The following is a 55,714-nucleotide window of genomic DNA, read 5'->3' on the forward strand; positions in this document are numbered from 1 at the left end:
GCAGCTGCGGGCCGGCGAGTTCGGGCCGACGGCGAAGCTCGACATCGAGGCCGAGCTGGGGTTCGTGGTGGGCGTGCCGTCCGAGCTGGGCTCTCCGGCCGGCGCCTTCGAGGAGCACGTGTTCGGGGTGACGCTGGTCAACGACTGGAGCGCGCGCGACATCCAGGCGTTCGAGTACGTGCCGCTCGGGCCGTTCCTGGGCAAGTCGTTCGCCACCTCCGTCTCGCCGTGGGTGACGCCGCTGGAGGCGCTGCCCCGGGCGCCGGGGCGCACGCAGGACCCGCCGCCGCTCGACTACCTGCGCAGGAAGGACGACTGGGGGCTCGACGTCACGCTGGAGGTCGAGCTCAACGGCGAGGTCGTCTCCCGGCCTCCGTACCGGAACATGTACTGGACGCCGGACCAGATGCTCGCCCACCTGACCGTGAACGGCGCGTCGCTGCGCACCGGCGACCTGTTCGCCAGCGGCACGGTCTCCGGGGAGCAGCGCGAGGAGCGCGGCTCGCTGATCGAGCTCACCTGGAACGGGACCGACCCCATCAAGCTGAACGGCGGCGAGACCCGGGCGTTCCTGCAGGACGGGGACACGGTGACGATCCGCGCGACCGCGGGCGACATCAGCCTCGGAGAGGTGACCGGAAAAGTCGGATAAGTGACTCCGGGTGCTCGTACCGTGACTCCTCGCTAACCTTGAGGCTCCCCTTCCCCAGGAAAGCAGGAGTGACATGCTGCGGCGTGCCGCGACGATCTCCCTTGCCGCCTGCCTCGTCGCCGCGGGCGGCTGCGGCGCCGTGACGCCTCAGGCGCCGCCGCCGCGCCCGCCCGCGGTCACCGTCTCCCCGCCGCTCGGCGCCGACCGGGCCCGTCCCGACCTGGGCCTCGTGGTGCGCGCCCAGGGCGGCCCGCTGCACCGGGTCGTCGTCCACGCCGACGGCGTCCCGGTACGGGGCGGCCTCGACGCGGCGCGCACCACCTGGCGCTCGCAGTGGGCGCTGCGGCCCGGCGCCGAGTACACGGTGGCCGTGACGGCGGCGGGCCGCACCGTCGCCGCCGGCCGCTTCCGCACCCGCGCCGCCGAGCGGACCTTCCAGCTGGCGGCCACGGCCCCGCTGCCTGGCGAGACCGTGGGTGTGGGCATGCCGGTCGTCCTCGACTTCGACGCCCCGGTGCGCGACCGGGCCGCGGTGGAGCGGGCGCTGGAGGTCAGGGCCGAGAAGCCGGTCGAAGGGGCCTGGCGGTGGATCGGCGACACCCGGGTGGTCTACCGCACCCGGCGGTTCTGGCCCGCCAGGCAGCAGGTCACCGTCACCGCCCACCTGGCCGGCACCCGCTCGGCCCCCGGCGTCTACGGCACCACCGACCGCACGTTCGCCTTCACCGTCGGCCGCCACCAGGCCAGCCGGATCGACACCCGCGCCCACCGCATGACCGTGCACCGCGACGGCCGGCCCGCGCAGGACATGGCGATCAGCGCCGGCATGGCCACCACCCGCGAATACACCACGACCAGCGGCGTCCATTTGACCATGGAGAAGGGCCATCCCGTCCGGATGGTCTCGCCCGGCCGCGCCGAGGGCGACCCCGGCTACTACGACGTCATGATCGACCACGCCGTCCGCATCTCCGACAGCGGCGAGTACGTGCACGCCAAGGACAACGTGTGGGCCCAGGGCCGCCGCAACGTCAGCCACGGCTGCGTCAACGCCCGCCCCGACCAGGCCGCCTGGTTCTACACCCACTCCCTGCGCGGCGACCCGGTGGTGATCACGGGCACCGACCGCGCGCTCGAATGGGACAACGGATGGGGATTCTGGCAGCTTTCCTGGGAGAAATGGCGCGAAGGAAGTGCGTTGCGTTCGCGTGCCAACGCGCCTCTGCCGTGAGCGTGATTCCCGGATTACGGTGGAAAGAGGGAACGATGGCGTGTACAGGCCCGTTATTACTTACAGGAGGGCCGGAGCATGGATGGATGGATTCTCTGGGTGATCGCCGCAGTTCTCCTCGGGGTGCTGGAGATCTTCACGCTCACCGCCGCGCTCGGCCTGCTCGGTGTCGCTTCTCTGCTCACCGCCGGGGCGGCGGCGATCGGCCTGCCGGTGCCGTTGCAGTTGCTCGTCTTCGCGCTGACGTCGACCGCCGGGCTGGTCGTGATCAGGCCCATCGTGCAGCGTCACAACATCCGTCAGCCACCGCTGACGAGGTTCGGCGTCGAGGCGCTCGTCGGCAAGCCCGCCTATGTGCTGTCCGAGGTCACGGGTCACAGCGGCCGGATCCGCCTGGCCGGCGAGGAGTGGTCGGCCCGCGCCTACGACGAGACACTCGTGATCCCGATCGGTGCCACCGTCGACGTCATCGAAATCGACGGCGCCACCGCACTCGTTTATCCCCGGGAGTGAGATATGGATCCACTGTTGCTGGTAGGGCTGTTCGTCATCCTTTTCGCGGTGTTCACCGTGCTGAAAGCGGTGCGCATCGTGCCCCAGGCTAGAGCGCGCAACGTCGAGCGGCTCGGCCGTTACCACCGTACGCTCAAGCCCGGCCTCAACTTCGTCATCCCGTACATCGACCGCGTCTATCCGATGATCGACCTGCGTGAGCAGGTCGTGTCGTTCCGCCCGCAGCCGGTCATCACCGAGGACAACCTGGTCGTCGAGATCGACACCGTGCTCTACTTCCAGGTCACCGACCCGCGCGCGGCCGCCTACGAGATCGCCAACTACATCCAGGCGGTCGAGCAGCTCACGGTGACCACGCTGCGCAACGTCGTCGGCTCGATGGACCTGGAGAAGACGCTCACCTCCCGCGACACCATCAACAGCCAGCTGCGCGGCGTCCTCGACGAGGCCACCGGCAAGTGGGGCATCAGGGTCAACCGGGTGGAGATCAAGGCGATCGACCCGCCGAAGACCATCAAGGACGCGATGGAGAAGCAGATGCGGGCCGAGCGCGACAAGCGCGCGGCGATCCTCACCGCCGAGGGGCAGCGCCAGTCGCAGATCCTCACCGCCGAGGGCGAGAAGCAGAGCCGCATCCTGCGCGCCGAGGGCGCACGCTCCGCCGCGATCCTGGAGGCCGAGGGCCAGTCCCGGGCCATCGACCAGGTCTTCCAGGCGGTGCACCGCAACGACCCCGACCCCAAGCTGCTCGCCTACCAGTACCTCCAGGTGCTGCCGCAGCTCGCGCAGGGCGAGGGCAACACGTTCTGGGTGATCCCCAGCGAGGTCACCTCGGCGCTGCAGGGCGTGTCCAAGGCCTTCACCGAGGCGCTCCCGCCGTCCGCCGCCACCCGCGAGGAAGTGCCTCAGGCGTCGGAGATGGACGAGGAGATCGCCAAGGCCACGGAGGCGGCGGCCGAGGCGGTCGCCGACGCCCAGAGCACCGAACGGCCGAACGGCCCCCGGCAGCTCACCGAGGGCGCCCGGCAACCCGACCCGCTCGCCGACCTCGACCGGCAGCGCGACCAAGCCGAGCGCTGACCCGCTCACAGCCCGCCCTGCCACGGCAGGGCGGGCTGAATTATTCAGCCGGTCTACGAAAACAGGACCTGGTCGGCGTGGTCCAGCGCCCACCTGAGAGCGCCCAGCGTGACGCACTCGCCGCCCAGGCCGGAGGCGACCACCTCGGGCGGGTAGAGGCAGCGGTCGTCGAAATAGTCCTGGATCGGCCCGACCAGCAGGTCACCGGCCCGCGACAGGCTGCCGCCGATCACCACGAGCTCCGGGTCCAGCGGGTTGACCAGCGTGAGCAGGCCCTCGGCCAGGTGCGCGGCGAAGGCACGGACGGCCGCCTTGGCGCGCTCGTCGCCCTCCTCCGCCCTGGCCACGGCGAACTCGGCGGCCTGCTGGTGGGTGCGCAGCTCGCCCGGCTCGACCGCCATCGCGTAGTCGGCCAGGTGACGGAACGCCTGCCAGTGGTCGCCCGACTGGCGTCCGATCTCGCCCGAGGCGGCGTGCGCGCCCCGATGCGTCCGCCCGCCGATCAGCAGGCCCAGCCCGAGCCGGTTCTCGGTGAACAGATAGACCACGTCCTGACGGCCCCTGGCCGCCCCGCGCCAGTGCTCGGCCAGCACCGCCAGCCGCATGTCGTTCTCCACCAGCACCGGCGCGGGCAGCCGGCGGCCCAGCTCGCCGTGCAGGTCGACGTCGCTCCAGCCGGGCAGCACCACGCTCTTGACCACCCGCCCGGCGCCGTCCACCACGCCGGTCGTGCCGACGCCCACCGCGACCAGCTCGGCCACGGGCAGCCCCGCGTCGGCGCAGACGTCCTCGACCAGCTCGGCGATGGCGTCGACCCGCTCGCGGGCGGACATCGCCGCGTGGTTCGGCACCTGACGCGACGCCACGACGGAGCCGCCCAGATCGGACACCATGGCCCGCAGCAGCAACGCCCCGACGCCCACGCCGGCCACGTGACGGGACGCGGCCCGGAACCTGAACCGCCTGGCCGGCCGCCCCCGCTGGCGGTCACCGGGCTCGTCGCCGCACTCCTCCGCCCAGCCCTCGGCGATCAGGTCGTCGACGATGACCTCGGCCGTCGGCCTGGACACCCGGGCGCCCCTCGCCAGCTCGGACAGCGTCGCCACCTGCGCAGCGCGCAGGTGGCGCAGGATGGCGGCGGAGTTGAGCCTGCGCAGGACGGACGCGTCGCCGCTCTGCTGTCGCACCGCATTCCTCCCCGTCGGACGACCGAAAGCCGTCATCCTACTTAACCAACCCCCTTACGTAAGGGTGCCCCCGCTCTGACCTGCGGCGTGAAGCGGAGCTGTGGGGGCACTTAAGAACTCCTCGATGGACACGTCCGGCGGTGAGCGGGCACAGTGCGTTACGTTTCGAAGAGGGGGATGCTCGCGATGAAAGCACTGGTCAAGGAGAGGGCCGAGCCGGGCCTGTCGCTGGTCGACGTGCCGGAGCCGGAGGTGGGGCCGGGCGAGGTGAAGATCAGGGTGCTGCGCACCGGCATCTGCGGCACCGACCTCCACATCCAGCGGTTCGACGAGTGGGCGCGGCACACCCTGGAGCTTCCCCTCATCGTGGGACACGAGTTCTCCGGTCACGTCGTCGAGATCGCGCCCGGCGTCGAGGACATCGCCGTCGGCGACCTGGTCAGCGGGGAGGGCCACATCGTCTGCGGCAAGTGCCGCAACTGCATGGCCGGCCGCCGCCACCTGTGCCGCAACACCATCGGCCTGGGCGTGAACCGCGACGGCGCGTTCGCCGAGTACGTGACGCTGCCCGCGACGAACGTGTGGGTGCACCGGGTGCCGGTCCACCCCGACGTGGCGGCCGTCTTCGACCCGTTCGGCAACGCCGTGCACACCGCGCTGTCGTTCCCGCTGGTCGGCGAGGACGTGCTGATCACCGGCGCGGGCCCGATCGGCCTGATGGCCGCCGCCGTCGCCACCCACGTCGGGGCCCGCAACGTGGCCATCACCGACGTCAGCGACGAGCGGCTCGACCTGGCCGGCAAGCTCGGCGTCTCGCTCGCGCTGAACGTCTCCCGCGCCTCCCTGGCCGACGGCATGCGCCAGCTCGGCATGAAAGAGGGCTTCGACGTGGGCCTGGAGATGTCCGGCAGCCCCGCGGCGCTGCGCGAGATGATCGCCAGCATGACCCACGGCGGCAGGATCGCCATGCTCGGGCTGCCCGCCGAGGAGTTCGCCGTCGACTGGTCCACCGTGGTCACCTCGATGCTGACCATCAAGGGCGTGTACGGCCGCGAGATGTTCGAGACCTGGTACAACATGTCGGTCCTGATCGAGAAGGGCCTCGACCTCACCCCCGTGATCACCGACCGCTTCCCGTACCACGACTTCGAGACCGCCTTCGAGACGGCGGCGAGCGGCCGCACCGGCAAGGTCATTCTTGATTGGAGTGCTTGATGTTCACGAACGTACGTGACCAGCTGCGTGCGACGCTCGACGAGATCACCGAGGCGGGGCTGCTCAAGCCCGAGCGCGTCATCGGCACCCCGCAGAGCTCTCGGGTGAGCGTGGCGGGCCAGGAGGTGCTCAACTTCTGCGCCAACAACTACCTCGGCCTCGCCGACCACCCCGAGGTGATCGAGGCCGCCAAGCGGGCGCTGGACCGGTGGGGGTTCGGCATGGCCTCGGTGCGGTTCATCTGCGGCACCCAGGAGGTGCACAAGGAGCTGGAGGCCCGGCTGTCGGACTTCCTCGGCATGGAGGACACCGTCCTCTACAGCTCCTGCTTCGACGCCAACGGCGGCGTGTTCGAGACCCTGCTCGACGGCCAGGACGCGGTCATCTCCGACGCGCTCAACCACGCGAGCATCATCGACGGCATCCGCCTGTCCAAGGCCCGCCGCTACCGCTACGCCAACCGTGACATGGCCGAGCTGGAAGCCCGGCTGAAGGAGGCGGCCGACGCGCGCAGGCGGCTGATCGTCACCGACGGCGTGTTCTCCATGGACGGCTACCTCGCGCCGCTGGCCGACATCTGCGACCTCGCCGACCGGTACGACGCCATGGTCATGGTCGACGACTCCCACGCCGTCGGCTTCGTCGGGCCCACCGGGCGCGGCACCCCCGAGCTGCACGGCGTGACCGAGCGGATCGACATCATCACCGGCACCCTCGGCAAGGCGCTGGGCGGGGCGTCCGGCGGCTACGTGTCCGGCCGCAAGGAGATCTGCGACCTGCTGCGCCAGCGTTCCCGCCCGTACCTGTTCTCCAACTCGCTCGCCCCGGCCATCGCCGCCACCTCGCTGCGCATCCTCGACCTGCTGGAGACCACCAGCGAGGCGCGCGAGCAGCTGCGGGCCAACACCGAGCGGTTCAGGAGCCGGATGACCGAGGCCGGGTTCGACATCCTGCCGGGCGACCACCCGATCGTCCCGGTGATGATCGGCGACGCCGCCGAGGCGGGGGCGATGGCCGAGCGCCTGCTGGAGCTGGGCGTCTACGTGATCGGCTTCTCCTACCCGGTGGTGCCGCACGGCCAGGCCCGGATCCGCGTCCAGCTCTCGGCCGCCCACACCGCCGCCGACGTCGACCGCGCGGTGGACGCGTTCATCCAGGCCCGCGGCTGACCTGCTCCTTCCGGCCGGGCTCCTTCCCTGCCTAACCTCTTCCGGCCGGGCTGCTTCCCGGTCGGGAAGCTTCTCGCCCGGAGGCGTATTCTCGCGGCGTGATAGACACCCGGCGGCTGCGCACGCTCCAGGCGGTGGCCGACCACGGCACGGTCACCGCCGCGGCCGCCGCCCTGCACCTCACCCCGTCCGCCGTGTCACAGCAGCTCGCCGCGCTGGAGCACGAGGTCGGGCACCGGCTGTTCATCCGCGACGGCCGCGGCGTCCACCTCACCGCCGTCGGCAAGATCATGCTGGGGCACGCCGACGAGGTCCTGGCCCAGCTCGAACGGGCCCGCGCCGAGGTCGCCGACTACACCACGGGCGCGGCGGGCGAGGTGACCGTGGCCTGCTTCGCCACCGCCATCAGCGCCGTCCTCGCCCCGGCCGTCACAGCCCTGCGCGCCTCCGCCCCCGGTCTCCAGGTCCGGGTACGCGACGCGGAAGGCGACCAGTCGCTGACCATGCTCCTCGACAGCGAGGCGGACGTGGCGATCGCGGTCGAGTATCGAGGCGCCCCCGACGACCGCCGCCTCTCCCGCGTCCCGCTGTACGCCGAACCCTTCGACCTGGTCCTCCCCGAAACCCACCCCCTGGCCGACCAGGACACGCGGCCGATGGAACGGCCCGACCTCGAGGGGCATCCGTTGGCCGCGCTCGCCGAGGAGACCTGGATCGGGCCGTACCCGGGGAATCCGGTGCACGACGTGATCGCCTTCGCCTGTGAACAGGCCGGGTTCACGCCTCGGTTCGCCCACTGCTCGGACGACTTCCGTGCCGTGGTCGCCCTGGTCGCCGCCGGTGCGGGGGTCGCGCTGGTGCCCCGGCTGGCCCTGCGCGACATGGCCAGGCCGGGCATCGCCGTCCGGCACGTACCGGGCCCGGAACGCCGGGTCTTCGCCGCCGTCCGCCGTGGTGCCGATTCGCACCCCCTGCTCCGGCCCCTGCTGGCCACCCTCCAGGACCTCAGCGCGTCGTTCGGCGAGTGACCCGGAGGGGCCCCGGCCTCGGACGCGTGGCGCTGAGCCGGCCCGCGTTGGGGCATGATGGCGGCGTGGGGGGACCGTTGATCAGGACGCTCGGGGTGGCGCTGGCCGCCCTGGCCGTGCTGCCCCCGGCGGCGGCCGCGGCCGACGACGCGGAGCGGCTGTTCACCTTCCGCGACCCGCGCATCACCGAGTCCAGCGGCCTCGCCGTCTCGCCCACCCACGACGACGTCTACTACACCCACAACGACAGCTCGGCCCAGCCGGAGTTCTACGCGGTCGGCGGCGACGGCCGGACGAAGGCCACGTTCCGGCTGCGCGGCGCCGAGGCGCGCGACTGGGAGGCCATGGCGGCGGTCAAGGACCCGGCGACCGGGCGCGGGGTGCTGTGGTTCGCCGACATCGGCGACAACCTCGACGGGGCCTGGCCCGACGTCTCCGTCTACAAGGTGATGGAGCCGCGCACGCTGGCCGACGCCACGCTGCCCGCCGTCCGCTACCGGTTCCGCTACGCCGACGGCGCCAGGAACGCCGAGGGCATCATGGTCGATCCCCGCACCGGGCGGCTCCACGTGGTCACCAAGGAGTTCTCGGGCGGGGTGTACGCGGCGCCCAAGAAGCTGCGTACCGGGAGGACCAACACGCTGCGCCGCGTCGGCAGCGCGCCGATCATGGCCACCGACGCCGCCTACGCGCCCGACGGGTCGTCGTACGTGATCCGCACCTACTTCTCGGCCACCCTGTACGAGCCGTCGGGCAAGACGATCGCCAGGGTGCCGATGCCGGAGCTGAAGCAGGCCGAGTCCATCGCCTACACCCGCGACGGCACGGCCCTGCTCACCGGGTCGGAAGGCGCGCGCAGCCCCGTCTACCGGGTGCCGCTGCCGGCCGCCGAGACGCCGGCTCCGACACCGTCCGAGCGGCCGGACCCGCAGGGCACGAGCGCGGCGGCCGAGTCCGAGCCGGGCGGGCTGAACGTGCTGAACGTGCTGATCTGGCTGGGCGCGGCGGCGCTGGCGATCGGGGGCATCGTGTTCCTGGCGCGTGTCACGCGCTGAGGCTGCGAGGAAGTTCCCAGGAAGGCCCATCGGGTTGGCCGAGCCACACCCGCTGACTCTCGGGGGTGACCGTGAGCCCGAAGCCGGACTGATGGGGGCTGTCTGCTTCCCGCCATGTCGCGATAGCCTTTTCGACCGCGTCCCATATGCGGATCGGCCCGTTCTGATGGACCACCCATCCATCGCCAGGGGCCGGCCTGACGTCGGCGTGCGAGCCTGTCTCGGTGTCGTCGAGTGTCAGGATGTCCCCCGCCCACGCATGCTGCGCCTGAGGGGCGGCGAGCTGGGCCACGAACAGGGCCGTGTCGTTCTTCAGCAGTGACGGATCCGTCTTGGTCTCACTCCTGTCTCCGACGCCTAGCTGGATAGCGTCGAGAGACGGGGCCGCGTGCGGTCTGGCGGGCATGAAATACACGTTGTCGCTGAGGAATTTGCCACCGGCTGTGCTGTCGGCGACGTGGAGATGCGCGAAGGCGACCCCTCCCGTCCACCCCAGCATGGGTGCCGTGATCGTCCCGCCCTGACGGACCTGCCGTATCCATGCACGGGGGATCATACGTACCGCGCAGGTGGCGATGAGCCGATCGTAGGGCGCGCCGACCTCGTAGCCGAGCCGGCAGCACATCAGGGCGGTTCGGTCGCGTCCTCGGCCAGCACATTGTCGATCTGCGTCACCCACGTTTCATCGGTGTAGGCCAGGCGAAGCCAGTCTTCGGTGCTCATCTCGGAGCGTCGCACCGGCACCCAGCCGCGCTCGGGCTCGTACTTGTACACGGCCTGCCCGAGGAACGATTCGCGGGGAACCGTCTTCAGCGCGGTGCGCCAGCCCGGGGAGCCGATCTTGGCCGCCAGTTCGTGCCGCAGCTTTGTCGACAGGTTCATGGGTGTGAGGGGCCACGGTGATTCCGGACAGCCGTCTAATGGTCGTCGAGGCGCTGAAGGTGCTGATATCCGAAGGCCTCGCCATCGCACGCTCCGGCTCCGGTATGTTCGTGCGGCTGCCTTGGGAGCCACAACGCCTCATCCGTGCGTGGTACCGCGCGACGCCGTACGGCTCGTCATCCACACAGGACCTGGACCGGCAGAGCCGCGAAGCCGAGTGGACCTACAAGTCGCAGACGCTCCAGGCTCCGCCGGAGATCCGCGACCGCCTGGGCCTCGGCGAGGGTGCAGGCGACGTTGAAGACATGGTCAGAACCGACTACGGCTTCTCGACCGACGGGGAGCCGGTGATGCTCTCCACCAGCTGGGAGCCCCTCGCCGTCACGGGCGGTACGCCGATCGTGCTGCCGGAGGACGGCATGCTGGCCGGTCGCGGAGTGGCCGAGCGGATGCTGAGCATCGGTTTGCCGGTTGACGACTGGGTGGAGGAAGTCGGGGCGCGGCTCGGATCGATCGACGAGTGCGAGCGACTGCGACACGCGCCCGGCTCGATCATGGTGACGATCCAGCGTACGTACTACTCGGACACACCGGTGGAGACGGCCGACATCGTGGTACCGGCCGACCGGTTCACGCTGGTCTACGGTGGCAAGATGAGGCATGCCGCCAACTCGTAGCCAGACGAAACTGCCTCTGAGCGCGGGGAAGGGCATGAACGTCGAGGGGATCTTTGCGATGATGGCCCGGTAGCGGGTCCGCATGCGCGGCATGGAGGAGGTGAAGCGGATGTCCTACAGCCCGAAGCTCGCCGCGGCGCTGTCGGGTGCCACGCTTCGCCAGCTCGCCCACTGGCGTAAGGCCGGTTCGGGTCGTGGAGCCGTGCTGGTTCCGGAGATTTCCGCCGTCCGTCCCGTCCTGTACTCGTTCCGGGACGTGATGGCTCTGCGAACCTGCGTCAAGCTGCGTAACGATGCTTCGCTGCAGAAGATCAGAAGGGCGTTGGACACGCTCCGCGACGACCTGGGCGAACGTGATCACCTCTCGGCCTACCGTCTGGTGGCCGATGGCAGCAGCATCTACCTGGCGGTGCCCGATCAGGCGGTCGACCTCGTCGCCAAGAAGGCCAACGTCGTCATCCACGAGATGGTGGACGTTCTGCGGCCGTTCTATCGTGACGGGCGCCATATTCCTGACCTTCTGCGACCGCGCGATCATGTCACGGTCGATCCGGCGGTCCGGGGCGGGACCCCGGTGATAGAGGGCACGCGGGTGCCCTATGACGAGGTCGCCGCGCTGCTCCGAGACGGCGTTCCCGCTGATCGGATCCCCGATTACTACCCGAGCGTCACGGCGAGAGCCGCGCTGGAAGCCGCGGATTTCGCCGACTATGTCGATAGTTACGACCCCCCCAGAGGACCGCGTGAGGCTGCTGCTGGATGAGAACGTCCCCAAGCCGCTTCACCAGGCCCTCAGCGCCTTCATCGTGAACCACGAGATTGTTCACCTCCTCGACCTGCCTGGCTGGTCCGGAACGCGCGACGAGAGCCTTTATCCACTGGCGGCTGCCGAGAAATTCCACGCGATCGTGACCAACGACGGGCGGCAGATGCAGCGCTCGCGTGAGGTTGCGGCGATCGCGGCCTCGGGCTTGCACCGGATCGAGTATCCGCACAAGCACGGGGGCCTGTCCGGGATGGGTCTCGCCATCGCGACGGTCGCCGCGGGCCTCCCCGGTGCCTTGGCTGTGCTGGAGGAAGCGGATGGCCAGAGGCTGATCTCGCTGCGGAGCATCGATCCCACATCGGCGGCTCGGTTGCGTGTGATCGATCCGCTGGTGGATCCGCCCAAGTTCTGGATCTCTTCTGCCAACTGAACCGAATGAGGGCTCGTTACCGGCTGGCCCACGCTGTTGTCATCAAGGGTGTCGCATGGTGGCGGTGAACAGGTCGCCGCGCAGGGCCCGCTCGACGGCCTCGATCGAACGGGCAAGACGCACCAGGCGGGGGCCCTCCTCGCGGTAGGCGTCGAGGACCGCCTCGATGGCGTGCGGCGGCAGGTGGCCCTTGAGGTCGACCGCCGCGCCCCGGTAGCCGGCGCGGGCCGCCTCGACCGCGGAGGTGACGTGGTGGCGGGCCATCCGGGCGAGCGCCACCGGATGCCGCCGCAGCACCTCGTAGGCCCGGTAGTCGGGCGGGACCGCGTCGAGCAGCCAGGCGACGGCCGATCGCTCCCAGTCGGGCACGCTGGGCGGTCGCACCTCCGCGGGCCATTCGGGCGGGACGTACATACGCTCATCGTACTCACGTTCGATTCCGTGTCATGAGGCCGTAGGGCTACCTCGACCTGTGGGCCAAGCCTCCGTGAAGGATCGTTATGGCCACATCCGCCCCCATGGTGTGCGTCGCCGTCCGGAGTAGGCACACTGGCCTGGTGGAGAAGATCGGAGTCGTGGGCGCCGGGATCGTCGGCCTGGCGGTCGCGCGGGAGCTGGCCGCCGTCAGGGGCGCCGAGGTGACCGTGCTGGAGAAGGAGGACCAGGTCGGCGCCCACCAGACCGGCCACAACAGCGGCGTCGTGCACGCGGGCATCTACTATCCGCCGGGCTCGCTGAAGGCCCGGCTCTGCCGTGAGGGCGTGGCGCTGCTGAAGGAGTACTGCGCCCGGCACGCGCTCCCGTACGAGGAGGTCGGCAAGCTGGTGGTGGCCGCCACCCTGTCGGAGCGGCCGCGGCTGGCCGCGCTGGCGGAGCGGGCCAGGGCCAACGGCGTGCCGGGCATCGCCGAGCTGGACGCGCTCGGGCTGCGCGAGGTGGAGCCGCACGCGGTCGGCGTGGCGGCGGTCCACTCGCCGCGCACCGCGATCGCCGACTTCCCCGCGGTCGCCCGCCGGCTCGCGCTCGACGTGGCGGAGCTGGGCGGCTCGGTACGGCTGGGGCATCCGGTCAGGGGCGTCAGGGAGACGTCCAGGGGCGTGGAGGTGGTGGCGGGGACGCGCGGGTTCGCCTTCGACCGGCTGGTGGTCTGCGCAGGGCTGGGCACGGACGCGGTGGCCGGGATGGCGGGGCGGCCCGGGGAGGTGCGCATCGTGCCGTTCCGGGGCGAGTACTACGCGCTGGCCGGGGCGGCGCGGCGGCTGGTGCGCGGGCTCATCTATCCGGTGCCCGATCCGCGCTACCCGTTCCTCGGGGTGCATCTCACGCGGCACGTGGGCGGGGAGGTGCTGGTGGGGCCGAACGCGGTGCTGGCCGGGGCGTACGAAGGGTATACGTGGCGAAATTTTCGTAATTTTCCGCAGATCTTGGCCTGGCCGGGCACGCTCCGCATGGCCCGCCGCCACTGGCGCACCGGCGTCCGCGAGGTGTACGGCTCGCTCGCCAAGAGCGCCTTCGTCGCGGCGGCCCGCCGGTACGTCCCCGAGCTCACCGCCGATGACCTGCGGCGCTCCACGGGCGGCGTGCGGGCGCAGGCCGTGGCGCGCGACGGCTCGCTGGTGGACGACTTCGCGGTGGACGTGCACGGGAACGTCGTCCTGGTGCGGAACGCGCCCTCCCCCGCCGCGACGTCCAGCCTGGCCATCGCCAAGCACATCGCCGGAATTGTCCCAGCACCCTCCCGATGAGTGCATCCTTGAAGGTGATGGAAGCCCGCCTGCTGATCGTCGAAGACGACCCGAACATCCTTGAGCTCCTCGCCGCGAGCCTGAGGTTCGCGGGGTTCGACGTGTCCACCGCCAAGAGCGGCGCCGACGCGGTCGCCGCCGTCCACCGGCAACGCCCCGACCTCGTGGTGCTCGACGTCATGCTGCCCGACCTCGACGGGTTCGAGATCGTCCGCCGGATGCGGAGCGGCGGCATGCACACCCCCGTGGTGTTCCTGACGGCCAAGGACGAGACCGAAGACAAGATCCGCGGGCTGACGATCGGCGGCGACGACTATGTGACCAAGCCGTTCAGCCTGGAAGAGGTCGTGGCCAGGATCCACGCCGTGCTCCGCCGTACGTGTGGAGACGCGCAGCCGCCCCCGCCCAGACTGCGGTTCGCCGACATCGAGCTGGACGAGGAGAGCCACGAGGTGTGGCGCGGCGGCCACGCGGTCGCGCTGTCGCCGACCGAGTTCAAGCTGCTGCGCTACTTCATGACGAACACCGGCCGGGTGCTGTCCAAGCCGCAGATCCTCGACCACGTGTGGGACTACGACTTCCGGGGCGAGGTGGGCATCGTCGAGTCCTACGTGTCGGTGCTCCGCCGCAAGATCGACAACCGCAGCCCGCGGCTCATCCACACCCTGCGCGGCGTCGGCTACGTCATGCGACTGCCGCCGAGCGGATAATGGCCGGATCGGGCGGGCTGCCGCTCAGGATCAAGCTCATGGCGTCGATGCTCGCGCTGCTCGGCATCGGCATGTCGTTCATCGGCGTGGTCAGCGTCTCGGTCCTGCACGGCTATCTGATGGACCGCGTCGACAGCCAGGTCAGCCTGATCTCCGTACGGGTGCACAAACGGCTGATCAACGAAGCCGAGCGGCGGCAGCGCGGCCGGGAGTCGACGACCGAGAAGCCGCTGCTCATCGAGTCCGACACGATCGTGCTGATGAGGGACCCGTCAGGCGGGCTCACGGCCACCCAGGGCGACCGCGACATCGACCTGAAGCCCAAGCCGGACCTGGAGGACTCGCCGGGCCCCGGCGTCTACACCGCCCCCGCCGTGAGCGGGAAGGGCGAGTGGCGGGTCCGGGAGACCGCCACGCCGTACGGCACGTTCGTGGTCGCCACCGACCTGACCGAGGTCAACGAGATCACCCGGCGGCTCATCCTCATCGAGCTGCTCGGCGGTGGCGGCATCGTGCTCATCCTGGCCGTGGTGGGCGTCACCATCGTGCGGCGCAGCATGCGGCCGCTGGTCGAGATCGAGCGTACGGCCGGCACCATCGCCGCGGGCGAGCTGAGCCGCCGGGTACCCGACGGCGACCCGCGTACCGAGGTCGGACGGCTGGCCGCGGCGCTCAACGGGATGCTCGCGCAGATCGAGAGCGCGTTCGCGGCCCGGTCGGCGTCCGAGGAGGCCGCCAGGCGCTCCGAGGACCGGATGCGGCAGTTCGTCACCGACGCCTCCCACGAGCTGCGCACCCCGCTCACCTCGATCCGCGGCTTCGCCGAGTACGCCCGCCAGAACCCGGGCGCCGACCCCGCCGAGCTGATGCAGCGCGTGGAGAACGCGGCCGGCCGGATGAGCCTGCTCGTCGACGACCTGCTGCTGCTCGCCCAGGTCGACCAGCACCGCCCGCTCAAGATGCGCCCGGTCGACATGCTGGCGCTGGCCGCCGACGCGGTGCAGGAGGCGCGCATCCTGTCTCCCGGCCGTCAGATCGACCTGGATGTCGTCGGCGGCGCCGCGCTCATCGTGTCCGGCGACGAGGTGCGGCTGCGCCAGGTCGTCGGCAACCTGACCTCCAACGCGCTCATCCACACCGAGGAGGGCACCCCGATCACCGTGCGGGTCGGCGCCGGCGACCGTACGGTCTTCCTGGAGGTGGCCGACAAGGGGCCGGGGCTCAGCCCCGAGCAGGTGGACCGGGTCTTCGAACGCTTCTACCGGGCGGACTCGGCCAGGTCCAGGCGGCGCTCGGGCGAGGACCGGGGCAGCGGGCTCGGCCTGGCCATCGTGCAGGCGCTGGTGCAGGCGCACGGCGGCACGGTCGTGGCGGAGAGCGAGCCGGGCGAGGGCGCGACCTTCCGGGTCGAACTCCCACTGGCCTTGGAGTGAGCCTTCAGGAATTCCTCAGGTCGCTCGGCCACCCTGGAAAGGTGAGCAAACCCGAGGCGCTGATCATGGTGGTGGACGACGAGCCCAGCATCAGGGACCTGCTCTCGGCGAGCCTGCGGTTCTCCGGGTTCGAGGTGGTCACCGCCGCCGACGGCAACGAGGCGGTCGAGGTCGCCAAGCGGGCCGGCCCCGACCTGGTGGTGCTCGACGTCATGCTGCCCGACCTCGACGGGTTCGAGGTGGCCAGGCGGATCGACGCGCCGGTGCTGTTCCTGACCGCCCGCGACGCCACCGAAGACAAGATCGCCGGGCTGCGGGTGGGCGACGACTACGTGACCAAGCCGTTCAGCCTGGAGGAGGTCCAGGCGCGCATCCGGGCGGTGCTGCGCCGCACCCGCGGCGAGAACATGGCCGTGAGCCGGCTCAAGGTCGCCGACCTGGAGCTGGACGAGGAGGCGCGGGAGGTGTGGCGGGCCGGCCGTCCGGTGCGGCTGTCGCCGACCGAGTTCAAGCTGCTGCACTACTTCATGGCCAACGCCGGGCGGGTCCTGTCGAAGGCGCAGATCCTCGACCACGTGTGGAACTACGACTTCGGCGGCGACGCCGGGGTGGTCGAATCGTACGTGTCCTATCTGCGGCGCAAGGTCGACGACGTGGAGCCCCGGCTCATCCACACGCTGCGCAGCGTCGGATACGTGTTAAGGGAGCCGCCCTCGGGCTAGCTTGACCCTATGGACCTGTTGAGCGCGCTCCAGCGACTGCGCGGCACGCTGGACCGGGAGCTGTTCCCGCTGGCGATCGGCGAGGCGGCCGACGATCGGCGCGCGCTCAAGGAGCTGACCGGCCAGCTCGACGACTACCTGCTGCCCCGGCTGCGCGCGATCGACGCGCCGCTGCTCACCGTGGTCGGCGGCTCCACCGGGGCGGGCAAGTCCACGCTGGTCAACTCGCTGGTCGGGGCGGACGTGGCCGAGCCTGGCGTGCTGCGGCCGACCACGCTGGTGCCGACGCTGGTCGTCAACCCGGCCGACCGCGACTGGTTCATGGGCCAGAACGTGCTGCCCGGCCTGTCCCGCGCCACCGGCTCGGGGCCCGGTGCGCTGCGGCTGGTCGGCTCCGAGGCGCTCGGCGCCGGGCTGGCGCTGCTGGACGCGCCCGACATCGACTCCGTGGTGACCGCCAACCGCGAGCTGGCCGCCCAGCTCCTGGCCGCCGCCGACCTGTGGCTGTTCGTCACCACCGCCGCCCGCTACGCCGACGAGGTGCCGTGGAGCTTCCTGCGCACCGCCCGTGAGCGCAGCACCGCGCTCGCCGTGGTGCTCGACCGGGTGCCGCCGGAGGCCGCCGGGCCGGTCGCCCGCGACCTGGAGCGCCTGCTGGTCGAGAACGGGCTGGCGGGCGCCCGCCTGTTCACCGTGCCCGAGGCGGCGCTGCCCTCCGAGAAGGCCCGCCTGCCCGCCGAGGCCGTCGCGCCCATCACGGCCTGGCTCTCCGGGCTCGCCGCCGACGCAGCCGAACGCTCCCGGGTCGTACGGCAGACGCTGTCGGGCGCGCTCGACAGCCTCGCCACCCGCGTCCCCGCGCTGGCCAAGGCGGTCGAACGGCAGGAGGCCGGGTTCGGCACGCTGCGCGAGGTGGTCACCGGCGCCTACGCGGGCGGGATGGCCGACTTCGACGAGGGCATGCGCGACGGGTCGCTGCTGCGCGGCGAGGTGCTGGCCCGCTGGCAGGACTTCATCGGCACCGGCGACTTCATGCGCTCCCTGGAGAGCCGGGTGGGCCGGCTGCGTGACCGGATCGTCGGCTTCTTCACCGGCCAGGTGCCCGAGGCCCGGCTGAGGGACGCGCTGGAGAGCGGCGTCGAGGCGCTCATCAGGGGCTCGGCCGACGCCGCCGCCGAACGGGCGCTGGAAGGCTGGTCCGCCGCGCCCGGCGGCGCGGGGCTGCTCGACCGGCTCGGCGCGATCGAGTCCGCCCGGCTCGGCCGCGCCTCGCCCGACCTGGGCAAGCGCGCCGAGTTCGCGGTGCGCGGCTGGCAGGAGTACGTGCTCGACCTCGTACGGGAAGAAGGCGCGGAGCGGCGGACCACGGCGCGCATGGCGTCGTTCGGGGTGAACGGGGCGGGGCTGCTGCTGATGCTGGCCGTGTTCGCCTCGACGGGCGGGCTGACCGGGATCGAGGTGGGGATCGCGGGCGGCACCACCGTGCTGTCGCAGAAGCTGCTGGAGGCCATCTTCGGCGACCAGGCGGTGCGCACGCTCACCGCCCGCGCCCGGGAGGACCTGCGGGAGCGGGTGCGGCTGCTGATGGACGAGGAGGCGGCCCGCTTCCTGTCCGTCCTGGAACCGCTGGAGCCGCCACGCGGCACCGCCGACGCCCTGCTCGCGGCCTCCCGTACGATCCGCGACCACCAGACCGAACTCCCGCCCGACCGGCGAGACAGCCCACCCGATGCGGCGTCCCGCACCATCCCGAACCGCCGGCCCGACCCCCCGCCTGACCGGCGAGACAGCCCACCTCCCGATGCGGCGTCCCGCACCATCCCGAACCGCCGGCCCGACCCCCCGCCCGACCGGCAGGACAGTCCTCCTGATGCGGCGTCCCAGACGACCCCGAACCACCAGCCCGCGCCCCCGCCCGACCGGCGGGACAGCCCTCCTGAGGCGGCTGAGGGAGGGGACGGGCGGTGAAGCTGCTGCGTCGTAAGGAGCGGCCCTCGCTGGAGTCCCGGCTGGACGCGCTGCTGGAGGCGGCCTCACTGGGCGAGGGGAGACTGTCCGAGGAGGCCGTCGAGAACGCGCGGACGGTGGCCGAGCGGGCCGGGGCGCGCCGCCGGTTGTCCGTCGAGCACACGGTGGCCGCGCTCGCCGGGGCGACCGGCAGTGGCAAGTCGTCGCTCTTCAACGCCATGGCCGGCGACGACCTGGCCGCCGTCGGCGTCACCCGGCCCACCACCGCGACCGCCCAGGCGGCGCTGTGGGACGGCGAGGGGGCCGGGCCGCTGCTCGACTGGATCGACGTCCCGCACCGCCACTCCGCCTCCACCGGCGACGACCTGAACGGCCTGGTCCTGCTCGACCTGCCCGACCACGACTCTATCCGGCTGTCGCACCGGCTGGAGGTGGACCGGCTGGTGGAGCTGGTCGACCTGCTGGTGTGGGTGCTGGACCCGCAGAAGTACGCCGACGCCGCCGTCCACGAACGCTACCTGCGCCCGCTGGCCGGGCACCGGGACGTCATGGTGGTCGTGCTCAACCAGATCGACCGCCTCCCGCCCGACGCCGTGGAGCGCTGCCTCAAGGACCTGCGCCGGCTGCTCGACGACGACGGGCTGGCCGGCGTCCCGATCCTCGGCGTGTCGGCCCGTGCGGGCACCGGCCTGGCGGAGCTGCGCGCCCTGCTGGCCGCCCGGGTGGCGGACCGAGCCTCCTGGTCCGCCCGTCTGGCGGCCGACGTCACCTCCGCCGCCACCCGGCTGGCCGCCGCCTCGTCGGTCCTCCCCCGTACCGTCGCGAACTCCGCGGGTCCTTCCCCGGACGGGCCGCTCGCGCTCGACCCGGAGCCCGCCGGGAACGCCCCCATGCCGCTGCCGGAGGTCTCCGGCGAGACGGCGGGGCTGGAAGGGCCGCTGGCGGCCGCGCTGTCCCGGGCCGCCGGGGTGCCGGTCGTGGTGGAGGCCGTGGCGAAGGGCCACCGGCACCGAGCCGTGGTCGCCACCGGCTGGCCCGTCACCCGGTGGGTGCGGCGGTTCCGGCCGGACCCGCTGCGGCGGCTGCGGATCGGGACGGCCGCGCCCGCCACGTCCCCGGACCGGGAGCTGGTGGGCCACACGTCCGTCCCCGAGGCGTCGGCCGTGCAGCGGGCCCAGGTGGAGACCGCGATCAGGGACGTCGGCGAGTCCGCCGCCGCCGGGCTGCCTGGCGCGTGGGCGGCGGCGGTGCGGCAGGCGGCGCGCTCGCGCTCGGCCGAGCTGGCCGACGCCGTGGACAAGGCCGTCGGCCGCACCTCGCTGGGGGCGACCCGCAGGCCACGCTGGTGGCGGGCGGTGAACGGGCTGCAGTGGCTCGTGTTCGGAGCCCTGCTGGCGGGAGCGCTCTGGCTGGGCGGGCTGTTCGCGCTGGACTATCTCCAGTTGCCCGAGCCGCCGATGCCGACCGTCGGCGAGGTTCCCTGGCCGACCGTGCTGCTGCTCGGCGGGGCGCTGGCCGGGGTGCTCATCGCGTTGCTGTCGAGGGTGACGGCCTGGCTGGGCGGCCGCCGCCGCGCCCGCCGGGCCTCCCGCGCGCTGCGCGAGGCCATCGGCCGGGTGAGCCAGGAGTACGTGCTCCAGCCTGTCGAGGACGAGCTCGGCCGCTACACCCGCTTCGCCGGCGCCGTCACCCGGGCGGCGGAATCCCGGCGGTGACGAGGGGCCGGGTCAGGCGACCGGGACCCAGGTGAACCCGCCGCCGGGGCCGCGCTCCGTCCGGCCGAAGACCACGTCGGAGAAGTGACCGCCGTACCCGATCGTGCTGGGCCGGCTCAGCTCCTCGACCAGGCGGCGGCGGTGCGCGGCGGACTCGGCGGGGTCGTGGTCGAGTACGCAGGACCACTCGGGGCGGGCGACCTGGACCGGCGTGTGCAGGGCGTCGCCGAGCACGATGAGCCGGAGGCCGCCGCCGGTGACGACGTAGGTGGTGTGGCCGGCGGTGTGCCCGGGGGCGAACGCGGCCCGGACACCGGGGAAGATCTCCTCTCCGTCCTCGACCGTGCGGACCCGGGGCTCGATGACGGCCAGCCGGGGCTCGGCGGCGAGGTCGCGGTGCCGCCATTCGGGCGCCGCGACCAGGTGCGGGACGTGCGCGAAGGGCGGGGTGTCGCCGCCGGGCTCGGTGCTCCAGGTCCAGCCCGCGTGGTCGGGGTGCAGGTGGGTGAGGGCCACGGCCTCGATCCGCTCCGGCGTACGGCCCAGCCGCCGCAGGCTGTCCAGCAGGTCGCCGCCGTACAACGGCCCCAGCCGCGGGTTCGCCGGGTCGTGGTGGGACGCGGGCCCGAACCCGGCGTCGACGAGCAGCGCGCGCTCGCCCCGTTCGACCAGCAGGCCGCCGATCCCGGCGACCAGGAAGCCGTCGCCGTCGAGGTGGTCACGGTGGTCCGCCCAGTCGCCGGGGGCGGCGGCGGGCAGCCAGCCGCCCGGCTTGAGCCGGACCACCCCGTCGGGGACGTACGTGAGCGTCAGATCACCCAGCCGGACCGAGCGGACGTGGGGCGGGCGGCTCAGCCGGGCGCGGTCGAAAGCGGCGGTGGGGGGCATGGTTCCTGCCTTCGGGGCTCACGGTGGGACACCCGGCACGTTACCGATCACGCCCCGCCGGGGTGGTGATGCGCAGCCGCCACTCCCCCTCGCCGAGGCCTTCCTCCCAGGCCACCGTGGGACGCCCGGCCAGGTCGAGGGCCATCGCGAGCGGCCCGTCCGAACCCGTCACGCGTGCGATCGGGGCGCGGTCGCAGGCGTCGTCCTCGCAGGTCGCCAGCACCAGAGCGCGCCGCCGCGGGTCGTAGGCCGCCAGGACCACCCGCCCGGACCGGTCCACGAGCAGCTGGGGCCTGCGGGGGACCGTGGGGCGGTCGAAGCGCAGGCTCCGGTCGACGGCCAAGACGGACGCGCCCGGAGAGGTCAGGCCGGATCCCAGCCGCACCGCGTCGGTCCGCGCGCAGTCCCGGTCCCGGCACCGCAGCAGCCTCAGGTCGGCCCCGCCGCCCTGGTAGGCGATGACCGGACGGCCGTCAGGAAGGACGGCGACGGCACCCGACCTGACGGAGTCGTCGTCGCCGGAGAAGTCACCGGCGAGCCGGTGCGCGGTCAGCCGCGGCCGTGGTGTCACAGACGATCACCTCGCTGACGGCGCCACGCGGGCCCGGATCCTGCGGTGCATCGCCTCGGGCACGGGCTGCCACCACCGAGCTCGCCCGCCGCACCGGGGCGTCGCTGTCGAACGCGAGCCGGCACGCCCAGGTGTTGCACGCCTCCGGGCTGATCACCAGCACCCGCCAGGCCAACATGATGGTGCACGAGATCTCCGGCCTGGGCGCCCGGCTGGTGCGCTGCGAGCGCCACTCATGACGGTGAGCGGCCGAGCCGGCTCTCCGCCACGCCGCACACCGGGCAGACGGCGGAGGCGGTGTCGGCGCACAGCGAGGTGTCGCACGCCGCGCACCGCCCCTCGAACCCCAGCCGGCCGCGCTTCTCGCGCTCGACCAGGCGCGGCAGCGCGATGGCCACCGCCCGGTGCCGCCACGCGGGCGCGTTCCGCTTGGGGCGCGGCCCAGGAACCGCGAGGAACAGCCGGGTCTCCCGGTCAGGGTGATGGCCGTACGGGGCACGGTCGGCCAGTGCCCCGCACAGCACGTCCCGCAGCCGGTCGTCGGGCAGGGCCAGCAACGCGGGCAGGAGCCGGGCGACGGTCTCGCGCGAGACGGCGTCGCGCAGCTCGCGCAGGGGCAACGGCTCTTCGGGCATGGTCCCTCCACTCACGTCAGGTAGGCCGGTTCGTCGCAGATCGGGCAGAGCACGTGCTTGCGGCTGCCGGCCAGCTCCACCTGGCACCGCCCGCAGTTGCCGTGCTGGACCAGCCCCCAGTCGACGTCGAGCAGGTCGTCGTAGTGCGCGGGGTCCGGGTAGGCGACGGCGGTGCAGCCGGCAGGGCCGCCCCACCGCCCGCTCGCGGGGTCGCGGTCGCGGGAGGACACGGCCAGGAAGTAGCGGGAGTCGTCATGCGGCCGCCGCTGCTCGAAGACCTGCCGCAGCAGGTACGTCAGCCACTCGTCCGGCAGCGACCGCAGATGCGAGAGGAGCTCGTACGGGGTGAACGTCTCGGACATGCCGACGATGATCCCAGCCGGCCGCGCGCCGTTCCACGCCGAAGACGATCAGCCCGTCCCCCTCAGTCGATCGCCGGCCGGCTCGCACGCCTTGAGCGGCTCTTGGTCCTCGGAAACTCCGGTCCGGGCCCGTACCTGACAGCCGTCCCACGCTTCTGCTCGGACGTCCGGGTCAGCACTTCTCTCCCCACAAGATCACGGATGATGTCTCGGGCCTGAAAGACGTCAACGTCGAACAAGCGCTGGATGGTCCGGTTGTTGATCTCCCCGTAGTCCCGCACATGCTCGATGATTTTTCGGTCGATGTCATCCGTTGCCCGTCTGTGGTAGGCGACGGCGCTTCCCAGGTGAGCCATCACTTCCGCTCGGAGCCGATATTGGGGATGGCGGTGTTGCATGGTCGCGCGAGTGGGCTCCACCACGCGCAGAGAATCCGCGGCCAGCCGGTGGAGCGCCGCCTGAGCCTCGTTCTCTGATCGTTGTATGACAGGCGCGACGTCGGAGGAGCGGACCGTACGCTTCGCACACAGCATGCGGACGATGAGCATCGCATCCGTGTCATCCTGTTCCTCCTGGGGGAGGGAAGCGACGAACTTCGCGATACGGGTGTTGGGCGGCTCCCCCCGGAACAACACGGCGACGTGCTCGGGACCTTCAGTGATGATCGGCACGTCCCGCCCGGACTTGATCATCTCTCGATACATGCGATCGACCCCCTGCCCAACCTCCTCCGCCAGCCCGAGGAGCCGGAAGCCGGATGCCAGCGCCGGGAAGCGCGCCCTCGATCCCCTCGTCAGGATGTTGTTCGTCGTCACTCCCGAGACGAGAGGACCCGGAGACTCGATACGCAGGTATTGCGGAGAATGCTCCACCTGCACCGCGCCCTTCATCCGCCAGTCACCGTGGATGAACGCGTTGACCAGGGCTTCGCGTATCGCAGCCGACGGGTAGTCCTCGATCTGGAGTTGCCGGCCGTCGGCGAGCGACACGGGAGTGATGCCCTGCCGAGCCCGCATCGCCTGGAGGATCTCGTCGAATGCGAGCACCAGGGGAGCACCTACGCGCAACACCGCATCGGCCTCCCCCGACTGTGTCCGCTTGTGCTGATAGACCGCCGCGTTCATACCGATGCTCGACGGGTTCTGGCAGAGCATCAGCTCACCGCTACGAGACAGGCTTCCGTCCTCCGCGATCGCGTGCAGCGCACTGAGAAGGTCCCGATCTCCGAACTGCGCGTACCGCTGCCGGGCCGGATCGGCCGAGCCGGCGAGAAGCCTTCTGCAGTGCCTCAGGGCCAGAGGATCCACGTCATCCAAGGGCCGGCCGCTCGCGGTCGCGGACCAGTCGAACCCGCGGCGCTCTTCCGACAGCCGGGTCACGTCGAGAGGGCGCATCGGGAGACAGTCCGTGTTTATGCGTTGATACGTGTATCCCTGGGCTGTCGCGTACACCTCAAGGCCTTCAGGGACGATGATCTCCAGAAGCCGTTCGCCGGCGAACTCCAGCTCCCGCACGTCCACGAGCAAGGAAGGCATGGTGAGTTGGTGGATCTTACTCCGGAGGAGTGAGGCGTCGATGTCGCACCCGGTGAAGGCGTCCTCCCCTGACTTGTTGTCCACCACGCCGACGATGACGGTCCCCCCACTCGCGTTGGCGAAGCAGACGCACGCCTCGGCGAGATCTTGGAAAGCCTCTTCGGGGTTGGGTTTCGCCTGCTTGAAATCGAGGATCTCGGTTTCGCACTTGGCGGCGGCCGTCCCCGCCAGGATCTTCTGGAGGACCGGCAGTGAGGACGTCACCTTTGAGGCTCCTTTGAGGTTGCCGTTGGGCCAACGGTACTCTCAAAGGATGCCGAACACCAGGACACCACGGCGTCACCCCTATGGCCTGGAGCGCACTCCAGGTACCTAGGGTGGAAAGCATGGATTACGTGCACCTCGGACGCAGCGGACTCGAAGTCAGCCCTCTCTGTCTCGGCACCATGAACTTCGGCCCGCACACCACCGAAGAAGACTCGTTCGCCATCATGGACAGGGCGCACGAGCTGGGCATCAACTTCTTCGACACGGCCAACGTCTACGGCTGGAAGAAGGGCGAGGGCATCACCGAGAACATCCTCGGCCGGTGGTTCGCGCAGGGTGGCGGCCGCCGCGAGAAGACGGTGATCGCGACCAAGCTCTACGGCGACATGGGCGACTGGCCGAACGAGCGCAGGCTCTCGGCGCTCAACATCCGCCGGGCCTGCGACGCCTCGCTGAAGCGGATGCAGACCGACTACATCGACATCTACCAGGCTCACCACATCGACCGGCGCACCCCGTTCGACGAGTTCTGGGAGGCCATGGAGGTGCTCCGGCAGCAGGGCAAGATCCTGTACGCCGGATCGTCGAACTTCGCCGGCTGGCACATCGCCAAGGCGCAGGAGACGGCGGCCCGGCGCGGCTTCTTCGGCCTGGTGAGCGAGCAGAGCCACTACAACCTGCTGACCAGGGCGGTGGAGCTGGAGGTGCTTCCGGCCTGCGAGGACTACGGCCTGGGCGTCATCCCGTGGAGCCCGCTGGCCGGCGGCCTGCTCGGCGGCGTGCTCCGCAAGATCGACAAGGGCCGCTCGGCCTCCGACACCATGCTCAGGGAGCTGGAGAAGCACCGCGACAAGATCGAGCGGTACGAGAAGTTCTGCGACGAGCTGGGCGAGGACCCGGCGCACGTCGGGCTGGCCTGGCTGCTCAAGCAGCGGGCGGTGACCGCGCCGATCATCGGCCCGCGCACCCTGGAGCAGCTCGACGGCACGATGCGGACGCTGGAGATCGAGCTGGACGGCGAGGCGCTGGCCAAGCTGGACGAGATCTTCCCGGGCCACCGCACCGCGCCGGAGGACTACGCCTGGTAGGAGGCGGGTCAGGTGACCAGCGCGCCGACGATCACGATGAGCAGGAGGAGGCCGAGCACCAGGGGCAGCAGCCAGGAACGAGGACGGTCCACGCCTTGGAGCCTAGCCGGGCGCGGCGGGTGCGAGCGCCCATTCGTCCAGTGACGCGTACCTCACCCGCGCCCCCAGCTCGCTCTCGAACAGCCGGATCGTCTCCGCCCGCCAGGTCGTGCCGGTGAACCCGGCCAGCGACTCGACCAGCGGGCGGAGGTCGGTCTCGGCCTTGGCCCTGGCGAGGGTCAGGTGCGGGTGGAAGCGCTTGGTGTCGGTGTGGCCGGCCCCGGCCCGGCGGCCCGCGGCCCTGACCGAGTCGGCCAGCCGGACCATCGAGTCGCCCGACAGGCCGGCCCAGAACACCCGCGCGCGCCGTACGGACGAGAACGCGCCGAACCCGGTGAAGGCCAGGGTCGGCACGGGGTGCCGGCCGGCGGCGCGGGCGAGCCGGTCGCGCAGGTCGGGCAGTGCGGGCTCGGGCACGTCGCCGAAGAAGGCCAGCGTGACGTGCCAGGTGGCGCGCTCCGGCCAGCGCAGCCCTGGCACCTGCCCGACGTGCGGGGCGATGGCGCGTTCGAGCTCGTCCAGCACCTCGTCGGGCGGCACCACGGCCGCGAAGAGCCTCATGCTCCCAGTGTGTCGTGCCGCGCTCGTCAGGCGGTGGCCGGCACGGCCCGGCGCCGCGCCGCGCGCCCGGTGATGAGCCGGGTGACCAGGACGGCCATCGCGGTGCCCACGAGCACGAACAGGCCCGCGAAGACGGCGCCCGTCCTGGGCCCGCCGATCTCGGACAGCCAGCCGACCAGGGACGCCCCGACGGGCGAGCCGCCCACGAACACCAGCATGAAGATGCCCATGACGCGACCGCGCATCTCGGCCGAGGTGGCGAGCTGGACGGCGGCGTTGGCGGCGGTGTTGACCGTGATCAGCGCGATGCCGGCGGGCACCAGCGTCACCAGGTAGACCAGGTAGGACGGGGCGAGCCCGGCCGCGATCTGGAACAGCCCGAAGCCGATCGCCCCGGCGAACAGCACCTTGCGCGAGATGGTGACCCGGCGGGCGGCGACCAGCGCCCCGCCGAGCGCGCCGACGGCGAACATGCTGGAGGCCAGGCCGAACGAGCTGGCGCCCGCCTTGAACTCCTCGCGGGCCATGAGCGCGATCGACATCGAGAACGCCTGCGAGAACATCGACACGAAGGCGATCAGCAGGATCGGCATCAGCAGCTCTTCGCGCCGCAGCACGTAGCGCAGCCCCTCGCGGAGCTGGCCCTTCGCCCGGGGCACCGGCTCCGACGGGTGCAGCTCGGAGGCGCGCATGCACACCAGGCTGGAGATGACCGCGGCGAAGGTGAGCGCGTTGATCAGGAAGAGCGGGCCGGTGCCGCCGAGCAGGTAGATCAGCATGCCGGCGACGGCGGGGCCGACGACCCTGGCCAGGTTGAAGCTGGAGCTGTTGAGCGCGATCGCGTTGGGCAGGTCTTGCCGGCCGACCATCTCGACCACGAACGCCTGCCGGGTGGGCACCTCGACGCAGGAGATCATGCCGAGCGTGAAGGCCATCACGTAGACGTGCCACTCCTGGGCGGCGCCGGTCATCGTGAGGACGCCGATCGCGAGGGCCAGGACGGCCATCATGCTCTGCGCGGTGACCAGCAGGGGCCGCTTCGGGTAGCGGTCGGCCAGCACGCCGCCGAACATGCCGAACAGCAGCATGGGCAGGAACTGCAGGGCGGTGGCGGTGCCGAGGGCGGCCGCGCTGCCGTTGGTCAGGTCGAGGATCAGCCAGTCCTGGGCGGTGCGCTGCAACCAGGTGCCGACGTTGGAGACCGCGCCGCCGATGGCGAACATGCGGTAGTTGCGAATCCTGAGCGACCGGAACATCCCGGTCTTGGGTTCTTCGGGCTCTAGATCCTGCTGAGCTTCTCCAGAATCGGCGCCGCCTGCCGGAGAATCGCCCGCTCCTCGGGCGACAGCTCCTTCAGCTGCCGGGTCAGCCACGCTTCCTTGCGCGCCCGCTCCTCCTTCAGGAGCTTCCTGGCGGCATCGGTCACGGTCACGGTCACCTGACGCCGGTCGCTCGGGTGCGGGCTGCGCGAGACCAGGCCGCGCTCCTCGAGTGCGGCGATCACGCGGGTCATCGAGGGCGGTTGCACCTTTTCGAGCTCGGCCAGCTCGCCAGGTGATATCCCGTCGTGCCGCTCGACGGCGGCCAGGGTCGCGAACTGGGTGGGGGTCAGCGGATGCGCCGCCGCCTGCCGGCGCAGCCGTCTGTTGAGCCTGGCCAGCGAAACGCGCAACGCTGAAGCCAGACCGGCGTCGCTGCGCAGGTCCGTCTTGTGCTGAGGTCTTGTTAGCATGAGTCATTACCTTTGCTAACTATAGACGAGGTCAAAAGATTTCGCGAACCTGCGGTCCGTCTCACCTGGTGATACCCAACGGGCCGCCGTTCTCGCGAACGACGGCCCGTGCCTGTTGTCAGAGCCCGAGCATGACCTTGATCGGGCCGAGCGCGAAGTAGAGCACGAACAGCGCCGCGACCGCCCACATCAGCGGGTGGATCTCGCGGGCCTTGCCGCGCACCACCTTGATGAGCACGTACGTGACGAAGCCGGCGCCGATGCCGTTCGAGATCGAGTACGTGAACGGCATGAGCACGATGGTGAGGAACGCCGGGATGGCGATCTCGTAGTCGGTCCAGTCGATGTCCCGGATCGCGGTCATCATCAGGAAGCCGACCACCACCAGGGCGGGCGCCGCGGCCTCGTACGGCACGATCTGGACGAGCGGCGCGAAGAAGATCGCCACCAGGAACAGCGCACCGGTCACCACGCTCGCCAGGCCGGTCCGCGCGCCCTCGCCGACGCCGGCGGCCGACTCGACGTAGGTGGTGTTGGACGAGACGGAGCCCGCGCCGCCGACGACCGCGCCGAGCGAGTCGACGAGCAGGATCTCGCGGGTACGCGGCAGCGTGCCGTCCTCCTGCACCAGGTCGGCCTGGCGGCCGACGCCCACGATCGTGCCCATGGTGTCGAAGAAGTCGGTGATGAGCAGGGTGAACACGAACAGCACCGCGAGCAGCAGGCCGGCGGAGCTGAAGGCGCCGAACGGGTCGAACTCGGCGAAGAGCACGAGCGGGTTGTGGAAGCCGAAGACCTCGCTGGGCCAGGCGGGGACGTTGAGCTGCCAGCCGCCGGGGTTCTCCTGAGAGGCGCCGCCCGAGCCGGCGATCGCCTCGACGATGATCGCCAGGATGGTGGTGCCGACGATGCCGATCAGGATGGCGCCCTTGACCTTGCGCGCCACCATCGCGGCGGTGGCGAGGACGCCGACGACGAACACGAAGATCGGCCAGGAGGAGAGGTTGCCTCCGATGCCCATCTCCAGCGGCGCGCCGCCGGCCCGTCGCACGAAGCCCGCGTCCACGAACCCGATCAGCGCGATGAACAGGCCGATGCCCACGCTGATCGCGGTCTTGAGCTGGGTCGGAATGGCCCGGAACACCGCGACCCGAAGGCCGGTCAGCACCAGGATGCCGATCACGATGCCTTCCAGGAAGATCAGGCCCATGGCCTCTTCCCAGGTCATCAGCGGTGCGATGGTGAACGTCACGAAGGCGTTCAGGCCGAGCCCGGCGGCCAGCGCGAACGGCACCCGCGCGATCACGCCCATCAGGATGGTCAGGATGCCGGCCACGAAGGCGGTGCCCGCGGCCACCAGCGCCACGTTGGGCGTGGTGCCGTCGCCGATCACCTCGCCCTGGATGTCCTTGCCGTTGGCGATGATGATCGGGTTCAGCACCACGATGTACGCCATGGTGAAGAACGTGGCGAGGCCGCCACGGACTTCACGGGAGACGGTGGAGCCGCGTTCGGAGATGGAAAAGTATCGGTCTATAGCAGTACGGGAGTCACTCACGGCCGAAACTGTGACAGTCGTGACGTATCGCCAAAAGTGCTGGTAACCGTATCGAGATGCGATTGGAAGCTACGCTGGATGGTGTGACGCAGCAGTGGCACCCCGACCCCGAGCCGATCGAGACCAACGACACCGCGGCGATCGCCGTGGGCACCGCCCTCTGGGCGATCGCCCTGGCCGGGTTGCTGATCTTCCGCCCCGCCCCGGAGCACTCCTGGTGGATCTGGACTTGCCTGACGGGGGTGGGTTTCGGCTTCTTCGGCATGTGGTTCGTCCGGCGCCAGCGCCGCGACTGACATCTGTCATCCGGCGCCCCTCACGTAAGTCACCCCCAACTGCTGTTTCCTTGCACTACCAGGACGGATGCCGACTCTTCCATGCTGGGTGCCATGAAACGGACCTGGTTCACCTCCCTGGTGCTCGTCCTGGCCGCGACCGGCTGCGCCGGCGCCGAGAGGCCCGCGGCTGAGCCCGCCGGGAAGCCGGCCGGGAAGTCCGCCGCACCCGACACCGGGGCGGTGGCCTGGCGGACGTGCGCCGACCTCGTGGGCGCCGACGGCAAGACCATGGCGCCCGATCCGGCGCTCGAATGCGGCACGCTCGCCGTGCCGCTCGACTACGACCGGCCTGACGGCGACACCATCGACCTGGCCCTCATCAGGATCAAGGCCACCGGCAACCGGATCGGTTCGCTGGTGTTCAACTTCGGCGGGCCCGGCGGGTCCGGCGTCGACATGCTCCCGATGACCCAGCGGGCCTTCGCCGGCCTCGCCAGCGGCTACGACCTGGTCAGCTTCGACCCGCGCGGGGTCGAGAGGAGCGCGGGCGTCAAGTGCGGCGGCAAGGTGGAGGAGCTGATGGGGATGACGGCGGGAGAGGACGCCGACAAGCTCGCCCGCGAGTTCGCCGCCGCCTGCGAGAAGGACTCGGGCAAGGTGCTCGCGCACGTCGGCACCGTCAACGCCGCCCAGGACCTCGACCGCATCCGCGTCGCGCTCGGCGAGGGCAAGCTCAACTACTTCGGCCTCTCGTACGGCACCCACCTCGGCTCGGTGTACGCCACCAAGTTCCCCGACAAGGTCGGCCGGTTCGTGCTCGACGCCGCCTACGACCCGAACGTCACCTTCGAGCAGCGGACGCTCACCCAGATCAAGGGCTTCGCCCAGGCGTTCGACGCGTTCACCGAGCACTGCCTGAAGCTGGACTGCCACCTCGGCGCCTCCCCCGCCGCCGTGCGGGAGACGGTCGAGGGGCTGATGGAGGACCTGGAGGCCGAGCCGCTCAAGGTCGGCGACCGGCAGCTCACCTACGGCCTGGCCCAGCTGGCCGTCATCACCCCGCTGTACGCCAAGGCGACCTGGCCGCTGCTGGAGGAGGGTGTCGCCACGGCGGTCAAGGGCGACGGCAAGCTGCTGCTCGCCCTGGCCGACAGCTACACCGGCCGCAGGCCGGACGGCACCTACTCCACGGCCATGACCAGCCTGCAGGCGATCACCTGCGCCGACACCTCCGAACGCCCGACGGCCGCCGACACCGCCGCGACCAACGAGAAGGTCGAGAAGATCTTCCCCGTCATGGCAGCCGACGGCGCCTCCCCCGCCTGCGCCCACTGGCCCGCCGAGGGCGACGACGAGGCCAAGCGCATCGACGCCACCGGCTCGGCCCCCATCGTCGTCATCGGCGGCAAGGGCGACCCCGCCACGCCGTACGCGTGGGCGGAGTCGCTGACGGCGCGACTCAAGACCGGGGTCCTGGTCACGTACGAGGGCGAGGGGCACGGCGCCTACCTGAGCGGCAGCAGCTGCGTCCTGCGCACCGTGGACGCGTACCTCCTCAGAGGCGAGGTCCCCGGCGCGGACGTCAGCTGCCCCGCCTCCTGACCCTTACGAAAGGTCCGCCTCCGCCAGCAGGAGGGGGACCGCGGACGGGTCGCGCAGCATGGCGGCGACGGCCAGCCGGTCGTTCCACTGGCCGGTGGCCCAGGCCAGGCCGCGGGCCAGGCCGTCGAGCCCGGAGCAGTGGACGGCGCCCTCGAAGAACCGCCACGCGCACGGCACGCCGTCGACCAGCAGCTTCTCGTGCTCGACGTAGGCCTCGGGGGCCGTCGGGAGCAGGGAGCGCACCTGGGGCGGCACCTGACGGGTCTCGCCGGCGGAGGTGACCTCGCCGGAGGTCACCTCCCCGGCGAGCGGCAGGTCGAGCAGCTCCGACAGGGACTCGGCCAGGTCGTACGGGGCGAGCACCAGCGGCCGGTCGGTGACCAGCTGGAGCAGGTCGGGCGCCTCCACCACGACGACGTCCTCGGCGTCGGCCACCACGATGTCGCCGCCGAGCACGGCCCGCACCCGGGCGGGCGGGGCCACCCGATCGGGCTCGACCGCCGCCAGCGCCATCCAGAGCGAGCGCAGCTGGGCCCGGTCGACCTCGATCGACTCGTCGGCCATGAGGTCGAGCAGCTCCTCGGGGCCGCCGTGGGAGTCGAGCAGCTCGGCCAGCGTGCTCCGCACGCCCAGCATGGCCAGCGCGCCCTCGTCCAGCCCCGTGGGCGCGTCGGCGTACAGGCCCTGCAGCAGCGGGTCGGCGCCGGGCAGCCGCAGCTCGCGCGGCCTGCGCCCGTCGAGCACCGGATGACCGGCCAGCCACCAGGCGGTGTAGGAGGGCACCTCGACGCCCTCGACGCGCAGCGGGTGGAGCGCGGCGCGCAGCGGCGGCCTGGTCAGCAGCCGCAGCGCCGCCGGCCAGTCGGCGACCAGCTCCAGGTCGCGCACCGCGGCGAACTCCGGCACCACCGGCGGCACGTCCAGGTCGGGCAGCAGGTCGAGCACGTGGTCGAGCCACTCGTCCTCGCCGTCGAGGTCGTGGTCGCACTCGTCGCGGTCGAGCAGCACGTCGGAGTCGTGCGCCACGGCGAACCCGTCGAGCACGCCGGCCGCCTCCAGCACCCGCGGCCCGTACGTCTCCTCCAGCTCGCGGGCGGCCACGCCGAGGTGGGTGTCGGGCTCCAGCAGGCCCGCGAGCGCCCCTTCGGCCAGCATCAGCTCGCCCGCCGGGTAGAGCTCGCCGTCGGTGCCCGGCAGCGCCAGCTCGGCCAGCCAGGGCGCCTCGCCCGGCGTCAGCCCGGCCGCCTGGACCAGGGAGAGCACGGCCCGCGCGATCGGCTCGGAATCGGGGTTGTCGAGCGACTGGGCGACGGCGGCCTTGGTGATCGGGTCGTCCAGAACGGTGCGCGGGGTCGCCTCGGCGGCGCCGAGCCGCAGCAGCGCCGGATGGGCGGCCTCCGGGTGCACGATGCGCAGGCCGAGAGGCGTGAGGTCGAGCCCGGCCCCGCCCTCCGTCATGATCAGCGTGCCACGCGGGCCGCGTACCAGCCGCCCGTCGGCCAGCGGCACCGGCAGCGCGCCGAGCGACTCGGGGTCGTCGGCCGGCAGCACCTCGTACAGCGAACGCCACCACGCCGGCTCGCGGCCCTCCACCGCCTCCCCCGACAGCAGGTCGACCACCTCGGACAGCTCGACCCGGCGCACGCCCAGCGACGTCATCGCGGGGTGCCGGGCCGGCCAGCCCGAGGGCAGCAGGCCGGGGACGAACGCGGCCACGGCGTCGAGCAGCTCGGCGGACCCGGCCACCACGGCGGCCTCGCGGCCGGCGACGACCCAGCCGTCAGGGCCGGGCTCCTGCGGCGGGTGCTCGACCCGCCATTCGGCGTCGGGCTCGTAGACCTCGGCGTCGGCGAACGTGGGCGTCCGCACGGCGGGCGCGGGCGCCGACAGCGCGGGCAGCAGCGGCGTCTCCGGCAGCCGCCGCAGCACCGCGCGCCGGACGCGCGCGTCGAGCTCTCCCTTGCCCATGTACGAGGGCACCAGGTCGAGCAGCCTGGGGGTGCGCGGCAGCTCCTCGATCAGCCGGACGTAGGCGTCGGCGGCCTTCTCGACCAGGAACTCGGTGAGCGGCCCGGCGGCGACGTGGCGGCGGTCGGTGGCCATCGGGAACGACGCGATGAGCAGCGCGGGCAGGTCGATCGGCTCGTCGCTCGGCGTCGGCGCGTGGACCACCGGCGGCACCGCGGCGGGCAGCGGCCCCGGCTCGCCGGTGCCGGTCAGCGGGACCGCCCAGCGGACCGACCAGTAGGGGCGGGCGCGCTCCTCGGTGGGCCGGTCGGCGAACAGCTCGGCCACCTGCTCCGGCTCGAACCGCCCCGACTCGGTGACGACGTGCCAGCCGTCGGCGGTGACCGTGCGGACCTCGCCGTCGAGGTCGATCTCGATCATGGACAGGGCGGGCAGGCCCAGCGGCAGCGCCGGACTCGTCTCCTCCAGCATGCGCCGCACCGCCAGGGCCGACGCCTCGTCCTTCAGCGGCAGCCGTACCAGCGTGTCGAACCCGTCGGGCACGTCGAGCGGAGCGGCCTCGAACGGCAGGCGCAGCAGCGGCACGTGCCCCGACCGGGCGGCCAGCTCGCCGGCGAGCTCCGGCACCGCGGCGACCGCCTCGGCCGTCCCCGCACGCGACCAGCGCACCGAGGCGGAGCCGCGCGAGCCGATCTCCGGCTCGTCGCAGACCGACACCACGGCCGCGAACCCGACGCCGAACCGCCCGGCCGCGCCCGCCTCGTCACGCTTGCCCGACACGCGCAGCGTGGCCAGGCTCTCCACGCCGGTCGCGTCGAGCGGTGCGCCGGTGTTGGCGGCCGTCAGCACGGCGCCGCGCAACGTCAGCCTGAGCACCCCCGGCACGCCCGCGCGCAACGCCGCGTCCGCGGCGTTCTGCGCCAGCTCCACGATCAGCCGGTCGCGGTAGCCGCCGAGCGCGAAGTCCTCCTCGGCGTTGGCGTCCTCGCGGAACCGGGCGGGCGACGCCGTCCACGCGGCGAGCACGGCGGCTCGCATCCGGTCGGTGCCAAAGGTGTCGGTCATCGGTTCACGATCCTGTGTTCGAACGGTACGGGGCCACCGTAGATTAGTGGGAACCCGGACCGGACCGCCGCCACGCGGGCGGGGTCTCTCCGGTCACCGGCGCCGTCAGGAGTGGCCGAGCTCCTCGGAGTCGGACTCGCCGACCGAGCCCGCCTCCTCCTCCATCAGGTCGAAGCCCAGGTCGTCGAGGATGGGCACGGCCTGCTCGACCGGCGGCGGCAGCACCGCGGCCTCGGAGTGCGCGCCGCAGCCGTGGTCGGCGGCGACCACCTTGCCGTCGTCGGGCGCGTACTCGTTAGTGCAGACCCCGAACAGCCGGCGGAGCCCACCCGCGAGCAGCCAGTAGAAGCCGCAGGTGGAGCACTGCGCGGGAGCGGCGTGTGCGATCGGTGTGTGCGGCCCGTGCTCGCCGGAATGCCAGCGCTTGGCGGTCCGGTCCCTGCCGATGGCCGAGAGCACACGGGCCCGGCCCAGGCCGTACTCGAAAATCGTCTGCTGCTCGACCTCGTCGTCGCTCTCGGAGAAACCCGGCACCAGCCGGTCGTCGTCCTCCGGAGTGGGCAGCAGGTCGCCGACGCCCAGGTCGCCGGGGCGCAGGCGCTCGCTCCACGGCAGCCACTCGGGAGCGAGCAGCGCGCCGGAACCGGGCAGCAGGACGGCCTCGCTGACCGTCACCTTCTTCGCCCGGGACGCCCGGGTGACGGTGACGGCCCACCGCCAGCCGCGATAGGCGCGGTCCTGGCAGGCGAAGTAGTGGGTGACGACCCGGTCGCCCTCGCTCTCGTAGCCCAGATGCTCGCCGGGCTCTCCCGGCCGCGCCAGCTCCTCGGCTGCGGCGCGCGCCAGGTCGACGGCGGCGACGCAGGCCTGGTCGGGCGCGGCGGAGCGGGTCCTGGCACGGCTCATCGGCCTGCCTCCGCCGAAAGGTGCTGTTCGCTCACACTTCATTCTCACCCATGCCCGGCCCTGCCGGGGCCGAGTATCCCGCTTTTCCCGCCCGGTGGCGCCGAGAAACCTTGCCCGGAAGGCTCCCCGGGCCAAGATCTACGGGCCCGTTCCCGTACCGCGACCCGCCCCCGCACCTCGACGCACCGGATCTTCGGATCCGAGGGAGAGCCGGCGGGCTTCCGCGAGAAGTACGACCGAAAAATCTACGCGAGCGCCACTTGAGCGACGAACGACCACAAGCGGTACGAAAGCGAGGGTGAGGGTTGGGGTGGCGATCGGGTAAGACTGGTAAGCGTGGAGGGTGGCTGGGAGCGAGCGCGCGACCTCTCCCGGCGCGTGGGGCGCGGCGTCGCCGACGCGGGCCGGGCGACCGCGCGCGCCGGAAAGGCGACCGCGAGCGGCGGCGTGCGGGCCGGGAAGGCCACCGCGGGCGCCGCGCGGTCGGTCGGCCGCGCCACCCGCAGGCTCACCCACGCCAACGGCGCCGACCGCACCGGCCTGGGCCGGCTGATCGAGCTGACCGCCGGGCACAGCGCCGGCGACACGCTCGTCACCGTCGCGCTGGCCAGCACCGTCTTCTTCGGCGTGCCCGTCGGCGAGGCCCGCGGCCCGGTGGCTCTCTACCTGGTCATCACGATGCTGCCGTTCGCGCTGCTGGCGCCGTTCGTGGGGCCGATCCTCGACCGGTTCAGGTCGGGCCGGCGCTACGTGATGGCCGGCACGCTGTTCGGCCGCGGCCTGCTCTGCTTCGCGATGGCGGCGGCCGTCGGCCCGCAGGACCTGCTGACGCTCTTCGCGGGCGCGCTCGGCGTGCTGGTGCTGTCGAAGGCCTACAACGTCTCACGCGCCGCGATCATGCCGAGCGTGCTGCCCGCCGACATCACGCTGGTGTCGGCGAACGCCAGGGTTGCGCTGTTCTCGCTGGTGACGGCCGGGGTGATGGTGCCGGTCGGGGCGGGGCTGACGCTCTGGCTGGGCAGCGCCACGATGCTGCGGATCGCGATGGCCGTGTTCCTCATGGCGGGGGTGTTCGCGGTCCGGCTGCCGCGCCACGTCGACTCGCCCGACCTGGAGGAGGAGGCCCCGGCCGAGGGCCGGGCCCCGCGCTGGCGCACCCTGCTGCAGGTCGGCCCCGCGGTCGCCGAGGCCGTCTGGGCCAACGTCGCCATCCGGCTGTTCTCCGGCTTCCTGCTGTTCTTCCTGCTCTTCATGGTGCAGGACAAGGTGGTGCCGTGGCTGGCGCCGTCGGCGCCCGACCCGTTCTTCGACACGGCCAAGACCATCGGCGTGCTGGCCCTGGCCGCCGGGCTGGGCGGCCTGATCGGGGCGGTGATCGCCAACTGGACGCGCAACAACTCGCCGGGCCTGATCGTCCTGCTCACGCTGGCCACGACCGCGATCACCGCCATCGCCACCGCGGTGCTCTTCGGGCTGTGGGCCGCGGTGGCGATCTCGGTCGTCACGGCGTTCGCCCAGGAGCTGGGCAAGCTCGCGCTGGACGCGATCGTGCAGCGCGAGATCGGCGAGGAGGTGCGCTCCTCGACGTTCGGCGTGGTGGAGGCGTTCCTCCAGCTCGCCTGGGTGTTCGGCGGCCTCATCGGGCTCGGCCTGTCGCTCACCGAGAGCAGCGCGGCCGGGCTGGTCACGCTGGCCGCCGTGCTCACCGTCACCCTCGTCTGGCTCGTCGTACGACGCCGCACCCGCGTCCGGGCAGCCGGGGCGCGGATGCGCGAGGCCGCCGCGCACGCGGCGCACGCCGCGGCACACGCCGAGACCGCCCCCTACGCCCCGCCCGAGCCTCCTGATCCGATCGACCGCACCAAGCCGCTCACCAATCCGCCCTGAGCCGTCAGACGTCGAGGTCGTCGGCGACGGCCCGGAGCACCACCGCGACCTTCTTCGCGTGCACGGCGTCGGGGTGCTTGCCCCGCTGATAGGACGTGGACAGCCCGTCGAGGAGCTTGATCAGGTCCTCGACGATCACCACCATCTCGTCCGGCTTCTTCCGCTTGGCCTTGGGCTTGGTCTTGGCCAGCGTCGGCGGCTGCTCCAGGATCCGCACGGACAGCGCCTGCTGGCCGCGCCTGCCCTCGGCCACACCGAACTCGACCTTCTGCCCGGGCTTGAGAGGCCCGGCGTCGGCCGGCAGCGCGGAGGAATGCACGAAGACCTCACCACCGTCGTCGCGGGTGAGGAAGCCGAACCCCTTGTCGGCGTCGTACCACTTGACCTTGCCACTCGGCACAGGAGGACCTCGTTCGGAACGTCGCGGATTAGGTGAATGGATGTAGGTTATGCCCCGTAGCGCTATAGAGCGACCGGGTAATTGCCGGTGAATTACACGAGTTCGTGACGTGGTTGCCAGCCCGCGAACCAATCGGCGAATTCCGTCAGATCGCCCAGGGCCACGTCCGCCCCGTGTTCGCGCAGCTCCCCCACGGTGTAGGGGCCGGTGGCGACCGTGACGCTGACCGCGCCTCCGGCCCGGGCCGCTTCGATGTCGGCCACGTGGTCGCCGACATATGCGGCGGCGCCGAAAGCGCTGAGCGCGGTGCCTTTGTCCGCGCCGAAAACGGACCCCACCACGTCGTCCACGTCGAACCCCAGCAGCCGCACCGTGCTTCTCGCGTCGCGCAGGTTCTTGCCCGTCACCACGATGACCCGGCCGCCGCGGGACTTCACGCTCTCGACGGCCTCGTGCGCGCCGTCCATCGCGACGTGCACGGGCACCCCCACCTCGGGATAGATCTCCCGGTAGAGGTCGGCGGCGGCCGCGACCTCCTCGGCGGGCAGCCAGTTGGCCAGCTCGGTCTCCAGCGGCGGGCCGAGCCGGTTGACGACCGCCCGGCTGTCGATCGGCACGCCGAGCCTGGCCGACAACTCGTCGTAGACGGCCGCGATGCCCACCCGGGTGTCAGCAAGGGTCATGTCGAGGTCGAATCCCACCGATGTCGCCACACCTGAAGGATGCCAAAGAACCTTCCGATACGCGTAATGGCGGATGTCGTGGGACCGTAGTCATCGGAAGGGTCCCTGCCCCCTGGCAGTCCAGGTCCGATCGGGCCCGCGACTACCCTCCATACCGGAGGTAACACGAACGACATGACGACATCGCCGAGCACGGGAGACCCCGCGAGCCCGCCCGCGAAGACCGCGACCCACACACGCGAGCGGATCATCGACGAGGCCCTCCGGCTCTTCGCCGAACGCGGCTACGCCGCCACGTCCGTGGCCGAGATCGAGGCCGCGTCCGGCCTCTCACCGGGCGCCGGCGGGCTCTACCGCCACTTCAAGTCCAAGTACGAGGTGCTGTCGGCGGCGATCAACGAGCACGCCGCCCGCACCCGCGGCCAGGTGGCCGGCAGCCTCGCCGAGCTGAGCGCCATGGAGACCTCCGCCGACCTGGAGGAGCGGCTGTCGCACCTGTGCAGGGCGGGACTGGCCAAGGTGCGCGAGGAGTCGGAGCTGACCCGGGTCTTCTTCCGCGACCTGAGCCAGTTCCCCGAGCTGGTGGCGGTGGTGCGGCAGGGGCTGCTGCAGCCGATGTTCGACGCCATCGTGAGCTGGTTCAGGGAGCAGCCCGAATACCGCTCGGCCGACGTCGACTGGCCGGCCATCGCGGCCGTGCTCGGCGGGGCCGTGGTGCAGTACCGGCTGCTCCAGGAGACGGTGGGCGACGCGCCGGGCTACACGGAGAAGGACCGGTTCGTGGCGGCGTGGGTGCGGCTGGCCGTCGGGCTGCTGCCGGCGCCCGCGACCGTTCACTCCTGATCGAGCAGCCGGTAGGCCAGCCAGGCCACGCCCACCCCGGTGCCGATCATGAACATGACGCCGCTGGCGTTGAAGAACTCGATCACGAACCGCTGCAGCCCCGGCTCGCCGCCGACCCGGAAGCCGCCGACGATCAGACCGCCCGCCGTGTAGCCGACCAGAGGAGCGCCGGCCCCGATCAGCCGCTCGCGCAGGGCCCAGGTGTCGCTGAACATCACCATCACCGCGCCGACCGCCCACGCGATCACCGGCACCTGGAAGATGGCCACGGGCGGCAGGCCGAACGGCACCAGCAGCGCGGCCATCACCAGGACCACCAGGGCGGCCGCCTCCCTGGGGTGCTCCTTGACCATGGTCCTGGCGTCCCTGCCCTCGGTGACCATGGGGTTGGCCACCGACATGGCGGCCCTGCGCAGACCGGCCAGCGGCAGCCCGCGCTCCTGCCGGGCCAGCCGCTGCTCCGCGAGCCGCCGGCTCCGCGCCACGCCCGGCGGCACGTCGTCGCGGATCCGCGGGTACGCGGCGGTCGGCTCCTCACCGGCGGCCGGGCGCACGACGGGCTCCGAGGCGTTCACCGGGCGTACGACGGGCTCCGGCCCGTTCAGCGGACCGTCGCCCACGAGCGTGCTCTCCGGCGAGGCCGAAGCCGGGGACGGGGACGGGGACGGGGCCGGGGCGGCGGCCTGCGCGAGGCGGCGGACCTCCCGTTCCACCAGGAGCACCGGGTCGCCGAACCGGGCCAGCAGCCGGGTCACGTCCTTGGCGCTCTGGCTGCCCTGACGCTCCTGCTCGATCCTGGCCCGCAGCCGCCGCGTGAAGTCGAGCCGCTGATCCGGCCTCAGCACGCCGTGGGCCGCGTCGGCGGCCTTGCTGACGTAGTTGAAGATCAGCTGGTCCGCTCGCTCTATCACGCCTAGCAATGCTGCCTCAATCAGCAGGGACATACCATGGCAACGATGGAGTTCACGGAGTGGATCAGGGGGCGCACCGACGAGCAGCTACGGGCGCTGGTGACGGCGCGTCCCGAGCTGATCACTCCGGTGCCGGCGCACCTCGAAGGCCTGGCCGCGCGGGCGAGCAGCCCGTCGGCGATCGCCCGGGTGCTCGACCGGCTCGACCGTTTCACGCTCGCCGTGGTCGAGACGCTGGCCGTGCGGAGCGGCCCGATCAGGAAGACGGCGCTGCGCGAGCTGATCGCGGCGGCGCTGGCGGCGGGCAAGCCGGAGCCGGCCCTGACCGCCGCGCTCGACCGGCTGCGCGAGCTGGCGCTGGTGTACGGCCCCGACAGCGCGCTCGACCTGGCGCCGGGCGTGCGCAAGGTGCTGGACGACCCGGCGGGGCTGGGCCCGCCCGCCGACGTGGCCTTCCGCCATCACCCGCCGGAGCAGCTCGACGAGATGGCCGACGACGTCGCCCCCGGCACGACCGGGTCGGGCCGCGAGCGGCTCGCGGCGGCGCTGGCCGAGCCCGGCCCGCTGGTCGAGGGCGTGTCGGCGGAGGCGCGGGCCGCCCTGGAGCAGCTCGTCTGGGGCCCGCCGACCGGCCGGGTGCCGAACGCCAGGCGTGAGGTCAGCATCGCCTCCGCCCGCTCCCCGATCGAGCAGTTGCTGGCCCGCGGCCTGCTGGCGGCGACCGGTGAGGAGAGCGTGACGCTGCCCCGCGAGGTGGGCCTCCACCTGCGCGGCGGCCGGGTCCACCGCGACCTGCTGGCGCTGCCGCCCGCGCTTGAGGGCGCGGCGCGCGACCAGAAGCTCGCCGACCGCACGGCCGCCGGGCAGGCGTTCGCGTTCGTCCGGGCCGTCGAGGAGCTGTGCGAGCGGTGGAGCATCGAGCCGCCGGGCGTGCTGCGCACCGGCGGCCTGGGCGTGCGCGACATGAAGCGCACCGCGAGCGAGCTCGACCTGCCCGAGTGGGCGGCCGCGCTGGTGGTCGAGGTCGCGTACGCGGCGGGGCTGATCGCGGCGGGCGGCAGCGTCGACGGCGAGTGGCTGCCCACCGCCGGCTACGACCTGTGGCGGGTCCGGTCGACCGCCGACCGGTGGGTGGCGCTGGCCGCCGCCTGGCTGGTGATGGACCGGGTGCCCGGCCTCGTGGGCGAGCGCGACGACCGCGACAAGCCGCTGAACGCGCTCCATCCCGACCTGCGCCGCTCGTCGGCGGCCGGGGTGCGCGCGGCCACGCTCGGCGTGCTGGCGTCCGCGCCGGGGCTCGCCCCCTCGCACGACTCGGTGCTCGGACGGCTCGCGTGGGAGCAGCCGCGCCGCCGGGGGCCGCTGCGCGAGCAGCTGACGGAGTTCGCGCTGCGGGAGGCCGAGCAGCTCGGCCTCACCGGCCTGGGCGCGCTGTCGGGCCACGGACGGGCCCTGGCGGGCGGCGAGGAGGCCGCGCCCGCGCTGGCCCCGCTGCTGCCGGAGCCGGTCGACCACGTGCTGCTGCAGGCCGACCTGACCGCGGTCGCGCCGGGGCCGCTGACCAGCGAGCTGAACCGCTGGATGACCCTGGCCGCCGACGTGGAGTCCAAGGGCGGCGCGACCGTCTACCGGTTCAGCGAGAGCTCGATCCGGCGCGCCCTGGACGCGGGCCAGGCGGCCGAGGAGCTGCTGGCCATGCTGGAGCGCCACTCGGCCACGCCGATGCCGCAGGCGCTGTCGTACCTCGTCTCCGACGTGGCGCGGCGGCACGGCCGGATCCGCGTCGGCACCGCCAGCGCCTACATCCGCTGCGACGACCCGGCGCTGCTCGACCAGATCACCGCCGACCGGCGCTCGGCGGCGCTGCGCCTGCGCCGGCTGGCGCCGACCGTCATCGCCTCGCGCTCGTCGCGCGCGGTGCTGGTCGACTCGCTGCGCGCGATGGGGTACGCGCCGGTCCCCGAGTCGCTGGACGGTGACGTGATCATCTCCCAGCTCGACAGCAGGCGCACCGAGGGCCCGGCCCCGGCCCGCCAGGTCGCGCCGCCCACCGGCCCCGAGCCGGGCGTGGCGGCGGCGGCCGTGCGGGCGCTGCGCGCGGGCGACGCGGCCCACCTGTCCCGGCGCGAGCCGGTCGGCTCCCCCGACGGCCAGGTGCCGCGCACCCCCGCGACGGCCACGATCTCGATCCTCCAGGACGCGATCCGGCAGGGCGTGCGGGTGTGGATCGGCTACACCGACTCCCAGGGCAACGCCACCTCCCGCATCCTGGAGCCGGCCCGGATGGAGGGCGGCTACCTGACCGCCTACGACGAGACCCGGGCCGCCGTCCACCGCTTCGCCCTCCACCGCATCACCGGCGTGTCCGGCGTCTGAGCGGGGTTGACTGCGCGCCTGGTGCCGCAGGAAGTTAGGCATGTGACCGAGCAAACGCTGGGCAGGCTGGCCGAGCAGTCATGGCACAGGTTCGACGACTACGAGTCGGTGTTCTACGACGGCGTCTGGCACCGCAGCCACGCCCTCGCCGAGCGGGCCAGGCGGGCCTGCGGCGGCTTCGTCGAGGCGGGGATCCGGCCCGGCGACCGGGTGGTCGTGATGATGGCCACCTCCCCCGAGGTGCCGCTGGTCTGCCAGGCGCTCTGGGCGGCGGGCGCGGTGGTGACGCCGGTGGTGTTCCTGGTGGGCGTCGACGAGCTGCGGCACATCCTGGTCGACAGCGGGGCCGCGGCCGTGGTCACCTCGCCCGAGCTGGCCGACACGGTGCGGGCCACCGGGGTGGACGTGCCGGTGTACGTCGACACCGCCGATCTGGAGCGGGCCGCCGAGCACGGCCCGGTGGCGCGCGACCCGGGCGATCTGGCCGCGCTGATGTACACCGGCGGCACCACCGGGCGGGCCAAGGGCGTCATGCTCAGTCATGCGGGCCTGTGGCAGGTCGCCAGGGCCGCCTACGAGCTGTCCCACCAAAAGGGGATCAACCGGGCCATCGTGCCGGTGCCGCTTTCGCACGCGTACGGGCTGATCGTCACCGTGGCCGGGATGCACGCGGCCGAGCCGCCCGAGGCGGTGCTGATGCGCTGGTTCGACCCCGGGCAGTTCCTCCGGCTCGCCGCCGAGCAGCGGGTGCAGTACGGCACGGTGGTGCCGGCCATGCTGCAGATGCTGCTGGCCGAGCCGCTGGAGGAGCACCCGCTGCCCGACCTGGCCTTCCTCACCTGCGGCGCGGCTCCGCTGGGCCGGGACGTGCTGGCGGAGTTCGAGCGCCGGATGCCGGGCGTGACGATCCTGGAGGGCTACGGGCTGACCGAGACCAGCGCCGTCACCACGTTCAACCCGCCGGGCCGGCGCAAGCCGGGCAGCGTGGGCCTGCCGCTCCCCGGTTACACGATCACCATCCGCGACTCCTCGGGCGAGGCCGTGGAGCAGGGTGACGTGGGCGAGATCTGCGTGTCCGGCGACGGGCTGATGCTGGGCTACTGGGGTGAGCACGTCGCCGACCCCGAGGGCACCGCGCTGGTCGACGGCGAGCTGCGCACCGGCGACGTCGGCTGCGTGGACGACGACGGCTACCTGTACGTGGTCGACAGGAAGAAGGACCTCATCATCCGGGGCGGGTTCAACGTGTTCCCGCGCGACGTCGAGGACGCACTCAACCAGCACCCCGACGTGGTGATGTCGGGGGTGGTCGGCCGGCCGGACCCCCGGCTGGGCGAGGAGGTCGTCGCGTTCGTCCAGGTGGCGGCCGGCGCGAAGGTCACCGCCGAGGAGCTGATCACCTGGGCCAGGGAGCGCGTGGGCCGGGTCAAGTATCCCCGCGAGGTCACGTTCGTCGACGCGATCCCGGTGACCAGCGTGCTGAAACTCGACCGCAAGGCCCTGCGGGCACGCTTCGACAGCTGACGGGATCGGGGCCGGCCCCCGCCGGATCCGTGATATTCCTTGACCCGTCAGGGAGGTGAACATGAGCCAGGACGACCAGCCTTATCTGCCTTACGGAGCCCCTTACGGCGATCAGCCGCCCCCGTCCCGCGGCTACGGCCATCTCCCGCCTCCGGTTCGCAGCGAGCCCAACGTGGCCGCCATCGTCGCGCTCACGCTCAACCTCTTCAGCGTCTTCTCCTGCTGCAACGTCTTCGGCATCGTCGGCGCCATCCTGGCGGGCCGGGCGCTGGGCGCCGGGACGCGGCCGGAGAAGGCCCGCTCGTACGTCACGTCGAGCTGGATCGTGCTGGGGGCCGGCTTCGCGGTGATGGCCGTCCTGTTCCTCTACCTCGGCGTCAACGGCCACTTCGACGACTGATTCCGCGCGCTGGGGACTGTTTGGGCCGTCGCGCGTGTTGGATAGGCGTCAACCGTTTGAAGGGATGGCTGTGAACGACGGCCCGCTCATCGTCCAATCGGACAAGACGCTGCTGCTCGAGGTCGACCACGAGAAGGCCGACGAGTGCCGCAAGGCGATCGCGCCGTTCGCCGAGCTGGAGCGCGCGCCCGAGCACGTGCACACCTACCGGGTCACCCCGCTGGCGCTGTGGAACGCCCGCGCCGCGGGTCACGACGCCGAGCAGGTCATCGACGCGCTGATCGGCTTCAGCCGCTATCCGGTGCCGCACGCCCTGCTCGTCGACGTCGCCGAGATCATGGCCCGCTACGGCCGGCTCCGGCTGGAGAAGCACCCCGTCCACGGGCTGACGCTGACCTCCACCGACCGGGCCGTGCTCGAAGAGGTGCTGCGGGCCAGGAAGATCCAGCCGATGCTGGGCGAGCGCGTCGGCGACGACACCGTCGCGGTCCACCCGAGCGATCGCGGCAACATCAAGCAGGCGCTGCTCAAGCTGGGCTGGCCGGCTGAAGACCTGGCGGGCTACGTCGACGGCGAGGCCCACCCGATCCAGCTGACCCAGGAGAGCTGGACCCTCCGGCCCTACCAGCAGGAGGCGGCCGACGCCTTCTGGCACGGCGGCTCCGGGGTGATCGTGCTGCCCTGCGGCGCCGGCAAGACCATCGTCGGCGCGGCGGCGATGGCACACGCCCAGGCCACGACGCTGATCCTGGTCACCAACACGGTCAGCGCCCACCAGTGGAAGCAGGAGCTGCTCAAGCGCACCTCGCTGACCGAGGACGAGATCGGCGAATACTCCGGCTCCAAGAAGGAGATCCGGCCGGTCACCATCGCGACCTACCAGGTGATGACCACCAGGCGGAAGGGCGTCTACAGCCACCTGGAGCTGTTCGACGCGCGCGACTGGGGGCTGGTCGTCTACGACGAGGTGCACCTGCTGCCCGCCCCCATCTTCCGGATGACGGCCGACCTGCAGGCGCGCCGGCGGGTGGGCCTGACCGCGACGCTGGTGCGCGAGGACGGCCGCGAGGGCGACGTGTTCTCGCTGATCGGCCCGAAGCGCTACGACGCGCCCTGGAAGGAGATGGAGAACCAGGGCTGGATCGCCCCGGCCGACTGCGTCGAGGTACGGGTGACGCTCACCGACGAGGAGCGGCTGGCGTACGCGATGGCCGAGGCTGAGGAGCGTTACCGCTTCTGCGCCACCACGCCGTCCAAGACGCAGGTCACCGAGGCGCTGGTCCGGCGTCACCTGGGCGAGCAGGTGCTGGTCATCGGCCAGTACATCGACCAGCTCGACGAACTGGGCGAGCACCTGAACGCGCCGGTGATCAAGGGCGAGACCCGGGTCAAGGAGCGTGAGCGGCTCTACCAGGCGTTCCGCGACAAGGAGATCCAGGTCCTGGTGGTGTCGAAGGTGGCCAACTTCTCCATCGACCTGCCCGAGGCGAGCGTGGCCATCCAGGTGTCGGGGACGTTCGGGTCCCGTCAGGAGGAGGCGCAGCGGCTGGGCCGGGTGCTGCGGCCGAAGGCCGACGGGGGTGGCGCGCGCTTCTACACCGTGGTCAGCCGCGACACGGTCGACCAGGAGTTCGCCGCGCACCGGCAGCGGTTCCTGGCCGAGCAAGGCTACGCGTATTCGATCATCGACGCCGACGACGTGCTGGGCGGGGTGTGAGCCCGGCCGCTCAGCGAGCGGCCAGGCCTCCCTGTCTCAGGTCCACGAGACTCCGCGGGTCGTCGACAATCGAACCATCCCCCCTCACTGCGTACCTTCACGCCGCTACCTGAATCCGGCTGCGACATACCCCGATGATCCGGCAATGCCACCAGGTATGCCCGGATTTTGAGGCATTTCGTTATATGTCCGCGGTTTGCGAAGATCGTTCACTTGGCGAGCAGGCCGCCGAGGAACAGCACGCCCTCGGCGGCGATCCACGCGCCCACGCTCAGGATCATGAACCGGGTGAACATCCGCTCGTCGTGCCGCGCCGCCGGCACCGCCCAGGCCGCCGCCGTCAGGCAGGCGGCCACCGCGGCGAACAAGCCCGACACCGAGGAGAACACGGCGAGCTGCCGGCCGCAGGCAGGCGACTGACCGCCCGCGCAGAAGGCCTCCAGGCCCCAGCCGGCGAACACCGACAACGCCCACAGGGCGGCCAGCAGGAAGCTCGCGATCGTGGGAAGGATCGGCGAGAAGCCGAGTCGCACACGCGCCACGCGGACTTCCTACCCTTCCGCCGTCCGGCGAAAGCCTTCCCGCTGCCCGGTGCATGCCCTCCGGCGTGGCGGCTAAAGCCTTTGAAGCCATCGCGACGGCCGCACTAAACTGGCGGATTCGCTGCCTAGTTACCTACCTCCGACCACCGGGAGGCTCTTCAGCATGCCCACAGACCAACTGGCCCCCGACATACCCTCCGGCGTCCTCGCCGCCGAACAGGCCCACCTGGCCGAGTCCAGGGCCGCCCTCGCGGCCATGCGCGCGCACGCGCAGTCGCTGTCGGCCGACGCGGCCGGCGACTGGGTGTCGCAGCAGATTCTCCAGTCGCTGCTCGACCAGCGCGTCGCCGCCCTGGCCGACCACCCCGACACCCCGCTGTTCTTCGGCCGGCTCGACCGCTCCGCCGTCGACGACCTGCCCTCCACCATCTACGTCGGCCGTCGGCACGTGCACGACGGCACCAGCCGCCCCCTGGTCATCGACTGGCGCGCCCCCGTGTCCCGCGCCTTCTACCAGGCCAGCCCCGCCGACCCGATGGGCGTGGCGCTGCGCCGCCGCTTCGGCTACCACGGCGGCGTGCTCACCGCGTACGAGGACGAACCGCTCGACCAGGGCGCCGAGATCGGCCCGTCGCGGATCCTCACCGAGGAGATCGAGCGCCCCCGCACCGGCCCGATGCGCGACATCGTGGCCACCATCCAGCCCGACCAGGACGAGATCGTCCGCGCCGCGCTCACCCGTACGGTGTGCGTGCAGGGCGCGCCGGGCACCGGGAAGACGGCCGTCGGCCTGCACCGGGCCGCCTACCTGCTGTTCACCCACCGTGAGCGGCTCGCCAGGGCCGGCGTGATGATCGTCGGGCCGAACCGGGCCTTCCTCTCCTACATCTCCTCCGTGCTGCCGGCGCTGGGCGAGGTCAAGGTCGACCAGACCACGGTGGCCGGGCTGCTGGGCGACCACACCGCGCCCGAGGACCCGGCGACGGCCGCGGTCAAGGGCGACGCCCGGATGGCGGCCGTGCTCAAGCGGGCCCTCTGGCTCCACATCGTCAAGCCCGAAGAGGGCGTGGTCTACGCCAAGGGCGCCTACCGCTACCGGGTGGCCGACTACGAGGTGCGCGAGATCGTCGCCTCGCTGCGCGGCACCACCCGTTACGGTCCCGGCCGCGCCGCGCTCGCCCAGCGCCTCGCCCACCAGGTGCTGGTACGGATGGAGCAGCGCGGCGAGTCGCCCGACGACCGGGTGCAGGACGCGGTCGCCCGGTCCAAGCCGGTCAAGCAGCTGGTCGACGCCGTGTGGCCGAAGCTGGTGCCGGAGCAGGTGCTGTACCGGCTGCTGGCCGACGAGGAGTTCCTCGCCAGGGCGGCCAGGAGCGACCTGTCGCCCGAGGAGCAGCGCCTGCTGCTCTGGAGCAAGCCGTACCGGGGCTGGAAGTCCGCCAAGTGGAGCGCCGCCGACGCGGCCCTCCTCGACGAGCTGGGCGACCTGATCGAACGCACGCCCTCGCTCGGCCACCTCGTCGTGGACGAGGCGCAGGACCTGTCGGAGATGCAGCTGCGGGCGCTCGGCCGCCGCTGCCGCAACGGCTCCGCCACCGTGCTCGGCGACCTGGCCCAGGGCACCACCCCCTGGTCCACCACGTCGTGGCGGTCGGTCCTGACCCATCTCGGGCAGGACGGCGAGGTCACCGAGCTGACGCTGGGCTTCCGGGTGCCCCGCGAGGTCCTCGACTACGCCGCCCGCCTGCTGCCGTCGGTCGCCCCGGACCTGGCCGCGCCGCGGTCGTTGCGCCCCGGCGCCGGGTCCCTGTCGATCCGGCCGGCCGGCGACCTGCGCGAGGCGGTCCTGGAGACGCTGTCCCGCGAGGGCTCCATCGGCGTCATCGTCCCCGACGCCGCGGTCGCCGCGGTCTCCGAGACGCTGTCCGGCGTCGCGCACGCCGTCCTCGACCCCGACTCCGTCCAGGAGCACCGCCTCCTGGTGGTGCCCGCGACGCTGGCCAAGGGCCTGGAGTACGACCACGTCATCGTGGTGGAGCCGGCCGACATCGTCGAGGCCGAACCGCGCGGCCTGGCCCGCCTGTACGTGGTGCTCACCCGCGCCGTCACCTCGCTGACGGTCCTGCACCACAAGCCCCTCCCGGCGCAGCTCGCCGGCTGATCCCGAGGGGGTCGCCGGGCCGGTGGCGGGGTAGAGGATCACTCTTAGGATGACGTCAAGGAGCTATCCCTCAAGGAGGATGCCGTGCCAGCACCGTTGCCACACGAACACCTGCCGTCGGTCCCCTCGCTCACCGTCCACAGCGACGACATGACGGACGGGGAGCGGCTGAGCGATCTCCACGTCTTCAACGACTGGGGCATGACGGGCCAGAACCTCTCGCCCAGCCTCAGCTGGTCGGGCGCGCCGGAGGAGACGCGGAGCTACGCGGTGACCTGCTTCGACCCCGACGCGCCCACGGGCAGCGGCTTCTGGCACTGGGTGCTGTTCGACATCCCGGCGTCGGTCACCGAGCTGCCCACCGGCGCCGGCACCTCGCCCGAGTTCAAGGGGCTGCCGCAGGGCGCCAAGCACGCCCGCAACGACTACGGCACCAAGGACTACGGCGGTTCGGCTCCCCCGCCCGGCGACCCGCACCGCTACGTGTTCACCGTGCACGCGCTCGGCGTCGACACGCTCGGCGTCGACACGGACGCCAGCCCGGCCGTGGTGGGCTTCAACATCACCGCCAACACCCTGGCCCGCGGCCACATCATCCCCCATTTCGGAGTCTGACCCACGCGCCCCCGGGGGCCTGACCCACCCGCCCCCACCTCGGAGGGCCTGACCCACGCCCGCGCCGCCTCCCCTGGGAGATGGCGACCGCGGGCCTGAACTCGCGACCGCACCGCCTCCCCCGGGGGGCGGTGTCGTGGTTTTGGTAGGTTCCGGGCCATGGGTGACCTTGTGATCCGGGCGGGCATGCAGGCGGACGTCGGGGCGGTCCTGGAGTTCTGGCTGCACGCCGCCGAAGGCACCGACCGTCAGGACTCGGCGGGCAAGGTTCATGCGCTGCTCGACCGCGACCCGGAGGCGCTGCTCCTGGCCGAGCTGGACGGCGAGCTCGTGGGCACGCTGATCGCGGGCTGGGACGGGTGGCGCGCCCACCTCTACCGCCTGGCCGTCCATCCGGGCCACCGCCGCAAGGGCGTCGCGACCGCCCTGCTGGCTGCCGCCGAGGAGCGTTTCGCGAAGTTCGGCGCGTTCCGCATCGACGCGATGGTCCTGGATGACAACACGCTCGCGCACCCCGCCTGGGCCGCCGCCGGTTACGCGCCGCAGCCGCAGTGGGCGCGTTGGGTCAAGCCGCTTTCCGGCTGAACGCTGTCGCTCGGTTAAAGGAGCCGGGAGACGTTTTCCGTACGTTCAAGTATATCGGAACGTTATCGGCCATCTACAGATAGTGGCAGTCCGGCAAAAGTCATCCGTAAAGAGGGCGGGCGCAAAAGCGAAGCGGCCCGAACCGGAAACACCGGCGCGGACCGCTCTCGCGAACCTCGTATCGAGAACTCTCGATCAGAAGTCCATGTCACCGCCGCCGGGCATGCCCGCGGGGGCGGCCGGAGCCTTCTCGGGCTTCTCGGCGATGACGGCCTCGGTCGTCAGGAACAGCGCGGCGATCGAAGCGGCGTTCTGCAGCGCCGAGCGCGTCACCTTGGCCGGGTCGATGATGCCCGCCTCGAACATGTTGACGTAGTCGCCGCTGGCCGCGTTGAGACCCTCACCCGGGGTGAGGTTGCGGACGCGCTCGACCACGACGCCACCCTCGAGACCGGCGTTGACCGCGATCTGCTTGAGCGGCTCCTCCAGCGCCTTGCGCACGATGGCCGCACCCGTGGCCTCGTCGCCCGGCAGCTCGAGCTTGTCGAACGCCTTGGCGCCGGCCTGCAGCAGGGCCACGCCACCGCCGGGCACGATGCCCTCCTCGACGGCCGCCTTGGCGTTGCGCACGGCGTCCTCGATGCGGTGCTTGCGCTCCTTGAGCTCGACCTCGGTGGCGGCGCCGGCCTTGATGACGGCCACACCGCCGGCCAGCTTGGCCAGGCGCTCCTGGAGCTTCTCGCGGTCGTAGTCGGAGTCGGTGCGGTCGATCTCGGCGCGGATCTCGTTGACCCGGCCGGCGATCGAGTCGGCGTCACCGGCGCCGTCGACGATCGTGGTCTCGTCCTTGGTCACCACGACCTTGCGGGCGCGGCCCAGCAGGTCGAGGGTGGCGTTCTCCAGCTTGAGACCGACCTCCTCGGCGACGACCTGGCCGCCGGTGAGGATGGCGATGTCGGCCAGCATGGCCTTGCGGCGGTCGCCGAAGCCCGGGGCCTTGACGGCCACGGAACGGAACAGGCCGCGGATCTTGTTGACCACCAGCGTGGCCAGGGCCTCGCCCTCGATGTCCTCGGCGATGATGAGGAGCGGCTTGCCGGACTGCACGACCTTGTCGAGCAGCGGCAGCAGGTCCTTGTTGGCCGAGATCTTCGAGTTGACGATCAGAATGTACGGGTCCTCGAGCACGGCCTCCATGCGGTCGGAGTCCGTGACGAAGTACATCGACGTCATGCCCTTGTCGAAGCGCATGCCCTCGGTGAGCTCGAGCTCCAGGCCGAAGGTGTTGCTCTCCTCGACGGTGATGACGCCTTCCTTGCCGACCTTGTCCATCGCCTCGGCGATGAGCGAGCCGATCTCGGGGTCGGCGGCGGAGATGGAGGCGGTGGAGGCGATCTGCTCCTTGGTCTCCACATCCTTGGCCAGCTTGGAGAGCTCCTCGCTGACCCGCTCCACGGCGGCCTCGATGCCCTTCTTCAGGGCCATCGGGTTGGCGCCCGCGGCGACGTTGCGCAGGCCCTCACGGACCAGCGCCTGGGCGAGCACGGTAGCGGTGGTGGTGCCGTCGCCCGCGACGTCGTCGGTCTTCTTGGCGACTTCCTTGACCAGCTCGGCGCCGATCTTCTCCCACGGGTCCTCGAGCTCGATCTCCTTGGCGATCGAGACACCGTCGTTGGTGATCGTGGGGGCGCCCCACTTCTTCTCCAGCACGACGTTGCGGCCCTTCGGGCCCAGCGTGACCTTCACCGCGTCGGCGAGCTGGTTCATCCCGCGCTCGAGACCGCGCCGGGCGTCCTCGTCAAACGCGATCATCTTGGCTGCCATTAGGCGAGACCTCCCAGATAACGGGTGTCCTGGTGAGATCGAGCCGACGCCCGCGACGGCATGTGGGCCCGCATCTCCGTTCGGCAGGCCCCATCGTCTCGATCCCCGTTGGCACTCATCAACATAGAGTGCCAACGAACTGTTTAGCACTCTACCCTGCCGAGTGCAAGCCGACTCGGCTCTGGCCAGGTCAACCCCCGCGCCCGCGAGGAGCCGCAAAGAGTCCGGAGGGAGTCCGTACGGCGGGCCCCGGGCGGCCCGCCGTAACTTCGATGGTGAGGTGGCAGATCACACGCACTGCGCTGGCGTGGGGGCTGCCGGTGCGTACCAGCTACTCGTCAGACCGCACGGACGGACTCCGCCTGCGGCCCCTTCTGGCCCTGCGTGATCTCGAACTCGACCCGTTGGCCCTGCTCGAGAGAGCGATAGCCGTCCATCATGATTGCCGAGTAATGGACGAATACATCCTTACCACCGTCTACCGCGATGAAGCCGTAGCCCTTGTCCGCGTTGAACCACTTGACGGTGCCCTGCGCCACTTCCGACTCCTCTTACTGGGCTCAGAGATCTCGCCCATTCCTCCGCGAGACCCACAATCGCCAAGACTTATGGGGATATCGTCTGACGATCGCACTCGACCATACCTGTGGCAGAGCGTTTGGCAACAGAGTCAATCCGCAAAAGACCTATTTCACCCTAGGCTGAGTAGTTCAAGGTTGAATTTCCTGGCAAAAGCAGAAGGCGCCCCATGGGGGCGCCTTCCAGACGGATGCTCGGGCCGGACGGAGGACTCAGCCGCCCGCGACAGCCGGGATGATGGAGATCTGTGCGCCCTCCGGGGCGGGAGTGTCAAGACCCTGGGCGAATCGGACGTCCTCTTCCCCCACATAGACGTTAACAAAACGCCGAATCTTGCCCGATTCATCCAGAATGCGGGCGCCGATGCCCGGATAGTCGGAGTCGAGCTTGGCCAGGACGTCACGGAGAGTCGCGCCTTCCCCACTCACTTCCGCGTTGCCCCCGGTGTACGTGCGCAGAATGGTGGGAATCCGCACAGAAACGCTCATGATATAACCTCGCCTTTCCTGATTGTCAGACAGTCGCGCGGAACGCGTCGAGGGAGGGCCGGATCACGGCCGTGGGCTGCGCGTCGTCCGCCACGGCGTCGAGCGTCTTGAGCCCGTCGCCGGTGTTGAGCACCACGGTTTCGGCCTCCGGGTCGAGCTGCCCGGTCTCGACGAGCTTCTTCAGCACGCCCACCGTGACGCCGCCCGCCGTCTCGGCGAAGATGCCCTCGGTGGAGGCCAGCAGCTTGATGGCCGCCACGATCTCGGCGTCCGTCACGTCCTCGACGGCGCCGCCGGTGCGCCGGGCGATGTCGAGCACGTACGGGCCGTCGGCCGGGTTGCCGATGGCCAGCGACTTGGCGATGGTGTCGGGCTTGACCGGCTGGACCACGTCATGGCCGCCCTTGTAGGCGGCCGACACCGGCGAGCAGCCGAACGCCTGCGCGCCGAAGACCTTGTAGGGCCGGTCCTCGACCAGCCCGAGCCGGATCAGCTCCTTGAACCCCTTGTCGATCTTGGTGAGCTGGGAGCCGGACGCGATCGGGATGATGATCTGCTCCGGCACCCGCCAGCCGAGCTGCTCGGCGATCTCGTACGCGAGGGTCTTGGAGCCCTCGGCGTAGTAGGGCCGCAGGTTGACGTTGACGAACCCCCACTTGTCGCCCAGCGGGTCGCCGATCAGCTCCGAGCAGAACCGGTTGACCTCGTCGTAGGTGCCCTCGATGCCGATGAGCTTGCCGCCGAACACCCGGGCCATGGCGATCTTGGCCTGCTCCAGCCCGGCGGGGATGAACACGCAGGCGTCGAGGCCGGCCCTGGCGGCGGCGGCCGTCACCGCCCCGGCCAGGTTGCCGGTCGAGGAGCAGGAAAGCGTGTGGAAGCCGAAGTTGCGGGCCGCCTCGACGGCGATGGCAACCACCCGGTCCTTGAAGGAGTGGGTGGGATTGCCCGAGTCGTCCTTCACGTACAGGGACTTGATGCCGAGTGCCCGCCCCAGGTTGCCCGCCTTGACCAGCGGCGTCCAGCCGGGGTTCATGTTGGGCTTGGTCGCGACGTCGGCCGGCACCGGCAGCAGGGAACGGTAGCGCCAGATGTTGGCCGGGCCCGACTCGATGTCGGACCGCTTGACGTCGCCGAAGTCGTAGGCCGCTTCCAGCGGCCCGAAACACTCGACACAGGCGAAGTTGGGACCGAGCGGGTAGCGGGCGCCGCACTCGCGGCAGGAGAGAGCGGTTGCAGGACCAAAGTCGAGCGACATGAAGCGAGGCCTTCCCTCATCTTCGCCCGCGGCCACCTTGACCGCGGACCGGAATTGGCACCCTGTCCCGGTCGGCCTCGCCAGGTCGCGAGTCACAAGCCGGGAGGGTTGCCGGGGCTTCGCAGGGCCGGTCCCTCCACCCCTCTGGATGAGCAATGTTCAGTTGTTGCTGCTGACTCGGACTCTACCCGCTCAACCACGTGCCCAGGACAGGCGTCTCAAACTCCGAGATGAACGGTCTCATCGGTAATCGTCGCCCAGCACCCCCTGGACATACTTGCGTGCCTGGTGGATGCGGGACTTGGCGGTGCCGAGCGGGATGTTGAGCTGCTCGGCCACCTCGCTGTAGTCGAGCTGCACGATGTCGCGCAGCACCAGCGCCTGGGCCAGGTCGGGCTTGTCGGCCTCCAGCGCCTCCATGGCGTCGAGCAGGTCGAGCCGCGAGCCCGCGATCACGCTGACCCGCCGCACGTCGGGCTTCTGGGTCAGCAATTCGTCGGAGCTCTGCTCCGCCGCCCTGCGCTTCAGCGAGCGGTAGGTCGTACGGGCGCAGTTGGCGGTCACGATGTGGAGCCAGGTGCTGAACCTCGCCCGTCCCTCGAACCGCCCGATGTTGCGCGCCACCGCGAGCAGGGTGTCCTGCGCCGCCTCCTCGGCGTCATGGTGGTACGGCAGGATACGGGCGCAGTGCCGCAGCACGTCGGGCTCGATCCGCCGCAGGAGCTCGCCGAGAGCGCGATGGTCGCCGCCGGCGGCGGCACGGGCGAGTTCCTCGGTGTGCTCATCTAGCGCCATAGCTGGGATCCTATGATCGGAGGGAGGGGAAATGAACAGCGTCCTGCTCGCCTCGAACAGAGGCCCGGTGTCGTTCACCGTCTCCGACGACGGCGTCCTCACCATGAAACGCGGCGGCGGCGGGCTCGTCTCCGGCCTGTCCGGAGTGGCGAAGGACCGCGGCGTGCTGTGGGTGTGCGCCGCCCTGTCCGACGGCGACCGCAGTGCCGTCCGCCAGGCCCCCGGCGGCCGGCTCGACCACGCCGGCTACGAGACGGGGGCGCTGCGCATGCTCGACATCGCGCCCTCCACCTTCCACCGGGCCTACAACTCCGTGGCCAACTCCACGCTCTGGTTCGTCAACCACCTGCTCTACGACATCCCGAACGCGCCCCACTTCGGCACCAGGTTCCAGCGCGACTGGGAGTCCTACCGCGACTACAACGGGTCGTTCGCGCTCGCGCTGGCCGAGGAGGCCGGCCACGGCGCCCGGGTCCTGGTGCAGGACTACCACCTGACGCTGACCCCGGCCATGCTCCGCGCCGAGCGGCCCGACCTGCGCATCGCCCACTTCAGCCACACCCCGTGGGCGCCGCCCGAATACTTCTCGCTGCTGCCCGACGAGGTGGCGGGCGAGGTGCTGGAGGGCATCCTGGGCGCCGACCACGCCGGGTTCCTCACCCGCCGGTGGGCGAAGGCGTTCATGGAGTGCTGCCAGACCGTGCTGGGCGCCGAGGTCGACGGGAAGGCCGGCACGATCACTCACGAGGGCCGCACCACCCGGGTCGGCGTGCACGCGCTCGGCGTCGACGGCAAGGCGCTGTTGGCCCGCGCCGGCGAGCCCGACGTCGAGT

General features: G+C 71.5%; 55 protein-coding genes, 1 pseudogene and 1 riboswitch (2 of these 57 cut by a window edge). Of the genes and pseudogenes, 31 read left to right on the plus strand and 25 right to left on the minus strand.

The window, feature by feature from the left end; all coding sequences use genetic code 11:
* From fahA to ACGFI7_RS38550, 4 genes are all read left to right on the plus strand, one after another.
* Positions 1-652: the 3' portion of a fumarylacetoacetase gene (gene fahA / locus ACGFI7_RS38535; protein WP_393413658.1), read on the plus strand. The gene continues 452 nt to the left of window position 1, outside the view; the window shows 652 of its 1,104 coding nt (coding positions 453-1,104); its start codon lies beyond the left edge, outside the window; its stop codon occupies positions 650-652.
* Between the two features lie 73 nt (positions 653-725).
* Positions 726-1,883: an Ig-like domain-containing protein gene (locus tag ACGFI7_RS38540; protein WP_393413660.1), complete on the plus strand. Its 1,158-nt coding sequence runs from the start codon at positions 726-728 to the stop codon at positions 1,881-1,883.
* 78 nt (positions 1,884-1,961) lie between these two features.
* A complete protein-coding gene (locus tag ACGFI7_RS38545; protein ID WP_393413662.1) occupies positions 1,962-2,396 on the plus strand; it encodes an NfeD family protein in 435 nt (144 codons plus the stop codon).
* A 3-nt stretch (positions 2,397-2,399) separates the two neighbouring features.
* Positions 2,400-3,476, plus strand: coding sequence for an SPFH domain-containing protein (locus tag ACGFI7_RS38550; RefSeq protein ID WP_393413664.1), 1,077 nt, complete (start codon positions 2,400-2,402; stop codon positions 3,474-3,476).
* A 53-nt stretch (positions 3,477-3,529) separates the two neighbouring features.
* Here ACGFI7_RS38550 and ACGFI7_RS38555 read toward each other — a convergent pair whose 3' ends face one another.
* Positions 3,530-4,663, minus strand: a complete 1,134-nt coding sequence (locus tag ACGFI7_RS38555; RefSeq protein WP_393413666.1) for an ROK family protein — start codon at positions 4,661-4,663, stop codon at positions 3,530-3,532.
* A 186-nt stretch (positions 4,664-4,849) separates the two neighbouring features.
* On the opposite strand from ACGFI7_RS38555, the gene tdh reads away from it, so the two are divergent.
* The 4 genes from tdh (at position 4,850) to ACGFI7_RS38575 (ending at position 9,130) form a co-directional block, all read left to right on the plus strand.
* Positions 4,850-5,878 carry an L-threonine 3-dehydrogenase gene (gene tdh, locus ACGFI7_RS38560; RefSeq protein WP_393413668.1) on the plus strand — a complete coding sequence of 343 codons (1,029 nt, stop codon included), beginning with the start codon at positions 4,850-4,852 and terminating at the stop codon, positions 5,876-5,878.
* On the plus strand, positions 5,878-7,047 hold the full coding sequence (locus ACGFI7_RS38565) for a glycine C-acetyltransferase (protein WP_393413669.1): 1,170 nt from the start codon (positions 5,878-5,880) through the stop codon (positions 7,045-7,047). The genes tdh and ACGFI7_RS38565 overlap by 1 nt, the downstream gene beginning before the upstream one ends.
* 98 nt (positions 7,048-7,145) lie before the next feature.
* Complete coding sequence (locus ACGFI7_RS38570; protein WP_393413671.1) at positions 7,146-8,075, plus strand: LysR family transcriptional regulator; 930 nt, start codon at positions 7,146-7,148, stop codon at positions 8,073-8,075.
* Between the two features lie 65 nt (positions 8,076-8,140).
* Complete coding sequence (locus ACGFI7_RS38575; protein WP_393413673.1) at positions 8,141-9,130, plus strand: hypothetical protein; 990 nt, start codon at positions 8,141-8,143, stop codon at positions 9,128-9,130.
* Here the strand turns inward: ACGFI7_RS38575 and ACGFI7_RS38580 are convergent.
* The 3 genes and pseudogenes from ACGFI7_RS38580 to ACGFI7_RS38590 form a co-directional block, all read right to left on the minus strand.
* Positions 9,120-9,629, minus strand: coding sequence for a hypothetical protein (locus ACGFI7_RS38580; RefSeq protein WP_393413859.1), 510 nt, complete (start codon positions 9,627-9,629; stop codon positions 9,120-9,122). The genes ACGFI7_RS38575 and ACGFI7_RS38580 overlap by 11 nt on opposite strands.
* Before the next feature lie 54 nt (positions 9,630-9,683).
* Positions 9,684-9,755, minus strand: a pseudogene (locus tag ACGFI7_RS38585) (hypothetical protein); the annotation flags it as partial.
* Entirely contained in the window at positions 9,755-10,012 is a 258-nt protein-coding gene (locus tag ACGFI7_RS38590; RefSeq protein WP_393413675.1) for a hypothetical protein, read from the minus strand. The pseudogene ACGFI7_RS38585 and the gene ACGFI7_RS38590, both read right to left, overlap by 1 nt.
* Positions 10,013-10,029: 17 nt before the next feature.
* On the opposite strand from ACGFI7_RS38590, the gene ACGFI7_RS38595 reads away from it, so the two are divergent.
* The 3 genes from ACGFI7_RS38595 (at position 10,030) to ACGFI7_RS38605 (ending at position 11,885) form a co-directional block, all read left to right on the plus strand.
* On the plus strand, positions 10,030-10,689 hold the full coding sequence (locus ACGFI7_RS38595) for a UTRA domain-containing protein (protein WP_393413677.1): 660 nt from the start codon (positions 10,030-10,032) through the stop codon (positions 10,687-10,689).
* 91 nt (positions 10,690-10,780) lie between these two features.
* Complete coding sequence (locus tag ACGFI7_RS38600) at positions 10,781-11,452, plus strand: DUF433 domain-containing protein (protein WP_393413679.1); 672 nt, start codon at positions 10,781-10,783, stop codon at positions 11,450-11,452.
* Entirely contained in the window at positions 11,433-11,885 is a 453-nt protein-coding gene (locus tag ACGFI7_RS38605) for a hypothetical protein (protein WP_393413681.1), read from the plus strand. Before ACGFI7_RS38600 ends, ACGFI7_RS38605 begins: the two co-directional genes overlap by 20 nt.
* Before the next feature lie 42 nt (positions 11,886-11,927).
* On the opposite strand, the gene ACGFI7_RS38610 is transcribed toward ACGFI7_RS38605, so the two are convergent.
* Entirely contained in the window at positions 11,928-12,299 is a 372-nt protein-coding gene (locus tag ACGFI7_RS38610; RefSeq protein ID WP_393413682.1) for a hypothetical protein, read from the minus strand.
* Positions 12,300-12,442: 143 nt separating this feature from the next.
* Here ACGFI7_RS38610 and lhgO point away from each other — a divergent pair, with 143 nt between their 5' ends.
* The 6 genes from lhgO (at position 12,443) to ACGFI7_RS38640 (ending at position 20,178) form a co-directional block, all read left to right on the plus strand.
* On the plus strand, positions 12,443-13,630 hold the full coding sequence (lhgO, locus tag ACGFI7_RS38615) for an L-2-hydroxyglutarate oxidase (protein ID WP_393413684.1): 1,188 nt from the start codon (positions 12,443-12,445) through the stop codon (positions 13,628-13,630).
* Entirely contained in the window at positions 13,627-14,340 is a 714-nt protein-coding gene (locus ACGFI7_RS38620) for a response regulator transcription factor (protein ID WP_393413686.1), read from the plus strand. Before lhgO ends, ACGFI7_RS38620 begins: the two co-directional genes overlap by 4 nt.
* 38 nt (positions 14,341-14,378) lie before the next feature.
* On the plus strand, positions 14,379-15,773 hold the full coding sequence (locus tag ACGFI7_RS38625; RefSeq protein ID WP_393413688.1) for a sensor histidine kinase: 1,395 nt from the start codon (positions 14,379-14,381) through the stop codon (positions 15,771-15,773).
* A gap of 65 nt (positions 15,774-15,838) precedes the next feature.
* On the plus strand, positions 15,839-16,495 hold the full coding sequence (locus tag ACGFI7_RS38630; RefSeq protein WP_393413853.1) for a response regulator transcription factor: 657 nt from the start codon (positions 15,839-15,841) through the stop codon (positions 16,493-16,495).
* Between the two features lie 9 nt (positions 16,496-16,504).
* Positions 16,505-18,463 carry an ABC transporter gene (locus tag ACGFI7_RS38635; protein ID WP_393413690.1) on the plus strand — a complete coding sequence of 653 codons (1,959 nt, stop codon included), beginning with the start codon at positions 16,505-16,507 and terminating at the stop codon, positions 18,461-18,463.
* Complete coding sequence (locus ACGFI7_RS38640; RefSeq protein WP_393413692.1) at positions 18,460-20,178, plus strand: GTPase; 1,719 nt, start codon at positions 18,460-18,462, stop codon at positions 20,176-20,178. The genes ACGFI7_RS38635 and ACGFI7_RS38640 overlap by 4 nt, the downstream gene beginning before the upstream one ends.
* 12 nt (positions 20,179-20,190) lie before the next feature.
* On the opposite strand, the gene ACGFI7_RS38645 is transcribed toward ACGFI7_RS38640, so the two are convergent.
* Positions 20,191-21,066, minus strand: coding sequence for an MBL fold metallo-hydrolase (locus ACGFI7_RS38645; RefSeq protein ID WP_393413694.1), 876 nt, complete (start codon positions 21,064-21,066; stop codon positions 20,191-20,193).
* 40 nt (positions 21,067-21,106) lie between these two features.
* Positions 21,107-21,637 carry a hypothetical protein gene (locus ACGFI7_RS38650; RefSeq protein ID WP_393413696.1) on the minus strand — a complete coding sequence of 177 codons (531 nt, stop codon included), beginning with the start codon at positions 21,635-21,637 and terminating at the stop codon, positions 21,107-21,109.
* Between ACGFI7_RS38650 and ACGFI7_RS38655 the strand changes: the two genes are divergently transcribed.
* Entirely contained in the window at positions 21,631-21,876 is a 246-nt protein-coding gene (locus ACGFI7_RS38655; protein ID WP_393413698.1) for a hypothetical protein, read from the plus strand. The genes ACGFI7_RS38650 and ACGFI7_RS38655 overlap by 7 nt on opposite strands.
* Here the strand turns inward: ACGFI7_RS38655 and ACGFI7_RS38660 are convergent.
* From ACGFI7_RS38660 to ACGFI7_RS38670, 3 genes are all read right to left on the minus strand, one after another.
* Positions 21,871-22,272, minus strand: coding sequence for a hypothetical protein (locus ACGFI7_RS38660; RefSeq protein ID WP_393413699.1), 402 nt, complete (start codon positions 22,270-22,272; stop codon positions 21,871-21,873). The genes ACGFI7_RS38655 and ACGFI7_RS38660 overlap by 6 nt on opposite strands.
* 11 nt (positions 22,273-22,283) lie before the next feature.
* Positions 22,284-22,634 (minus strand): hypothetical protein, encoded by a 351-nt coding sequence (locus tag ACGFI7_RS38665; protein ID WP_393413701.1) that lies wholly within the window; start codon positions 22,632-22,634, stop codon positions 22,284-22,286.
* A gap of 62 nt (positions 22,635-22,696) precedes the next feature.
* Positions 22,697-24,433 carry an RNA-binding domain-containing protein gene (locus ACGFI7_RS38670; RefSeq protein ID WP_393413703.1) on the minus strand — a complete coding sequence of 579 codons (1,737 nt, stop codon included), beginning with the start codon at positions 24,431-24,433 and terminating at the stop codon, positions 22,697-22,699.
* A 122-nt stretch (positions 24,434-24,555) separates the two neighbouring features.
* Here ACGFI7_RS38670 and ACGFI7_RS38675 point away from each other — a divergent pair, with 122 nt between their 5' ends.
* Entirely contained in the window at positions 24,556-25,524 is a 969-nt protein-coding gene (locus ACGFI7_RS38675; protein ID WP_393413705.1) for an aldo/keto reductase, read from the plus strand.
* Positions 25,525-25,626: 102 nt separating this feature from the next.
* Here ACGFI7_RS38675 and thpR read toward each other — a convergent pair whose 3' ends face one another.
* The 4 genes from thpR to ACGFI7_RS38695 all read right to left on the minus strand — a co-directional run bounded on the left by thpR (position 25,627) and on the right by ACGFI7_RS38695 (position 29,474).
* Positions 25,627-26,184, minus strand: coding sequence for an RNA 2',3'-cyclic phosphodiesterase (thpR, locus tag ACGFI7_RS38680; protein ID WP_393413707.1), 558 nt, complete (start codon positions 26,182-26,184; stop codon positions 25,627-25,629).
* Positions 26,185-26,210: 26 nt separating this feature from the next.
* Positions 26,211-27,440: an MFS transporter gene (locus tag ACGFI7_RS38685; RefSeq protein ID WP_393413709.1), complete on the minus strand. Its 1,230-nt coding sequence runs from the start codon at positions 27,438-27,440 to the stop codon at positions 26,211-26,213.
* Positions 27,441-27,463: 23 nt separating this feature from the next.
* Positions 27,464-27,916 (minus strand): MarR family winged helix-turn-helix transcriptional regulator, encoded by a 453-nt coding sequence (locus tag ACGFI7_RS38690; protein ID WP_393413711.1) that lies wholly within the window; start codon positions 27,914-27,916, stop codon positions 27,464-27,466.
* Positions 27,917-28,034: 118 nt separating this feature from the next.
* The gene (locus tag ACGFI7_RS38695; RefSeq protein ID WP_393413713.1) at positions 28,035-29,474 is read right to left on the minus strand and encodes an NCS2 family permease; all 1,440 of its coding nucleotides are present in this window, start codon (positions 29,472-29,474) and stop codon (positions 28,035-28,037) included.
* An 83-nt stretch (positions 29,475-29,557) separates the two neighbouring features.
* On the opposite strand from ACGFI7_RS38695, the gene ACGFI7_RS38700 reads away from it, so the two are divergent.
* On the plus strand, positions 29,558-29,770 hold the full coding sequence (locus ACGFI7_RS38700; RefSeq protein ID WP_393413716.1) for a DUF2530 domain-containing protein: 213 nt from the start codon (positions 29,558-29,560) through the stop codon (positions 29,768-29,770).
* Between the two features lie 93 nt (positions 29,771-29,863).
* Complete coding sequence (locus tag ACGFI7_RS38705) at positions 29,864-31,354, plus strand: alpha/beta hydrolase (protein ID WP_393413719.1); 1,491 nt, start codon at positions 29,864-29,866, stop codon at positions 31,352-31,354.
* Positions 31,355-31,357: 3 nt separating this feature from the next.
* On the opposite strand, the gene ACGFI7_RS38710 is transcribed toward ACGFI7_RS38705, so the two are convergent.
* Positions 31,358-34,387: a sacsin N-terminal ATP-binding-like domain-containing protein gene (locus tag ACGFI7_RS38710; protein ID WP_393413722.1), complete on the minus strand. Its 3,030-nt coding sequence runs from the start codon at positions 34,385-34,387 to the stop codon at positions 31,358-31,360.
* A 105-nt stretch (positions 34,388-34,492) separates the two neighbouring features.
* On the minus strand, positions 34,493-35,293 hold the full coding sequence (locus ACGFI7_RS38715) for a DUF3027 domain-containing protein (RefSeq protein WP_393413725.1): 801 nt from the start codon (positions 35,291-35,293) through the stop codon (positions 34,493-34,495).
* A 336-nt stretch (positions 35,294-35,629) separates the two neighbouring features.
* On the opposite strand from ACGFI7_RS38715, the gene ACGFI7_RS38720 reads away from it, so the two are divergent.
* Complete coding sequence (locus ACGFI7_RS38720) at positions 35,630-37,180, plus strand: MFS transporter (RefSeq protein WP_393413728.1); 1,551 nt, start codon at positions 35,630-35,632, stop codon at positions 37,178-37,180.
* A 4-nt stretch (positions 37,181-37,184) separates the two neighbouring features.
* Here ACGFI7_RS38720 and ACGFI7_RS38725 read toward each other — a convergent pair whose 3' ends face one another.
* Both ACGFI7_RS38725 and ACGFI7_RS38730 read right to left on the minus strand, forming a co-directional pair.
* Complete coding sequence (locus ACGFI7_RS38725; protein ID WP_393413731.1) at positions 37,185-37,580, minus strand: cold-shock protein; 396 nt, start codon at positions 37,578-37,580, stop codon at positions 37,185-37,187.
* A 92-nt stretch (positions 37,581-37,672) separates the two neighbouring features.
* Complete coding sequence (locus ACGFI7_RS38730; RefSeq protein WP_393413734.1) at positions 37,673-38,293, minus strand: HAD family hydrolase; 621 nt, start codon at positions 38,291-38,293, stop codon at positions 37,673-37,675.
* A 144-nt stretch (positions 38,294-38,437) separates the two neighbouring features.
* On the opposite strand from ACGFI7_RS38730, the gene ACGFI7_RS38735 reads away from it, so the two are divergent.
* Positions 38,438-39,106: a TetR/AcrR family transcriptional regulator gene (locus tag ACGFI7_RS38735; protein WP_393413737.1), complete on the plus strand. Its 669-nt coding sequence runs from the start codon at positions 38,438-38,440 to the stop codon at positions 39,104-39,106.
* Here ACGFI7_RS38735 and ACGFI7_RS38740 read toward each other — a convergent pair.
* Positions 39,097-40,017, minus strand: a complete 921-nt coding sequence (locus ACGFI7_RS38740) for a hypothetical protein (RefSeq protein ID WP_393413740.1) — start codon at positions 40,015-40,017, stop codon at positions 39,097-39,099. The genes ACGFI7_RS38735 and ACGFI7_RS38740 overlap by 10 nt on opposite strands.
* 45 nt (positions 40,018-40,062) lie before the next feature.
* Here ACGFI7_RS38740 and ACGFI7_RS38745 point away from each other — a divergent pair, with 45 nt between their 5' ends.
* The 4 genes from ACGFI7_RS38745 (at position 40,063) to ACGFI7_RS38760 (ending at position 46,034) form a co-directional block, all read left to right on the plus strand.
* On the plus strand, positions 40,063-42,393 hold the full coding sequence (locus ACGFI7_RS38745) for a helicase-associated domain-containing protein (RefSeq protein WP_393413743.1): 2,331 nt from the start codon (positions 40,063-40,065) through the stop codon (positions 42,391-42,393).
* Between the two features lie 42 nt (positions 42,394-42,435).
* Positions 42,436-43,917, plus strand: coding sequence for an AMP-binding protein (locus ACGFI7_RS38750; RefSeq protein WP_393413746.1), 1,482 nt, complete (start codon positions 42,436-42,438; stop codon positions 43,915-43,917).
* A gap of 61 nt (positions 43,918-43,978) precedes the next feature.
* Positions 43,979-44,317: a hypothetical protein gene (locus tag ACGFI7_RS38755; RefSeq protein WP_393413749.1), complete on the plus strand. Its 339-nt coding sequence runs from the start codon at positions 43,979-43,981 to the stop codon at positions 44,315-44,317.
* A 64-nt stretch (positions 44,318-44,381) separates the two neighbouring features.
* Positions 44,382-46,034, plus strand: a complete 1,653-nt coding sequence (locus ACGFI7_RS38760) for a DNA repair helicase XPB (RefSeq protein ID WP_393413752.1) — start codon at positions 44,382-44,384, stop codon at positions 46,032-46,034.
* 209 nt (positions 46,035-46,243) lie between these two features.
* On the opposite strand, the gene ACGFI7_RS38765 is transcribed toward ACGFI7_RS38760, so the two are convergent.
* Complete coding sequence (locus ACGFI7_RS38765; RefSeq protein ID WP_393413754.1) at positions 46,244-46,576, minus strand: hypothetical protein; 333 nt, start codon at positions 46,574-46,576, stop codon at positions 46,244-46,246.
* A 163-nt stretch (positions 46,577-46,739) separates the two neighbouring features.
* Here ACGFI7_RS38765 and ACGFI7_RS38770 point away from each other — a divergent pair, with 163 nt between their 5' ends.
* The 3 genes from ACGFI7_RS38770 to ACGFI7_RS38780 all read left to right on the plus strand — a co-directional run bounded on the left by ACGFI7_RS38770 (position 46,740) and on the right by ACGFI7_RS38780 (position 49,937).
* Entirely contained in the window at positions 46,740-48,737 is a 1,998-nt protein-coding gene (locus ACGFI7_RS38770; protein ID WP_393413757.1) for a HelD family protein, read from the plus strand.
* Between the two features lie 84 nt (positions 48,738-48,821).
* On the plus strand, positions 48,822-49,352 hold the full coding sequence (locus tag ACGFI7_RS38775; protein WP_393413760.1) for a YbhB/YbcL family Raf kinase inhibitor-like protein: 531 nt from the start codon (positions 48,822-48,824) through the stop codon (positions 49,350-49,352).
* 159 nt (positions 49,353-49,511) lie between these two features.
* Positions 49,512-49,937 (plus strand): GNAT family N-acetyltransferase, encoded by a 426-nt coding sequence (locus ACGFI7_RS38780; RefSeq protein ID WP_393413763.1) that lies wholly within the window; start codon positions 49,512-49,514, stop codon positions 49,935-49,937.
* Between the two features lie 195 nt (positions 49,938-50,132).
* Here ACGFI7_RS38780 and groL read toward each other — a convergent pair whose 3' ends face one another.
* The 5 genes from groL to ACGFI7_RS38805 form a co-directional block, all read right to left on the minus strand.
* Positions 50,133-51,761, minus strand: a complete 1,629-nt coding sequence (gene groL / locus ACGFI7_RS38785) for a chaperonin GroEL (RefSeq protein WP_393413766.1) — start codon at positions 51,759-51,761, stop codon at positions 50,133-50,135.
* Between the two features lie 338 nt (positions 51,762-52,099).
* Complete coding sequence (locus tag ACGFI7_RS38790) at positions 52,100-52,300, minus strand: cold-shock protein (protein WP_068927743.1); 201 nt, start codon at positions 52,298-52,300, stop codon at positions 52,100-52,102.
* A 252-nt stretch (positions 52,301-52,552) separates the two neighbouring features.
* Positions 52,553-52,828, minus strand: coding sequence for a MoaD/ThiS family protein (locus tag ACGFI7_RS38795; RefSeq protein ID WP_270155684.1), 276 nt, complete (start codon positions 52,826-52,828; stop codon positions 52,553-52,555).
* A gap of 25 nt (positions 52,829-52,853) precedes the next feature.
* Positions 52,854-54,086, minus strand: coding sequence for a threonine synthase (gene thrC, locus ACGFI7_RS38800; RefSeq protein ID WP_393413769.1), 1,233 nt, complete (start codon positions 54,084-54,086; stop codon positions 52,854-52,856).
* A gap of 13 nt (positions 54,087-54,099) precedes the next feature.
* Positions 54,100-54,241, minus strand: a riboswitch (SAM riboswitch).
* A gap of 85 nt (positions 54,242-54,326) precedes the next feature.
* Positions 54,327-54,881 (minus strand): RNA polymerase sigma factor, encoded by a 555-nt coding sequence (locus ACGFI7_RS38805; protein ID WP_393413772.1) that lies wholly within the window; start codon positions 54,879-54,881, stop codon positions 54,327-54,329.
* Between the two features lie 31 nt (positions 54,882-54,912).
* On the opposite strand from ACGFI7_RS38805, the gene ACGFI7_RS38810 reads away from it, so the two are divergent.
* Positions 54,913-55,714, plus strand: the 5' portion of a protein-coding gene (locus tag ACGFI7_RS38810) for a trehalose-6-phosphate synthase (RefSeq protein WP_393413775.1). 623 nt of this gene lie beyond the right edge of the window; the window shows 802 of its 1,425 coding nt (coding positions 1-802); its start codon is at positions 54,913-54,915; its stop codon lies off the right edge, out of view.

The organism is Nonomuraea sp. NPDC048826, assembly GCF_043198225.1.
Classification (GTDB): Bacteria; Actinomycetota; Actinomycetes; order Streptosporangiales; family Streptosporangiaceae; genus Nonomuraea.

Excerpts from the sequence above, each read along its gene's own strand:
- ACGFI7_RS38635 (WP_393413690.1), top strand. The coding sequence starts at position 16,505 with ATGGACCTGTTGAGCGCGCTCCAGCGACTGCGCGGCACGCTGGACCGG.
- ACGFI7_RS38675 (WP_393413705.1), top strand. The coding sequence starts at position 24,556 with ATGGATTACGTGCACCTCGGACGCAGCGGACTCGAAGTCAGCCCTCTC.
- groL (WP_393413766.1), bottom strand. The coding sequence starts at position 51,761 with ATGGCAGCCAAGATGATCGCGTTTGACGAGGACGCCCGGCGCGGTCTC.
- ACGFI7_RS38610 (WP_393413682.1), bottom strand. The coding sequence starts at position 12,299 with ATGTACGTCCCGCCCGAATGGCCCGCGGAGGTGCGACCGCCCAGCGTG.
- ACGFI7_RS38755 (WP_393413749.1), top strand. The coding sequence starts at position 43,979 with ATGAGCCAGGACGACCAGCCTTATCTGCCTTACGGAGCCCCTTACGGC.
- ACGFI7_RS38735 (WP_393413737.1), top strand. The coding sequence starts at position 38,438 with ATGACGACATCGCCGAGCACGGGAGACCCCGCGAGCCCGCCCGCGAAG.
- ACGFI7_RS38685 (WP_393413709.1), bottom strand. The coding sequence starts at position 27,440 with ATGTTCCGGTCGCTCAGGATTCGCAACTACCGCATGTTCGCCATCGGC.
- ACGFI7_RS38565 (WP_393413669.1), top strand. The coding sequence starts at position 5,878 with ATGTTCACGAACGTACGTGACCAGCTGCGTGCGACGCTCGACGAGATC.
- ACGFI7_RS38580 (WP_393413859.1), bottom strand. The coding sequence starts at position 9,629 with ATGCTGGGGTGGACGGGAGGGGTCGCCTTCGCGCATCTCCACGTCGCC.
- ACGFI7_RS38805 (WP_393413772.1), bottom strand. The coding sequence starts at position 54,881 with ATGGCGCTAGATGAGCACACCGAGGAACTCGCCCGTGCCGCCGCCGGC.
- ACGFI7_RS38600 (WP_393413679.1), top strand. The coding sequence starts at position 10,781 with ATGGAGGAGGTGAAGCGGATGTCCTACAGCCCGAAGCTCGCCGCGGCG.
- ACGFI7_RS38710 (WP_393413722.1), bottom strand. The coding sequence starts at position 34,387 with ATGACCGACACCTTTGGCACCGACCGGATGCGAGCCGCCGTGCTCGCC.
- tdh (WP_393413668.1), top strand. The coding sequence starts at position 4,850 with ATGAAAGCACTGGTCAAGGAGAGGGCCGAGCCGGGCCTGTCGCTGGTC.
- ACGFI7_RS38780 (WP_393413763.1), top strand. The coding sequence starts at position 49,512 with ATGGGTGACCTTGTGATCCGGGCGGGCATGCAGGCGGACGTCGGGGCG.
- ACGFI7_RS38620 (WP_393413686.1), top strand. The coding sequence starts at position 13,627 with ATGAGTGCATCCTTGAAGGTGATGGAAGCCCGCCTGCTGATCGTCGAA.
- ACGFI7_RS38545 (WP_393413662.1), top strand. The coding sequence starts at position 1,962 with ATGGATGGATGGATTCTCTGGGTGATCGCCGCAGTTCTCCTCGGGGTG.
- ACGFI7_RS38660 (WP_393413699.1), bottom strand. The coding sequence starts at position 22,272 with ATGCCCGAAGAGCCGTTGCCCCTGCGCGAGCTGCGCGACGCCGTCTCG.
- ACGFI7_RS38705 (WP_393413719.1), top strand. The coding sequence starts at position 29,864 with ATGAAACGGACCTGGTTCACCTCCCTGGTGCTCGTCCTGGCCGCGACC.
- ACGFI7_RS38590 (WP_393413675.1), bottom strand. The coding sequence starts at position 10,012 with ATGAACCTGTCGACAAAGCTGCGGCACGAACTGGCGGCCAAGATCGGC.
- ACGFI7_RS38540 (WP_393413660.1), top strand. The coding sequence starts at position 726 with ATGCTGCGGCGTGCCGCGACGATCTCCCTTGCCGCCTGCCTCGTCGCC.
- ACGFI7_RS38630 (WP_393413853.1), top strand. The coding sequence starts at position 15,839 with ATGGTGGTGGACGACGAGCCCAGCATCAGGGACCTGCTCTCGGCGAGC.
- thrC (WP_393413769.1), bottom strand. The coding sequence starts at position 54,086 with ATGTCGCTCGACTTTGGTCCTGCAACCGCTCTCTCCTGCCGCGAGTGC.
- ACGFI7_RS38795 (WP_270155684.1), bottom strand. The coding sequence starts at position 52,828 with ATGAGCGTTTCTGTGCGGATTCCCACCATTCTGCGCACGTACACCGGG.
- ACGFI7_RS38690 (WP_393413711.1), bottom strand. The coding sequence starts at position 27,916 with ATGCTAACAAGACCTCAGCACAAGACGGACCTGCGCAGCGACGCCGGT.
- ACGFI7_RS38645 (WP_393413694.1), bottom strand. The coding sequence starts at position 21,066 with ATGCCCCCCACCGCCGCTTTCGACCGCGCCCGGCTGAGCCGCCCGCCC.
- ACGFI7_RS38665 (WP_393413701.1), bottom strand. The coding sequence starts at position 22,634 with ATGTCCGAGACGTTCACCCCGTACGAGCTCCTCTCGCATCTGCGGTCG.
- ACGFI7_RS38770 (WP_393413757.1), top strand. The coding sequence starts at position 46,740 with ATGCCCACAGACCAACTGGCCCCCGACATACCCTCCGGCGTCCTCGCC.
- thpR (WP_393413707.1), bottom strand. The coding sequence starts at position 26,184 with ATGAGGCTCTTCGCGGCCGTGGTGCCGCCCGACGAGGTGCTGGACGAG.
- ACGFI7_RS38745 (WP_393413743.1), top strand. The coding sequence starts at position 40,063 with ATGGAGTTCACGGAGTGGATCAGGGGGCGCACCGACGAGCAGCTACGG.
- ACGFI7_RS38715 (WP_393413725.1), bottom strand. The coding sequence starts at position 35,293 with ATGAGCCGTGCCAGGACCCGCTCCGCCGCGCCCGACCAGGCCTGCGTC.
- ACGFI7_RS38625 (WP_393413688.1), top strand. The coding sequence starts at position 14,379 with ATGGCGTCGATGCTCGCGCTGCTCGGCATCGGCATGTCGTTCATCGGC.
- ACGFI7_RS38760 (WP_393413752.1), top strand. The coding sequence starts at position 44,382 with ATGGCTGTGAACGACGGCCCGCTCATCGTCCAATCGGACAAGACGCTG.
- ACGFI7_RS38550 (WP_393413664.1), top strand. The coding sequence starts at position 2,400 with ATGGATCCACTGTTGCTGGTAGGGCTGTTCGTCATCCTTTTCGCGGTG.